The organism is Pseudomonas sp. SDO5215_S409, from assembly GCF_054071325.1.
This window is the reverse complement of record NZ_JBSVWN010000056.1, coordinates 1-44,259: the sequence shown is the minus strand read 5'-3', so window position 1 is coordinate 44,259 and position 44,259 is coordinate 1. Positions and strand designations below refer to the sequence as shown.

Genomic DNA, 44,259 nt, shown 5'->3' with positions numbered 1-44,259 from the left:
CGTTTGAAGTGTAGACGAATTACTCAGAAATTTATTTCGCGAACAGCACACTAGAACATATGCGAGCAATATTTTTATTCTTGATGTTGGCGTCAACGTTCGCGGTTGCTGAAAATCAAAATAAATATTTGCAAGGTGAGCTACTTCAGGGGCCGTTTAAAACCAGCGTTGTTGAGGGGGCTGAGTTGTCTTTTTTAAAAACAGGAGATGTTGAATTTCCTGTGTCCCTGATACTGGAAAAAATGGGGAAGAATGGAAAAAAAGTTCGAGAGCTTGTGGGTAAGTATGAGGTCGCAGGCTCTGATCCTAAAATAGAGTCGTTATTTTTTTATCCGATAAAGGGAAAAAATAATGTCCTCGTGCTTGTTTCGTGGACGCTGACAAGTCGTGGCATTGGAACCTATGGAACTCTTTATCAGGTTTATGGATATGAGAAAAATGAGCGTAATTCGTTGGTCGTGAACAACCTCGTCACCTACGATGATAACCTGTCAGGAATTGATGGTTTTCAAGAGGGTGAAGCACAAAGTTTCTCGTATGTCGATGCAGTCAAAATAAAAGCGTATTTGAAAAATAAACGCTAAATAATATATTTTTATTTGTTACTTTTTAGGTATGGTTTGTGTTTTTAGAGTGAAAAGTTTTCAAAAACTTGCATCAAAACTATTACTGGTGGATAGGCGATTGGCCTAAACTAACAATTTTACGAAAAACTTCAATTTACTCGTCGCAAACCATCGTCGCCGACACGGGAATGTATTTGGTGAGTGGCGATAAGGTAAAGCGAGAGGTGGTATCGGCCGGGTGGCTATCGATTCTATATAAAACCGCAAAGGGCAGAGAGATTCGTGGTTGGGTACTTTGCAAAGATGTTAACGGTTGTTAGCGGGGCAATCTTCATAGTTTAGGTGTAAGATTTTGTACTGGCGCTGGCTTAATATACCGGCATTAAAACGCATAAAGGGACTTATGAACGCTCATATTCGGTCAACTCGGCTCCGTCTTGTGGCCGCAGTTTTCAGCCTGTTTGTATCATTCAGCTTTTTCCACGGTGCTGCCTATGCGGCAGAATGCCCGTCGGAAGACTTCATCACCTTCCTTTCGATATTTTCCTCACGTGCAGAATCCCAACAGGCTCTGACGCACATCACACTGAAATCGTTGGTGTTAAAACCAACAGCAGAGCCGGGTGGGTTTGAACCACAGACTACCGTCCAAGCGGTGTCCTCTTTGATGTTCCCGCTACTGGCACCTGTAGCATCAGCCCAGGTGGAGGGCATCAATGTTGAAGATGTCGATGCTCATCATGTCAAGGTTGTCGATAAGCGCGCAGGCAACAGCCATATCAAGGTGTTTAATTTTTCCCGCACCACGTGCTGGGTTCTCGAGGGGATAGAGGACTGGTCGATCAGTGACAATGATCTTTCGGCCCCAGGCAAACCAGGTCTGAACAACGCTGAAAACGACTGCTATCAGCGGGGCGATGCTTTTTCTCGCTTAGGCGGCAGTGGGCTATACGAGCTAGGCACGGCTTTTTTTGAAGCGGCATTAGAAAACTACGTGTGCGCCGCTGCCTCTGAAGACCCCCAAGCCAGCCTGGATGCCGCAAGTCTCAGTTTGTCGGGGATGGCGCCACAGTTAAGTGACGATAAGGTGGAAGCACTGTTGAAAGCCGCCGCCGCTACCCTGGCCGACGGTGCTGCCAGCCTGTCGACGTTTTATTGCTACGGTAATTCGACCGCCCCTGAAGGTCCGTGCCATCGTCCTGCCCAAGCGGAAGAAGAGCTCATCCGGGCCGCCTCAATGGGCTCTGTCGATGCCATCAATTATCTGGGTGATGCATTTGAAAACGGCACGCTGAAGACCCGTGACACGGCGCGTGCGATGGCGTGTTACCAGTTGGCTGCCGCCCAAGGCAACCCTGCGGCCAGCGAGAATGCGCGACGCCTGGCAGTGCAGCTCACTGACGACGTCGGCACCGATCATTGCCTGTAATTTTGAAAACGAGAGGCGTTCATCGCGCAAGCCGTTGTCGGTTACTTGACCGTACTAAAAAGGAATGAGGTGATCTCAAGAAAACCCTGCGGGGAGGGCGCAAACGCATTAACACCGTTCTATCCTACGCGGCATTAAACACGTCAAAAAAAGCCCCGAAGATTTTCGATGACCCGACCCCCTGTGCCCAGTACAAGGGATCGCTCACCCACCGCGCACATCGTTTTCAAACCCCATCAACAGGCGCATTTTCTCAAGCAACATCCCGAAAATGACCTCTTCGTCAAACGCCTCCAACTGCCATTGAAAGCCGATCACATAGTTACCCTCGGTCCACGGTTCAATACTGGTGCCCACAAACAACCTGCGCCCTTGCTCCATAAGGCGCTCATCGACGTCACACAAATAAACCCTGATAAGAGGCCTGAGTACGGTCTGGCTGTAGTCCAGATAAAGAACAACGTCCGACCACGTTTCCCAGTCCTTGCAGGCGTAGCGCAAGGCGGGCCAGCCATCCCAGGTGTGTCGGCGGGTGTAGGGTTTGTAGCCGGGGATGTTTGACTGAAACGTGGCGAGGATTTTCCGGTCCAGCGCTTCAAAGGCTTTGTCGCGCAGTTCGTTGAGTGCCTTGATCTGAGGCAGGTGGTCAAACACAAAGTCGATGCTGTCGGGGTTCATGGCGCGTTCCGTGGTGACGTTTTCCAGGTGCAGCAGGAACTCTCCTGCCAACACTTGCCATTTATCCAGTGGCACCCGTGGGTTCGGGCGGGGCAGTTGTTCGCGAAGCGCTGCGAGGAATGTGGTGTAGCTCAAACCGACCCAGTTGCCTTTTGCGGCGTTCCCGGCAGGGGAAAGCACAACAAACATCGGTGTGTGGGATTTAGCGAGGGTTTTGGCGTAGGCCTCGTAGTCGTCGAACGGGTTGATTGCGTGATGGAAAATCTTGTTTTCCAACACCAGCAGCCAGCCATCCCCGTGAAGCAACACGTCTATGCGGTTGCCGTTGGGCGTATTGACCTCGCGCTGCGGCGGCAGGCGCAGGGTTGGCGAGAGGCTGGGGTTTACAACGTTCAGCAGGGCTTGAAGAAAACAATTCCCCAGCCCGTGGCGTTGCCCAGGGTCAAGAAAAAACGCGAGCAGGTCGGTGGTGGGGTTTTCGTAGTAAGCGCGGGCGCCCAAGGCAAATATGCTCGGCTCATACGTCGGCTGGCGATGTTCTTCGGCCTGGGCCAAAAAGGCCTTGGCCTGTTCCAGGTCCATGGTGGTGCTCCGTGTGAGGGCCGTGTTTGGGGCGGGCGGTGAGCCGGGCCAATACCGAGCTCAACCTGCACGACCTTGCATATCAAGGTCACAGTGGGCCCGCCAGAATAGCGGGCCCGGCGTGTTTCTCACAGCTTAGGCAGTTGCCCGATACAGCCCATCATTTCGGTGACGATTTGCAGGTCCAGCAGGAACTGCTCGACCGTCTTGAATTCGCCATCGGTGTGCCCGGTGTATTTGACCTCTGGGCGGGCCAGGCCGAATTGTACGCCGTTGGGCAGTTCGTGCACCGAGGTCGCCCCGGCTGAGGTGCCGAAGGTGTGTGCCATGCCCAGGTTTTCGCTGGCCACTGCCAACAACGCCTTGACCCACTCACCTTCGGGGTTGCGGTACATCGGCTCGGCGATTTTGGTGTCGAAGGTCACGGCCACCTGGCTTTTGTGGGTCCAGGCGCCGAGTTTTTCAGTGATCTGGGCCTTGAGCGCGGCAGGCGTCTTGCCCTTGGGCACCCGCAGGTTGACCGCCAGTTTGAACGCCTTGGCGTCTTCTCCCACGTAGGTCAGTGAAGTGGTCAGCGGGCCCATGAAGTCATCCGCAAACGCGATACCCAGTGTGTTGCCCAGGTAATCCAGGCCCCAGTTGTCGGCCGCGTAGCGGGCGGCGTCGGTGATGGCGTTGTGCTTGAGGGCCACCTTGCCGTTCAGGCTGTTGATGAACCCCAGTGCTCGGGCCACCGGGTTGACGCCACTTTGCGGCTCGGAGGAGTGCGCAGAAACCCCGGTCACTGTCAGCTTGACGTCGTTGCCGACCACCTGGGCGGCCACCTGGAAATTGCCGCCGTTCTGCTGGGCGTACTGGGTGCCGGCCTGTTGCAGGCTGGCGGCCAGCTCGGCGGGATGGTCCGTGTGCAGCATCGCCACCGACACCGAAGGAATCTGGTTGGTCGCCAGGCCGCCGGTCAGCGAGACAATTTCCGCGCCTTTGCCGTCTGCCTTGCGCTTGGGGAAGCTTGCCATCACGGTGCCGTAGCCTTTTTCGGCGATCACCACCGGGTAGCCGCCGTCCAGCGCCAGGTTGTATTGCGGGGTGGGATTGTGCTCGAAGTAGTACGGGATGGCGTCGCCGGAGGTTTCCTCGGTGGTGTCCACCAGCAGCTTGAAGTGCCGCGCCAGGGGCAGCTTTTCTTCCTTGATCACTTTCATGGCATACAGCGCGACGACAATGCCGTTCTTGTCGTCCTCGGTGCCACGGCCGTACATGCGATCGCCAATCAGGGTGATCTTGAACGGGTCGAGCTTGGTGCCGTCCGCCAGTACCCAGTTTTCCGGGGTGACGGGCACGACGTCGGCGTGAGCATGAATGCCCACCACTTCATCGCCGCTGCCGGGCAACGAGATCTCGTAGACACGGTTGTCGATATTGCGAAAGGTCAGGTTGAACGACTCGGCCAGGTCTTTGATCTTGGCCGCGATCTTGATGAATTCGGGGTTGTCGTGCTGGGCCACACCGTCCACCTGAAAGGTCGGAATCTCTACCAGTTCACGCAGGGTTTGGGTGGCGGCCTTGCCGTATTTCACTCGGGCGTAGAGGCCCAGCAGGCGGTGGATCTGGTTTTGCTGGTCGGCGGTCAGGTCCTTGTCGGCCAGAAACGCGGTGATCGCGGGCGCAACGTCTTTGCCCAAGGCCAGCTTGCCGTGGGTGAGGTTTGCAAGGAACTGACGGAAATCGGTGACCGGCTGCTCGCTGAAACTTTCAAGGATGGCCGTGCTTTGTTGCGGGGTGATGTTGGCGAGTGCCGAGGGTGTGAACGACGCAAGGCTGGCCAGGACCAGCGTGGCCGCGGCCAATTGTTTGAGGGAAAAGTCCATTGCTGGGGGCATTCCTTTGCAGGGTGTGGGTGGGAAATGTCTGATCGAGTGGTCAGAAACATTTCCACACACTAACACTGCTGGGCAGGCGGTGGGGAGTCCTCAGTGGCTGCCCCACGCCAACAGGCGTTCTGCTGCGCGGCTTAGCTCAGCAGGCCCGTACTCACCGCCACAATCAAAAACACCCCCAACACCGCGCGATAAATCACGAACGGCCAGGTGGAGAACTTCTCCAAAAACTTCATCAGGCCCCAGATTGCGAAGAACGCCGAGATGCTCGCCACCACCAGGCCAAATAGCAAGTGAGGCCAGGCATGGGCGGGCATGTCGGCGTGGAACAGCACCCACAGTTCTTTCAAGCCGGCCAGGGCGATGGCGGGCAGGCCCAGCAGGAACGAGAAACGTGCGGCTTCTTCGCGTTTGAAACCCAGGAACAATGCAGCCGTCAGGGTGGAGCCCGAGCGGGAGACGCCGGGGATCAGCGCGCCAATCTGCGCGATACCCACGATCAGCGCGTCGCGCAGGCGCATTTCACCCACGGTGCGGCGGTGGCGGGCCGTCAGTTCGGCGGCGGCCAGCAGTACCGCCATGACCAGGCAGGAAATGCCGATCACCATCAGCCCGCGCAGCGGCGAGTTGCAGGCATTGAGGGTCGATGACAACGCAAGGCCCGCGATGCAAATGGGGATGGTCGCCAAAATGATCGCCACGGCCAGTTTGAACCAGTGGCTGTTGTAGTCGCCCTGGCGTACCGCGCTGATGCTGCCGACGGTGACTTGGCGCACGTCTTTCCAGAAGTAGCTGATCACCGCCGCCAAGGCGGCCAGTTGCATGGCGGCAGAGAACGCCGAGCCTGGGTCTGGCCAGCCGAGCAGGGCGGGCACGATGCGCATGTGGGCGGTGGAAGACACGGGCAGCAGCTCGGTAATGCCTTGGATGATGCCCAGAATGCCGATTTGCAGGTAATCCAGGGACGCAAAGCCAACATCGAGGCCGCTGGAGCAGACGTTTGTCAAAGTACTTTTCCTGAAAACAAGGGGGAGGGAAGTGCTACAGAGTTTAGTCTAATCTTGTAACGAATTCGGCGTTGACAATAGAAAGTTGCGGTTGGTTCAGCAAGCAGAAAGCTTGACCGCCACGGATGGCATTGTGGGGCGCTTTTGTGAACAATGGCGCCCCACCCAGGCGCCTGCGCCGTGTTTTGACCGAGATGCCTATGCCCGCCACGCCTGAAACCACCGTCGAGCTGATCCAGACCGGCCCGGAAGATGCCGAATTGATCGCCAACCTCTACCAGTTCTACGCCTACGAGTCCTCGGACTGGGAGCAGGAGGACGTGGAGCCCGACGGCCGTTTCTACATTCATCAAGAGCACCTGGACCGCTACTGGCAGGCCCCGCAGTGGAGCGCCAACCTGATACTGGTCGACGGCTATGTCGCAGGCTTTTTGCTGGTCGAGCGCAGTGAGCTGCCGGGCATCGACGCGCTGGAGTTGGCCGACTTGTTCATCCTCAAGCGCTACCGGCGCAAAGGCATCGGCAGCGCGTTGGCCACCCAGGTGCTCAGCAGCGGCTCGGCCAATTGGCTGGTGCGCTTTTACGACCAGGATGAAGCCGCCCAGGCGTTCTGGCGTGTGGTGCTGGACAACCTGCCGCGCCCGGCCCAGGCGATCGAGCTGGACGATGAGCCGAATTTGCAGAGTTTTCTGGTGACGCGGGCCTTGCACTAAGCCACTGCGTGGGGCTGTCAGCTCACCATAATGATCTTCGACACCAGCTCCACCGCCGTCTTCGCCTGCAGCTTTTTCATCAGCCGCGCCCGGTGCACTTCCACGGTGCGGTGAGAAATGCCCAGGCGCAGGGCGATCTCCTTGGACTTGAGCCCATTGACGATGTGCATGGCGATTTCCCGCTCGCGAGGGGTGAGGTCGCCGGTGCCCTGGTGCGTGCGGTCCAGCCGCTCGAAGTGCCACACCATCAGCTTGAACGGGTCGTCCGGGGTCAGCGTGTAGCCGTGGGAGCGGGCCCAGAACACTTCGCCGTCGTGGTGCTGCATGAAACGCTCGTCGGAATAAGAGCCGTTTTTGCTGTTGCGCAACCACTCGTGGCTGCGCTTGCCAATCGCCTGGTAATCGGCCTGGGACGGGTAGATAAGCACGGTCAGCTGATTGAGCAACGCATCACGCCCATACCCGAACAGGTGCAGGAACGCCTCGTTGCAGTCGAGGATCACCCGCTGGCTGGTGATCAACTGGGGCGCGGGGGAAACCTTGAACGCCAGGCGTTCGATGTCTTGGAGTTGGTGTGCGAAAACGCTCATTGGCATCCTGCCTTGGGGGGCTGTCCGGTGGCGCTACTTAGCCTTGTAAGTAGTTGCACGAACTGGCGAGTGCCGGGTTCGATGCGCCATTCTAAGGAAAGTCCGTACCAAGAACAGAAGAAAATAAACATGCCTGTTGATTGCGTTTCGATTGTTGCTGCTGGCCATTCACGTTTTGGTCGCCTGGAAGGCTCCACCCTGGAGGACTTGATCGTCCAGGTCACCCGCGAAGCGCTGCAGGATGCGGCCATCGAAGCCTGCGAGATTGACGCGTTGTTTCTCGGCCATTTCAACGCGGGCATGGTCACCGACGGTTTTGCCGCCTCCTTGATGCTGCAGGCCGACCCGGCGCTGCGGTTCAAGCCGGCCACCCGGGTAGAAAATGCCTGCGCCTCGGGCTCGGCGGCGATCCAGGCGGGGGTCAACGCGATCCTGTCCGGCAGCGCCGAGCTGGTATTGGTGGTGGGCGCCGAAAAGATGACCCACAACACCACGGCCCAGGTCACCCAGGCACTGGCGGGTGCCGGTTACCAGAACGACGCCGCCGAGGCGGGCCTGAGTTTTCCGCAACTGTTTGGCCAGGCCGCGCGCCAGTACACCCAGCGTTATCACTGCCCGCTGTCGTCGATGGCTTCCATCGCCACCAAGAACCACTCCAACGCCATGGCCAACCCTCTGGCGCAGATGCACCGGGTGATGGACTTCGAGCACTGCAACCAAGTGTCGTCGAGCAACCCGCTGGTGGCCGATCCGCTGCGCCTCACCGACTGCTCGTTGATCAGCGACGGCGCCGCGGCCATCCTTTTGGCTTCGCCCAAGCGCGCCGCGCGTTTTCGCCGTGAGGTGCAGATCCGCGCGCTGACCCAGGTCAATGACTGGCTGCCAATTGCGCAACGCGACATCCTTGCTTTTGAAGGCCCGCAACGGGCGATCCATTCGGCCCTGCGCGCCGCCAATGTCACCCTGGCCGACCTGAGTTTTGCCGAAGTGCATGACTGCTTCACCATCGCCGAACTGTTGATCTACGAAGCCATGGGCCTGGCGCCCAAGGGCGAAGGCCACCGTGTGCTGGACAGTGGCGTGGTGCGGGCCGGCGGGCGTTTGCCGGTGAACTTGTCGGGCGGGCTCAAGGCCAAGGGGCACCCGGTGGGCGCCACGGGCGTGTCGATGCATGCGCTGGCGTTTCGCCAACTGACCGGCGAGCCCATTGGCCTGGCGGTGCCCCAGGCCGAATTTGGCCTGGTGTTCAACATGGGCGGCATGGCGGTCGCCAACTACGCCTCGGTGTTGCAAGCCCGCCGGAGCTGACCGATGAACATTGCCCACTGGCTGCACGACACCCAACGTCGCGACCCCCAGCGCCCGGCCCTGTTCGAAGGCGCCCGGCAAGTGGCCGACTACGCCACCTTCACCGCTCGCGTACGCCAACGCGCCGCTGCGTTGCAGGGCGCGCACGCGCTGGTGCCGGGCGATGCGGTGGCGGTGCTGATGAAAAACTGCTGCGAGTACCTGGAGCTGCTCTACGCCATCTGGTGGATGGGCGGGGTGGTAGTGCCCATCAACCATAAATTGCACCCGGCAGAAGCGGCCTGGATCGCCGACAACGCCCAGGCCCGGCTGATCTTTACCGATGGCGGCCAGGTGTTCGCCCCGGCCGACCTGCCGCCGGGGTGCCGCGAGCTGGACGGGCACCCGCTGCCCGCCGCCCAGGTGGGGCCGTCGCTGGAGGCGCCTTGCGCGCGCCACGACCAGGACCTCGCCTGGCTGTTTTACACCTCGGGCACCACCGGGCGTTCCAAGGGTGTGATGCTGTCCCATGGCAACCTGATGGCGATGTCCTTGTGCTACCCCATCGACGTGGACCCCGTGACTGCGGGCGATGCGGTGGTGTATGCCGCGCCGATGTCCCATGGCGCCGGGCTGTACAACTTCATTCACGTGCGCTGCGGGGCGCGGCATGTGGTGCCCGAGTCCCGGGGCTTTGATGCCGCCGAACTGTTCGCACTGGCAACCCGGTTACACGACGTGTCGCTGTTTGCCGCGCCGACCATGGTCAAGCGCATGGTCGAGCAGGCGCGGCGCCAGGGCTATGGCGGGGAGGGCATCAAAACCCTCGTGTATGGCGGCGGCCCCATGTACCTGGCAGACCTGGAGCAGGCCCTCGACACCTTCGGCCCGCGCCTGGTGCAGATCTACGGCCAGGGCGAGAGCCCGATGACCATCAGCGCATTGCCCCGCTCGCTGATCGGCGACCGTCACCGCCCCGGCTGGGCCGCGCGGGCTGCGTCGGTCGGCCAGGCGCAGGCGTGCGTGGAGATCCGTATCCTGGACGCCGCGCATCAGCCGCTGCCGTGCGGCGAGCGGGGCGAGATCGCCGTACGCGGCGCCACGGTGATGCAGGGCTATTGGCGCAACGAAACGGCCACCCGGCAGACCCTCGTTGATGGCTGGCTGCTGACCGGCGACATCGGCTTTCTCGACCCGGCCGGCTACCTGACGCTCACCGATCGCTCCAAAGACGTCATCATCAGCGGCGGCAGCAACGTGTACCCGCGGGAAGTCGAAGAGGTACTGGCCCAGCACCCGCAGGTGTTTGAAGTGTGCGTGGTGGGCGAGCCCGATGCGCAGTGGGGCGAGTCGGTGGTGGCGTTTGTGGTCACAGGCGATGGCCAGCCGTTGGATCAAACCGCCCTCACGGCCTGGTTCACCGAGCGCATGGCCTCGTTCAAAAAACCGAAGAAATACATCTTTCGCGACGAGCTGCCTAAAAACAGCTACGGAAAAATCCTCAAGACCGACTTGCGGGCCTGGTTAAAAGAGCAGAGCATCGCCGCCGTTCGCTAATCCCGCTTTTTATGGACAGACATCAGACAAGGAGTCCCTTCGATGGGCATTCAACCCCAAGACACGGCGCACAAGCGTCGCCGTGCGTTTATCGGTGCCACTTCCGGCCACCTGATCGAGTGGTACGACTACGGCGTGTACGGCTTTCTGGCCGTGTACATCGGCCAGGCGTTTTTCGTTTCCGATGACCCCACCACCAGCCTGCTCGCCAGTTTTGCCGCGTTTGCCCTGAGCTTTTTCATCCGCCCGCTCGGCGGCCTGTTCTTTGGCCCGCTGGCCGACAAGATCGGGCGGCGCAAAACCCTGATCATGGCCCTGGTGATGATGAGCGGTTCCACCTGCCTGCTCGGCCTGTTGCCCACTTACGCGAGCCTGGGCATCGCCGCGCCGGTGCTGCTGATTCTGGTGCGCTGCGTGCAAGGCTTCTCGGCGGGCGGCGAGATCGGCACCGTCACCAGCTTTATCTCTGAATACGCAGGCCCCGGGCGACGCGGGTTTGCCACCTGCTGGTTGATGGTCACGGCGGTGCTCGGCCTGCTGCTGGGCGGCGCCGTGGCCAACGGCATGACCTGGATCCTGGGCGCCGAACTGATGCAGGAATGGGCCTGGCGCGTGCCGTTCCTGATGGCGGCGCCGCTGGGCTTTATCTCCATGTACATCCGCCTCAAGCTTGAAGACAGCCCCGAGTTCCTTGCCCTGCAACGGGCCGGTGACACCTCCAAGGCGCCGCTGCGCGAAGTGTGGCAGTGGAAACGCGCGATTGCGCTGGTGTTTTTCATCATCACCCTGCACAGCTCGATCTTTTACCTGGTGCTCACCTTTGCCTCGACCTACATGGCCAAGATCCTCAAGTTCGACAGCGGCACCATTTTGCTCTACGTGTTCGTGGCCAGTTTCTCGGCCGCGTTCGTGATGCCGTTTGGCGGGGCCTTTACCGATAAATACGGGCGCAAACCCTTCCTGCTGGTGATCGGCACCTTGGCCACGCTGGCCATGTTCTGGCTGTTCAAGTCGGCGCCCACGGCCACGGCCGCGTCGTTCTTCTGGCCGCTGATGGCGGTGGCGATTCTGTTCGGGCTCTACGCGTCCTCGACTTACGCGCTGATGAGCGAGCTGTTGCCCACCCGCATCCGCTCCACCGGTATCGCCGTGGCGTACAACGTGCCGGTGGCGGTGTTTGGCGGCAGCGCGCCGCTGATTTCGACCTGGTTGATCCAGTTGACCGGCGACATCACCTCGCCCTGGTACTTCTACGTCGGCACCGGCGTGGTGTCGCTGATTGCCCTGGTGGTGTTGCGCACGGAAGACTTCGTCGCCGCTGGCAAGCCGGCGGTGGTGGCTAATGTGAAGGCGGGCGCGTTGCAGGTGTCGGCGGCGTCTTGAACGTGTTGATCCGGTGAGGATTGGCGTAGGGCTTGAATGATGAGCTATACCTTAAACGGTTTGATGCTCCGCAAGCCCTCGTGACTCATTGATCAACAAGGAAGATATGTTTATGAGCGATGTACAACTGATCGCCAGCGTGACCCCGCACACGCTGACTGAACTGCTTCAGGCCTCCGGCTACCGCGTCAACCAGACCGAGCAGAACGGCAGCGTGCAACTGCTCAGCGCCAGCCAGGGTATCGGGTTTTCCGTGCGCTTTGGCAACCCGGCGACAGAGCAGGGCAGCTACGTAGACTTCACCTACAGCTGCGCGCTGCGCGTACAAGGCGAGCTGCCCAAGGGCCTGGCCGATGTGTGGAACGCTTCGCGCCGGTTTGCCCGGCTGTCGTTGCAGGGCGAGTTCCTGCTGATGGAGATGGACGTGGTGGTGGCCGGTGTCGGCGCGACGTACCTGCGCGGTCAGTTGGAACTGTGGGACCGCCTCTTGCAGGAGTTCATCGTGTACCTGCGTGACTACACCCAGCAGGCCGCCCAGCTCCAGGCCCAGGCCGATGCCGCCGTGGCCGATGCCCGTGAGGAGACGCCTGCGCTCTAAGGGCGTTGGGGGTGGAGGCGGGCCCACCCGCGTCCACCCATGGCTTCAGGGATGTTCCAGGTGGCAGCGCATCTGCTGATGCACACTGCCCACCAGCCGCTGCGGGCGTTCGCAACCTTGGGTGCGCCGTGGGCAGCGGTCCAGAAAGAAACACCCCTCCGGCAGCACGCGGTTGCCCGGCAGTTCCGTGGGGGCACTCACGTAGGCCTCATCCAGCGCGACCCCCAGTTTAGGCACCGCCTCCAGCAACAGCCGGGTGTACGGGTGCCTTGGCTGTTCCAGCACCTGCTTGGCACACCCCAACTCGACGATCTGGCCCAGGTACATCACGGCCACGCGGTCGGCCATGTGGCGCACCACCGACACGTTGTGGGAAATCAGGATGTAGGTCAGCCCAAGGCGGCGTTGCAGCTCGGCCAGCAGGTTGAGGATTTGCGCCTGCACCGAGATGTCCAGCGCCGAGGTGGGCTCGTCCAGCACCAGAATGCTGGGGTTGGACGCCAGCGCCCGGGCGATGGCGATGCGCTGGCGCTGGCCGCCGGAAAACTGGTGGGGGTAGCGGTCCAGGTACTCGGCGCGAATGCCCACTTGCGCCGCCACCCGGGCGGCGATGCCGCGCATTTCGCTCTTGGGCGTGTCGCCCAGGGCAAACAACGGTTCGGTGATGATTTTCCAGATCGGCAGGCGCGGGTCGAGGGACGATTGCGGGTCCTGGAACACGATCTGCACATGGCGATGGCGCTCGCGGTCGCTGGTGTAGGCCCAGTTCACTTCGCCGTCGCTGGGCGGCACCAGGCCCATCAACAACTGCGCCAGGGTGCTTTTGCCACAGCCGGACTCGCCGACGATGCCCAGGGTTTCGCCGGGGCGTACTTGCAGGTCGATGCCGTTCAGCGCGTGGGCGTATCCGCGCGGGCGGCCCAGCCAGTCGTTTTTCACCGGGAATTTCACGCGCACATCACGCAAGGTCAACAGCGGCTCAGTCATCACACAGCCTCCCGGGTGGTCAGCCAGCACGCGCTTTTGCGTTGGCCGGCCGGGTTGATCGAGTCCAGGTGGGGGCGTTCCACGCACAAGGCCATGGCCTGCGGGCAACGTTCGCGAAAGGTACAGCCGGTGGGCAGGGCGGCGAGGTTGGGCACTTGGCCGGTGATGGTTTGCAGGTCTTCGCCGGGCTCGACCTGTTCCGGCAAACCACTGAGCAAACCTTGTGTATACGGATGGCGCGGGTCGCTCATCACCTGTGCGGTGGGGCCTTCTTCGACCACGGCGCCGGTGTACATCACGTAGACCCGGTCGCAGAACTGCGACACCACGGCCATGTCGTGGGTGATCAGCAAAATGGCGGTGCCGCGCGCCCGGGCTTTTTCGCGCAGCAACAACAGCACCTGGCGTTGCACGGTCACGTCCAGGGCGGTGGTGGGTTCGTCGGCGATCAGCAATTGCGGATCGCAGGAAAACGCCAGGGCGATCATCACCCGCTGGCGCATGCCGCCAGACAGCTCAAAGGGGTAACTGTCGAGGACGTGCTCGGGGTCGGCGATGTGCATGTCACGCAGCAGGTCGATGGCCTTGGCGCGGGCGGCGCCTTTACTCACGCGCTGGTGGTGCATGATCACATCGAGCATCTGCCGGCCGATGCGCCGGGTGGGGTTGAGGGCGGTCATTGGCTCCTGGAAGATCATCGCCGCATCGCGTCCGCGAATCTTCAACAGCTCTTTTTCCGGCGCACTGAGCATGTCGCGGCCCAGCATCTGCAAACTGCCGCAGGTGATGCGGTAACTGCGCTCGGGCAGCAAGCGCAGGCTGAGCATGGCGGTGACGGACTTGCCAGAGCCGGACTCACCGACCACCCCGACGATCTCCCCCGGGTTGACGTGCAGCGACACGCCGTTGAGGGCCTGGACGTTGTTGCGGTAAGCCGGGAATTCCAGGCTCAGGTTGTTGATGGCAAGGACCGGTGCTTGGGTCATGGTCATTTCCCCTGTTGCCGTGGGTCGAGCAGGTCGCGCACGCCGTCACCCAGCAGGTTGAAGCCGGTGGCGGTCACCAGGATCGCCAGCCCCGGAAAGGTCGAATACCACCAGTTATCGAGAATGAAGTTACGCCCGGTGGCCACCATCGCGCCCCACTCGGCGGTAGGTTGTTGTGCGCCCAGGCCGATGAACCCCAGCGCCGACGCCATCAGGATGGCGCTGCCGATGTCCAGGCTCAGTTGCACCAGCAGCGGCGGCAGGGCGTTGCGGCCCACGTGCCAGGACACGATATGCCAGCGCCCGGCGCCAAAGGTCCGTGATGCCTTGACGTAACCCATCTGGCGGATGCTCAGGGCCTGGCCCCGGGCCAGTCGCACGTAGAACGGAATGCGCACCACGGTGATCGCCAGCATTGCGTTGAACAGGCTGGGGCCCAGGGCGGCCGCCAACGCCATGATCAACACCAGCGACGGCACCGACAGGATGATGTCCATCAGGCGCATCACCAGGTTGTCGAAACGCCCGCCGATGATCCCCGACAGGCACCCCAGCAGGCCCCCGGCCAGGCACGAGGCAAAGGCCACGAACAGGCCGACGCCCACCGACTGGCGGCTGCCGTAGAGCACCCGGCTGAACAGGTCGCGGCCCACCTCGTCGGTGCCGAACAGGTGCTCGGCAGAGGGCGGGGCCAGGCGTTGGGCCAGGTTCAGCGCGTTAGGGTCGTGGCTGGCCAGCCAGGGCGCGAAGGCCATGCACAGCAGCACGATCAGGGTGATGAGCAAACCCGCCAGGGTCAGCGGGCTGCGCCGTACCTGGTAGCTCAGGTACGCCAGGCGCGTGCGCCAGGTGGGGCGTTGGGCCAGGGGCACCGGTACGGGCATGGTTACGGGGGCGGTCATCTCAATTCACCTCGCCGATACGCGGGTCGACCACGCGGTAAAGCAGGTCGATCAGCATGTTGAGCAGTACATAAATAAACGACACCAGAATGGCGAAGCCCATCACCGCCGGGAAATCCAGGGCCTGGATCGACTTGACCACATAAGCGCCCATGCCCGGCCAGGCAAACACGGTTTCGGTGAGCACGGCGCCGTAGAGCAAATCGCCCAGGGTCAGGCCGAGCACGGTGATCGAGGGGATCAGCGCATTGGGCAGCGCGTGGCGCAAAATCACCGCCCAGCGCGACAGGCCATAGGCGCGGGCGGTGCGGATGTAGTCTTCACCGAGCTGGTCGAGCATGGCCGAGCGGATCTGCCGGGCGACCACGCCGAGGTTGACGAACCCCAGGGTGATGGCCGGTAACAGCAGGTGTTCCAGCGCGTTGAGAAACAGAGGGAGGTCGCCCGCCAGCAGGGCGTCCACCAGGTAAAAACCGGTGATCGTGCGGGGCGGGTTCAGGCCCTCGTCGAGCCGGCCGCTGCCGGGGAGCCAGCCAAGCTGGCCGTAGAACAACACGATCAAGCCCAGGCCCAGCCAGAACGCCGGGGTCGAAATGCCGGTGACCGCCAGGGTCCGTGCGAACTGGTCGATGGCGCGGTTGTGGTACACCGCCGACAACACCCCCAGCGGCACGCCCACTAGCACCGACAGCAGCAGCGCGGCAAAGGCCAGCTCCAGGGTGGCGGGGAAGAAGGTCTGCAGGTCTTCCAGCACCGGGCGGCTGGTACGGATCGAGGTGCCGAGGTCGCCGTGCAGCAGGTCGCTCATGTAGCGCAGGTATTGCTGGTACAGCGGCAGGTCGAGGCCGAGCTGGTGGCGGATGTTCTCGACGATGGCATCGGTGGCCCGGTCGCCGGCAATCAGGCGCGCCGGGTCACCCGGAATCAGGTGAGAGATGCAAAAGGTGATCAGCGACACGCCCACCACGACCAGCAACAGGCCGAACAGGCGTTTACGCAAAACAGTCAGGAAGGCCATGGGGGCTCCTCTGTAGCACGGGACTGTGAATCAGGAGGCCGTCAGCGTGGGAACGGGCGGGCAACGCAGGCCCGCCGGTTCCCACCTCGGCGCTTTACGGGTTACTTGCTGATTTCAGCCACGTTGAACACCTGCTCCAGCATCGGATGGAACACATAGCCCTTCACCGAGTCACGCATCGGCAGGGTGTAGTTCTTCTGGTACAGGTAGGCGTACACGGCGTCCTTGACCACGATCTTTTGCGCTTGCTGGTACAGCTCGGTGCGCTTGGCCGTGTCGTTGTTGGCCGCCGCATCGCGCACCAGCGTGTCCACCTGCGGGTTGCTGTAGAACGAGCGGTTGCCCGGCAGGCCTTGCAGCGCGGAGTCGAACCAGAAGTTCATGTACATGTAGGGGTCGGAAAAGTCCGGTGCCCAGGAACCGATGGACACGTCGAAGTCACCCTTGCCCAGGCGTTCGCGCATGGTGGCGTTGGCCAGTTTTTCCATCTTCAGGTTGATGCCCAGCGGTGCCAGGCTGGCTTGCAGGGTGAGGCCGATGGACTCCCAGTTGGCGTCCTTGTCGGAGTACATGAAGTTCAGGTTGGTGATCTTGCCCGGGACTTTTTTCAGGTTGGCGCCAGCGGCGTCCAGGTCCTGTTTCATCAGCGGCAGGCTGTCGTCATGCGCCCACATCCCGGCCGGGATCGGGCCGTTCATGAGCTTGGCCTGGCCCTTGAGGATGCCGTCGACGATGCCTTTGTAGTCCACCGCATCGACGAGGGCCTGGCGCGCATTGAGGTTATCCAGCGGCGCCTTTTTGTTGTTCAGGTACAGATAGGTCACGCGCAGCGACGGGAACTCGTCGATCACCACGCCCTTTTTGCTGGCCAGGGTGGTGAGCTGGTCCTGGGGCATGTCTTCGGCGATGTCCAGGTCGCCTTTTTCCAGCTGCAGGCGGCGCACCGAGGCTTCGCCGATGATCTTGATCACCACCTTGTTCAGCGCAGGTTTTGCGCCCGCGTAATAGGTGTTGGGTTCCAGGGTCAGCGACTGGCCCTTTTGCCAGTTGCTCAGGCGAAACGCGCCGGAGCCTGCGGTGTGGGTGGACAGGTAGGCGTTGACGTCGCCTTGCTTGACCACGTCCGGGTTGATGATGCCGGCGCCGTTGTGGGCCAGGGTGTAGAGGAAGGGCGCGTAGGGTTTGGTCAGGGTAAAACGCACGGTGAGCGGGTCGATCACGCTCACGCTCATGTCATCCGGGAACGCACCGGACGGGCCTTGCTTGAGCTGCATCACGCGGTCGAAGGAGAACTTCACGGCGTTGGCATCCACGGCGGCGCCGTCGTCGAATTTGTTGCCGGGCTTGAGGGTGAAGGTCCACACCAGGTTGTCGGCGGAAATGTCCCAACGCTCGGCCAGGTCGCCCTGCACGTCGGTGCTGCCTTTGCCGTTTTCGACTTTATAGGCCACCAGTTTCTGGTAGGCGGGGTAGGTCACGGCCCAATCGTTGTTGTCGATGGTCACGGCCGGGTCGAGGGTTTGCGGGTCGGCGGCTTTGCCGATCATCAGGGTGTCCTTGGGCGCAGCGGCGCTTGCCGATTGCCACGCGCCCAGGCTCAGGGCCGCGCACAGCAGGGACAGGGTCAGGGTGTTTCGGGTGCTAAGGGTCATGCCGGTTTCCTTGATTATTTAGAGGAAAAAGCGGGTCAGTTTTTATGAAATCTATAACCGGGCAGTTGGAGCCAAAGGTGCTGCTTATTATTGTGGGGGCAGGTTTTAAGGTCAGTGCGACTCCTCGATCAGGGGGAAGTTTTCGGCATCCGGCAGCTCGTAATGCCACCACTCCGTGGCAATCGCCTTGAAGCCTGCGCCGAGCATGATGCCCATCAGGATCAAACGGTTGCGCTGCACCTGCGGCGGCAGGTCGGGGTAGAACGGGTGGGACTTGGGCTCCATGGCATCAAAGGCCGTGCCCATGTCCAGGGGCTCACCGTGCTCGTCGAGCAAGGTCAGGTCCACCGCCACGCCCCGGGTGTGGTGCGAGCCCAGGCGCGGGTCGCGCACGTAGTTGGGGTCGGGCAGTGCTTGCCACAGCAGTTGCTGGGCATAGGCCGGGCGGTAGGCGTCATAGATACGCAGGGTGTAGCCAGCCTGGCGGGCAAACTGGCTGGCTTTGCGCAGGCACTCGGCGGCCTCGGTGTGCAGCAGGCAACGCGCGTTGCGGTAGATCACGACGCCTGCCAGGTTGTCGGCGCTGGCGTAGATCAGGTCGATCTGCACCGGGAATTCAGGCGGGGCGATTTCTACGAGCAGAGGGTTGTTCACTTGAAGAGGTCCTTTCTCGGTCACGGTTCAAACTGGCCAAAGGCCTGTTGCAGGGCACGGTTTTTTGCCAGACGCGCATCCAGGCGCTCGCCGTAGTGTTCGGCCACGGCGGAGACTATCAGATTAAAAAGGCAGGTTAACGGGGCCATGGAATCCCAGAACTGTCCTACATCGGTCTTGAGTTGCAGCAGGTCCGTCTCATAGTCCCGCGCCCACGGGCACTGCAGGTCGGTGATCAGCGCCAGCGGCAAACCTTCGGCGTTGGCGGTTTCGCAGAAGGTCGGCGTAATGCTGGAGTAGGCGCGGAAATCGGCGATGAGCGCGTAGGGCTTTTCGAAGCCCGAGTTCAGGGTTTCGGCATAGATGCCCGACAGGCCGTCAACGTAATAGACCTTGGGGCGGATGTATTCGAGGTGGCTGTGAAACGCGCTGAGAATGCCGCGAGTCGACTGGATACCCAGGATAAACACGGCATCGGCCTCGACGATCTGCTGCACGATGCGCCCGAACGGTTCACTGCGCGCCAGCTGGTAGGTGTGTTCGATGGCCTCGACTTCGCGGGCCAGGGAGCGGTCGAGGGCGTCTTGCTGATGGGCTTCCTGGCGAAACGCGCCCAGGCGGTCGGTGATCAGCCAGTGGGACTGTGGGTCGCCGCGCAGGCCTCGCTTCACGTCATCCAGGTTGCGATAACCCAGGGTGCGCAGGAAGCGGCCGACGGTGATGCCAGTGGTGCCGGCGTGTTGGGCAATGCTGTCGGCCGTTTCAAAAGGCAGCTGCGACAGGTTGGCCAGCAGGTACGTAGCAATCCGCTTGCCCGTGGGCGTCAGCGTGGGAAATTGCTGTTCCAGTGTGTGGTGAAAGCTGTGCTTGTCCATGACGTGCCCGGCGGTCTATGTTATCTGTCATACATTTTTATGGTGGCTGTTATTAACCTAACATTCGTGGTGCTGACATAACAATGAAATTTATTGGATTTGTGGGGGAGGGGGTTGTTGCGCGTGGGCGTGCCGATCGGTGGCGGCGAAAGTGACAGCCCGCTACCGCAGGAGAGCCTGCGATAGCGGTCGATGACGCGGGGTCTCAGCGATTCAGGCGTGCCTGCGCACCGTTCAGCGTGCGCTCGGCCACGGCGCCGAACACCAGGCCGACGGTGGTCCACAGCACCAGCTGGATGCCCAGCGAGGCGACGCGAAATTTCCACAGCAACACGGCCGAGAACTGCTCTGGCACTTCATTGATGACCGGGAACAAACCGCCCGCCACCGAGACGATCACGATGTACAGGGCCACGCCCAGTATCGCGCCGGTCCAGATGCCACGGCGGGCGATCAGCTTGCGGGCGGTGTTGACCGCAATCACCGCCGCCGCGACCGACACCAGCAACATCAGGAAAAACAGCTGGGTGCGCAGCGCAATGGTGTCCGGGTCGCCCACCGAAGGCGGGTTGGCCGGGTACTTGAGGCCTGGCACCACAATCAGCGTCACAAATGCCGCCAGTGCCAAGAGCGCGGCCAGGCCACGCGGGCCGACCTTGCCGATGCGGCCCAGCGCATAGGCGAAGACCAGGGCAAAAATGCCGCCCAGCGACACGCTGTACACCACCACGCCGGTAAACAGGCCGAAGGTGCTTTGCACTTCGCGGCTCACCAGCTCTTCTTCCGGCGCATCGCCGTGCATCTGCGCCATCTGATCTTCAAAGGCAATCGCCTTGTCGATCTGCGGCTCGCCAAACGTCTTGGCAAACCCAAAGGCCAGGATCCCGGCCAGCAAGCCCACCAGCATCCCGCGAACGAGTAAATGCCCTGTCATGTCGTCACGCTCCGATCAATGGCAGGGGAAACCCAGCAGGTGGCGGCCGTCGTGCACGAACTCATGCACATACATGCCCTTGAATACCGCAGTGGCGCCTTGTTCGGCACCGACGAAGTAAATCGCCAGCAGCAACAGCAGGCCGCCAAAAATGGCCCAGGGCAGGATCTCGCCCAGGGGAATCGTGGGCAAAGAAAGATCGGAGTCGGTTGCAGCGGTGTAAGCCATGAGAACCTCCAGGGATAACGCGTCCCGAAATGGAATAGCCAAGGTGATGAAAACAGGGTCTGGCTTAAGGCTGTAAGGCCCCCTACAGTGGCGCGACCGCGCCGGCGTTGAACCGGCTTCCTGTTTTCATTTGCGTTGTAACATGTTGAAACAACTTCACCAGTCTACGCTGACTGGGCCCCGAACGCGGAGTTAAATGCATGCAAGGCACCCGATTGACACTGATTTGCCATGCGCTGACCCCGTATCAAAAGCGCGGACGGTTTCCGGCGGACGAGTCGGTGTTGATGGACTGGGAAAACGCACCGTTGTCACAGGCCGCGCGTTTCAAGAAAGACCCGCGCCTGCTGTGCGGGCCCGAAGCGCGCACCCGCCAGACCGCGACGTTGTTCGCCACCACGGCGGTCATGGAGCCGGCGCTGCGCGACGGTGATTTTGGCGAATGGCAGGGCCAGGCCCTCAGCGACGTGGACCCACTGCAACTGCACACCTGGTTGACGGACCCGAGCAGCGCGCCCCACGGCGGCGAGTCGGTCGATGAGATCTGCGAGCGGGTAGGGCGCTGGATGCACACCCTCCAAACACAGCCCGGGCACGTGGTGGCGGTGACGCACCCGTTCGTGATTCGCGCGGCCCTGCTGTACGTCATGAAGTTTCCGCTCTCGATGTTCTACCTGATCGATGTGGAGCCGCTGTCTTCGACCGAGCTGCGTTACCACCACGCATGGCGCCTGCGCCTGGAAACTCACGCCTGAGCCGCCGAACATGGCAAAATCCGCGCCCCGCACAGAGAGCATCCCCATGAAGCGCATCCTGATCATCGGCATTGGCGCCGGCAACCCCGACTACATCACGATGCAGGCGGTCAAGGCGCTCAACCGCACCGACGTGTTTTTTCTGATGGACAAGGGCCAGAGCAAAGACAAGCTGATCGACCTGCGCCGGGAGATCTGCCAGACCTACATCAGCGCCGATCACCCGTACCGCTTCGTCGAGGCCGAGTGCCCCGAGCGCGTGCGGGGAGACATCGACTACACCACCGCCGTGCAAGACCTCAACCGCGACAAGCAACACACCTTCGAGCGCATGATCAACGAAGAAATGGCCGACGGCGAAACGGGCGCTTTCCTGGCCTGGGGCGACCCTGCGTTGTACGACAGCACCATCCGCATTCTGCAGGCGATTCTGGCGGGTGGCGGCTGTGCGTTCGAGTTTGACGTCATCCCCGGGATCACCAGCGTCCAGGCGCTGGCGGCGCAGCACAAAGTGGCGTTGAACCGCATCGGCCGCTCCGTCGAGATCACCACCGGGCGCCGCCTGGCCGCGGGGCAGGTCAGCGATGCCGACACCCTGGTGGTCATGTTGGACGCCGAAGATTCCTACCGCACCCTGGCCGATCAAGACAGGGACATCTATTGGGGCGCCTACCTGGGCACGCCGGACGAAATTCTCATCAGCGGCAAGGTGGGGCAGGTTGCCGACGAAATCGAACGGGTGCGCAAGGCGGCGCGCCAGGCCAATGGCTGGATCATGGACACGTACTTACTGCGCAAACCCTAGAGGTCAATGCCCATGCTCAAACTGATTGCCCTAAGCCTCGCGCTGTTGGCGGGCGCCGCCCATGCCGACCCGGTGTTGCACAACGACCTGCCGCTGCTGTACCTGGAGCAGACCCAGCCTGATGCGCGCAACGAACCGCTGGTGATTTTCCTGCACGGGTTTGGCAGCAACGAAGAAGACCTGTTTGGCCTCAAGGACCGGCTGCCGTCCACCTGGACCTACCTGTCGGTGCGCGCGCCCATGCCGGTGGACGCCGACGGCTACCGCTGGTTTGCCAAAACCCCCGGTGACGGTGAGTACGACGGCCAAACCGCCGACTTGCAGCGCAGTGCCCGCCTGATCGAAGACTTTGTGCGCCAAGCCACCGCCAAATACCACACGCACAGTGACCGGGTGTTCCTGGTGGGGTTCAGCCAGGGCGCGATCATGTCGTATGAAGTGGGCTTGCGACAGCCTGAGCAACTGCGCGGGATCGCGGCCTTGAGCGGCAGCGTATTGTCCGTGCTCAAAGGGCAGCTCAAGCCCGACAAGCGACTGGACACGCTGGCGATCTTTATTGGCCACGGCACGCTGGACCAGGCGTTGCCCTATGCGTCGGCAACGCGGGCCAATGAGGTACTGCAGGGGATCGGCCTCACGCCTGAATTCCACGGGTATCCGGGCATGATTCATACGGTTGGCGAGGCCGAAGTGCAGGACCTCAAGCACTGGCTGGAAAACAGCCTGCACTAAAGCCCTGCGGTGGGGTCACTGGCCGCCGGTGATCTGTTTGACCAGCGCTTCGTGGCCCTTCACATCGTCCGCCCGGGAGATGGCCTGGATCACCAGCATGTGCTGGCCTGCACCGGCAAGAAACGTCGAGTTCAAGGTCTTGCCGCCGCCCTGGGTGGCCGTGCTGTCAACCTGGCGCACGCCGATGCCTTTGACCGTCAGTTTCTTCTCGCCCTGCTTTTTGAAGTCGGGCAACGCGGCGCTCTGGCTCTTGACGAAGTCATTGGCGGCGCCGTCCAGGAACGCGGTGTCGTTGTTCTGGATGCTGGCGTCTTTGCGCACGGTTTCGGCGACGATGACCACACTTTTGGTCGTCGAGTTGGCATACAAGGTGCCGCTGGTGTAGGCGGTGCCATCCGCTTCGCTGCCGGTAGGCAAGGTGTCGCCTACGTAGGCCGTGGGCAGGGCAAAGGTGAACTTGCCGTCCAGGGTGGACACGGTCTGGGTATCAGTCTTTTGCGCCACGGCTTTTTTGGCGGCGAAGGAGGGGCTCGCGCCCAACCCCACGAACAGGGCCAGGGCCAAGAGGGCGGCGGATTTGCTGAGGGTGGCCATGAAGCACTCCAGGGATGAACGAAATTGCGCGACATTCTGTCAGAAATTTCGCAATTTCGTTCATGTGGATCCTTACACCTTGTCGGACTCCTCCTCGAGCCGATCCATCTCAAATAATCGCGCCAATTCCGCCCGGGATTCCTGGGCGGTTTGCATCACTTTGGCGGCGTCGTCATACACGGCATGTTGAGCGGCCAGCAGTTGCAGGTCATGGGCCTTGAAGCGGTTGATGCGCGCATCGGCCTGGGTTTGCGTCAGCCCCAGCCCCAACAGGGTGCGGCGGCTCATTTCCAGGCTGGAGTAGAAGGTTTCCCGCACGGGCGAGGCGTCCAGGTCGACCAGGCGATGCACGTGCTGGCGGTTGCGGGCGCGGGCGATGATCTTCATGTGCGGGTAGAGGTTGCGCACCAGTTCGGCGGTCTTGATGTTGATCTCGGGATCGTCCATGGCGATGACAAAGAACTCGGCCTGGTCCACCTTGGCCGCGTGCAGGATCTCCGGGCGGCGGGGGTCGCCGTAGAACACCGGCATGCCGCCAAAGCTGCGGGTCAACTCGATGGTTTCCACCGACGTGTCCAGGGCGATGAACGAGATGTTTTGCGCCCGCAGGATCCGCGCAACAATCTGCCCCATGCGGCCCATGCCCGCGATCACCACGCGTGGCGCGTCGCTTTCGATAGCGCGGTATTCCTCGGGCACGTCCACCGGCTTGGCCTTGGGCCGGAACAGTTTCGGGCAGAGCAACAGCAGCAGCGGGGTGACGGCCATGGACAGGGTGATGGTCAGTACCAGGATGTCGTACAGGTGGGGCTCGAACAGGCCCTGGTCGCGACCGATCTTGAACACCACAAACGCGAACTCGCCCCCGGCCGCCAACACCACGCCCAGGCGCAGGGCACTCTCGCGGTTCAGGTCACCCACCAGGCGACCGACGCTGTACAGCAGCGGCAGCTTGATGGCGATCAGCAACAAGGTCAGGCCCAGCACGGCCAGGGGCGAGCTGAACAGCAGGCTGAGGTTAGCGCCCATGCCCACGCTGATAAAAAACAGCCCCAACAGCAGGCCCTTGAACGGTTCGATCTGCGACTCCAATTCGTGGCGGTATTCGGAGTCGGCCAGCAGCAGGCCGGCCAGGAACGCGCCGAGGGCCATGGACACGCCCACCAGTTCCATCAGCCAGGCGGTGCCGATCACCACCAGCAAGGCGGTGGCGGTGGACACCTCGCGCAGGCCGGTCTTGGCCACCACGCGAAACACCGGGCGCAACAGGTAGCGCCCGCCGATGATCACCACGGCGATGCTGGCCAACACCTGCAACCCGTGATGCCAACCCTGGGCTTCGGTGGTGGGGTGATCGCTGCCCGCGAGCAGGGGCACCAGGGCGATCAACGGGATCGCCGCAATGTCCTGGAACAGCAAAATGGCAAAGGCCAGGCGGCCATGCGGCTGGTTCAGTTCCTTGCGCTCGGCCAGGCTTTGCAGGCCGAACGCCGTGGACGAGAGCGCCAGGCCCAGCCCGAGCACGATCGCGCCGTTCCACGCCTGGCCAAATGCCCAGAACGCCACCGCGCCCATCACCACGGCGGTGAGCAACACCTGCGCCAGCCCAACGCCAAACACGGCTTTGCGCATCACCCACAAACGCTTGGGCGACAGCTCCAGGCCGATGATGAACAGCAGCAGCACCACGCCCAGTTCGGAAAACTGGCTGACACTTTGCGGGTTGCCCACCAGGCCCAGCACCGACGGGCCGATGATCACGCCAGCCAGCAGATAGCCCAAGACGGCGCCCAGTTGCAGGCGCTTGGCCAAGGGAACGGTGAGCACGGCCGCGAGCAGGAAAACCACCGCGGCTTCTAAGAGGTTGCCTTCATGGGGCATTGCTTACTCCAGGTCTTTCTTCAAATCGACAAGGCGCCATTAGAGCGTCTTTTAACGTCCGGGAATCTGAATTTTTGCGTGGGGCGATACCCCGGAACCCAGCGGGTAGGGGCTGTCATCTAATTCCTACGGACCCATAACGAAAGTATTAATACCATTTATTTCAATAGCCTTTGAATCGGTCTACTACCGTTTTGACAAACAGAATCTGTTGTCGCCACGGTCAGGTATTTCGAATTCGATGCGTGTTGGATCTGTCACTTGAGCTTCTGCGCATTCACGGACGAAAGGCTTGAACCACGAAGGAGTTGAACGTGGGAAGAAGACTTGCTACTGCCGCTACACCTCGGGTTTCTCCTCTTTATCTTGCGATCCGCCTGGGGGTGGCGGGGCTGTTGGTCGGCCTGGCGAGCCCGCAGGCCGAGGCGGCCTGTACGCCTGTCTTTCCGACGGTAGGCGCGGTCGTCACCTGTTCCGGGACCGCCGGCATCGGGCTGGTCAATACGTTCAGCAGTGCAGTCAATGGCTTGACGGTTAACGTGGGGGCGGGCGCTACCTACAACACGTTGCTGGCAGGCACAGCCATTAGCTTGACCGGCAATAACATCACCTTCAATAACGCCGGTACCGTTGACCCGTCCATCATCGCGCTGGTCACCGCCTTGAGTAATGGCGTGGTGATTGGCAGCGGCGCTTCAGGCGTGGTGAATGTCACCAACGCCGTCACCGGCGTGCTCAAAGGCACGTCAGGGGTTTTGGGGATCGGCCTGGGCTCGCTCAGCGGCATGGCGCTGAGCATCAATAACGGCACCACCGGCACGACCACCATCGTCAACAACGGGAGCATCGGCTCCTCGCCGTTACTGGGCTTGAGCCTGTTGGGCGCCGATGCCCTGGTGGTGGCCGTGCGCGGGGGCTCCCAGGTCAATATGACCAACGCCAGCGGTGCCGAAATCATTGGCCGGATGGCATTTGAGGCGTCCGCAGGCGGCAACCAATTCACCAACGCCGGGTCCATTACGGGCGGCTTGTCGATGGGCGCGGCCAGCACCAACACCTTTACCGCTGTGACCGGCTCCAGTGTGGCCAGTGGCGGCGGCGTGGGGATTAGCGTGGGCGGTTTGATCGGCGTTAACCTGACCTTTGCCCCCACCGGCCAGATCGACGGCGGCGCGGGCGGCGTCAACGCCTTGATCCTGCAAAACACCGCGGGTGTCGGAGGTGGCGCCGCAGGGTCTGGCACCGTCTCGAGTGCCAACTACGTCAACTTCAACAACCTGACCGTCAACAGCGGCACCTGGACCTTGCAAGGGCCTGTGGTCAGCGGCTCGACCACGTTGAACAATGGCAGTGTCGCGCTGTTTGATAACAGCGCGACCTTTGGCACTGGGGTGCTGACCTCCAACGGCGGTACGCTGCAGTCGACGGCCAACGGTTTGACCCTGAGCAACCTCATGACCCTGGGCACCAACGGCCTGACCATCCAGGGCGCCAACGGCCTGACCCTGGGGGGTGTGCTCTCGGGCATTGGAGGGCTGAACAAGATCGGCACCGGTCAACTTATTCTCAACGGCGCCAACACCTTTGCCGGCGCCACGACGCTGGCGGGCGGCACGCTGCAGGTCGGCAACAACCTTGCACTGAGCAGCGGTGCGGTGAATGTCACCGGGGCCAGTACGTTACAGGCGCCCGGCACGGTCAGCCTCGTTAACCCGATTAGCCTGGGTGCCGACCTGACCACTGATATCGGCGGGTCATTGACCTTGGGCGGCCTCGTTTCCGGCACGGCCAACCTGATCAAGAGCGGTACGGGCACCTTGACCCTCAATGGTGTGAATACCGGCTACAGCGGTACGATCAACCTGGGTGCCGGTGCGTTGGTGCTGGGCAATGCAAATGCACTGGGCGCAGGTAGCCTGAACGTGACGGGCGCTTCGAGCCTGGATGTCAGCGGGGCGACCACGCTTGCCAATAATGTGACGTTGGGCGCCGACCTGAGCATCAGCGGTGCCAATCCGCTGACCCTCGGCGGTGTGCTGTCGGGCACGGGCAGCTTGATCAAGAACGGTGCAGCCACCCTGACCCTCCTCGGCAATAACACCCGCACCGGCACCACCGCGCTGAACGCCGGCACCCTGGTGGTGGGCGGCAATACCGCGTTGGGGACCGGCGCCCTGAACGCGGCTGCCAACACGACGCTGGACACTTCGGCTGCAACGGTTTTGGGCAATGCCGTCAACGTGGCGGGCAACCTGAACATTGGCGGCAGCCAGGCCCTGACGCTGGGCGGGATCGTCAGCGGCGTCGGCGGCCTGACCAAGAACGGCGCGGCCACGCTGACCCTGAGCGGCCCCAATGCTTACCTTGGCAACACCGCCCTCAACGCAGGCTCGCTGCTCCTGGGCAGTAACACCGCGTTGGGCCTGGGCACGTTGAATGCAGCGGCCAACACCACGCTCGACGCCACGGCAAATGTATCCGTGGGCAATGCCATCAGCCTGGCCGGTAATCTGAACGTGGGCGGCAGCAATCGGCTGGCCCTCGGCGGCGTGATCAGCGGCAATGGCGGCCTGACCAAGAACGGCGCTGCCGAGTTGGTGCTCAGCGGTGCCAACACGTTCCTGGCAGGCACCGTGCTCAATGGCGGCACCTTGACTGTGGGCAATAATGGCGCGCTGGGCAGCGGTGCCCTGACGGTCAGCGGCGCCGCGAACCTGGACAACACGGCAGGCATTGTCCTGGGCAATAACGTGACGCTGGACGCCAACCTGACGTTGGCGGGCACCAACAGTCTTGGGCTGGGCGGCGTTATCAGCGGTGCCAGCGGCTTGATCAAAAACGGTCCCTCCAGCCTCACGCTCACCGGCCTCAACACCTATACCGGCCCTACGGCACTGAATGCCGGTTCATTGATCGTGGGTTCCAACACCGCGCTGGGCACCGGTGTGCTGAACGCCGCAGGCGGCACCACGCTCGGTGCCAGCACGGCGGCCAGCCTGGGCAATAACGTTAACCTGGGCGGCAACCTGACGATTGACGGCACCAACGCCTTGACCTTGGGCGGCGTGGTGGCAGGCGTTGGTGGTTTGGTCAAGAACGGCGCGGCCAACCTGACCCTCAATGGCACCAATACCTTCCAGGGTGGCACGCAACTGAATGCGGGCACCTTGACCCTGGGTAACGCAGGGGCCATGGGCAGCGGCGCGTTGACGGTCGGCGGTGCGGCGACACTGGACACGGGTGGCCCGTTTACCCTGGGCAATGCGATTGTGCTGAACGCGGACCTGGGCGTGGCAGGTAATAACAACCTCACGCTGGGCGGCGTCATCAGCGGTAGCGGTGGCCTGGTCAAGAACGGGCTGAGTGATCTGGCCTTGAGCGGGGCCAACACCTTTACTGGCGCGGTGGATATCTTGTCCGGCAGCGTCACCACCCTGAGCGCAGGGGCACTGGGCAACACCTCCGGCGCCAATGTCGGTGCGGGAGCAAGCCTCAATCTGGGGTTCAACTCCAGCCTCGATACCCTCGCTGGCAACGGTAACGTGCAGGTGGGTGCGGGGACAAACCTGACCGTCGGTGGCGTCAACGCCAGCAGCACCTTTGGTGGCAGCCTGAGCGGTACGGGTGGCCTGATCAAAACGGGCACCGGGGCGCTGAACCTCACCGGGATCAATGGCCTGACTGGCAACACCGCGATCAATGCGGGCACCCTGAACCTCAGCGGCTCCCTGGCCAGCGCGCTGGTGGATGTCAACAACGGCGGGACGCTGACCGGCAGCGGCGCGTTGCTGGGCACGCTGAACGTCAACAATGGCGGCCACCTGCTTCTGAGCAGCGGCACGACGTTGTCCACCAACGGGCTGGTCATGAGCAGTGGCGCGAACCTGGACGTGGCGCTCGGCGCGCCCTCGACCACGTCGTTGGTCAATGTGAACGGCAACCTGACCCTCGCCGGTAACCTGAACGTCACGGACGCGGGCGGGTTTGGGGTGGGCGTGTATCGCCTGATGGACTACACCGGCAGCCTGACCGACCTGGGCCTGAACGTCACGACGGCTCCGCTGGGCTACGCCTTGGGCGATCTGGTGGTGCAGACCTCCATTGGCGCCCAAGTCAACCTGCTGGTGGCGTCGCCTAACTCCAATGTGCGTTTCTGGGACGGCAGCCAAGTCATTCCCAACGGCACGGTGGATGGCGGCACCGGCACCTGGAGCAGCGCCAACACCAACTGGACCAACGTCGACGGGACCCTCAACCAGACGTGGGCCAGTGACTTCGCGGTGTTCCAAGGCGCGGCGGGCACCGTCACCGTGGTTGGCCCGCAAGCGTTTACCGGCCTGCAGTTCGTCACCGATGGCTACAACCTGGTCAACGGCGCAGGCGGCCAGTTGACCGCCGTCAACGGCGCCACGGGCAACACCGCCATCCGTGTCGACCCGGGCGCCACGGCGTCCATTGGCGTAGGGATCGACGGCACGGGCACGCTGAACAAACTCGACACCGGCACCCTGGTACTCAGCGGCGCCAACACCTACACCGGCGGCACATTGCTCAACGGCGGCGCAGTGGTGGTGGGCAGCAACAGCGCCTTGGGCACTGGCCTGTTGACCGCCGCCGCTGGCACGACACTGACCAGCAACACGGCGGTCACGCTGGGCAACGACGTACTCCTCAACGGCAACCTGACCACCGGCGGCAACAATGCCCTGAGCCTGAACGGCGTCATCAGCGGCACCGGTGGCTTGATCAAAACCGGCACCGGCACCCTGACACTGGGTGGCAACAACAGCTTTATCGGCCCGGTGGCCCTGAACGCTGGCGGGCTGATCCTGGCCGCCAACACGGCGCTGGGCAGCGGCCCGTTGAATGCCGCGGCTGGCACCACACTGGACGCCAACACCGCAGTCAGCGTGACCAACGCGATTAACCTGGCGGGTAGCCTGGGTATCGGTGGCAGCGCCGACCTGACGCTCGGCGGCGTGCTCAATGGCGCTGGCAGCCTGACCAAAAACGGCGCGGCCAACCTGACGCTCAATGGCGCCAACGGCTATCTCAGCGGTACGACGCTGAACGCAGGCACCTTGACCCTGGGCAATAGCGCGGCGCTGGGGACAGGCAACCTCACCGTCGGCGGCGCTGCGACGCTGGGCAACAACACCATTTTGAGCGTCGGCAACAATGTGGTGCTCAACGCCAACCTGACGGCTGCGGGCGACAACGACCTGACCCTGGGCGGCGTGATCAGCGGTACGGGCGCACTGATCAAAACGGGCGCGGCCAACCTGACCCTGGGCGGCCTCAACACCTACCAGGGCGGCACGCAACTCAATGCGGGCACGCTCACCCTGGGTACAGCCACCGCGCTGGGCGGCGGCGCCTTGACCGTCGGCGGCGCGTCCACCCTGGTCAACAGCGCACCGATGGCACTGGGCAACGCGTTGAACCTTAACGCAAGCCTGACGGCGGGTGGCGTCAGCAACCTGACCCTGGCGGGCATCGTCGATGGTACGGGCCGCCTGATCAAAACCGGCACTGGCGACCTCACGCTGTCGGGCACCAACACCTTCAGCGGCTCGTTTGATGTGCAGGCGGGCAGCCTGACCACCGTGGGTGGTTCGGCACTGGGCAACAATGCGGGCGTCAACCTGGCGGGCGGCACCTTTCTTAACCTGGGCAACTCCACCAGTGTGGGCACCCTGACCGGCGCGGGCACCGCCGTGCTCGGCGCTGGCAGCACGCTGAGCCTGGGCGGCGGCAACCTTTCCAGCACCTTTGGCGGCGCGCTGAGCGGTGCCGGTGAATTGAACAAGGTCGGCACCGGTACACTCACGCTGGGCGGCACCAGCGGCTTGACCGGCAACACCCAGGTCAGCGCCGGGCGGTTGAACGTCGACGGCTCGCTGGCCAGCGCCACGGTCGGGGTGAGCAGCGGCGCAACCCTGGGCGGCACCGGCACGTTGCTGGGGGCCGTCACGGTGGCCGATGGCGGCCACCTGGCGGTCAATTCCGGCAGTGTGCTGTCGATGAACTCGCTGGTGCTGGGGGCCAATTCAAACCTGGACGTGGGCCTGGGCGCACCGTCCACCGGCACCACTGCGCTGATCAACGTCGGCGGCAACCTGACCCTGGACGGCACGCTGAATGTCAGCGACATCGGCGGTTTCGGCACGGGCGTCTATCGCCTGATTGACTACACCGGCGCCCTGACCAACAACGGCCTGGCTTTTGGCCTGATTCCAGGCAGCGTGGCCCTGGGCGACCTGACCCTGCAAACCAGCGTGCTCAACCAAGTCAACCTGCTGGTCAATGGCAGCTCCAACGTGCAGTTCTGGGACGGCAGCCAGTTGGCGCCAGATGGCACGGTCAACGGCGGCAGCGGCACCTGGAATGCGGGCGGCACCAACTGGACCAGTGTTGACGGTCTGACCAACACCGCCTGGAACGCCAACAGTTTTGCGGTGTTCCAAGGCACCGCTGGCACCGTCAGCGTGGATGGCGCGCAGGCGGTCACCGGCCTGCAATTTGTCACCGATGGCTACAACGTGGTCGACGGTGCGGCAGGGGCCCTGACCCTGTTCAACGGCGTGGGCGGCACGACGTCCGTACGGGTCGACCCCAACGCCACGGCCACCCTGGGCGTGAACGTCAACGGCGGCGGCACCCTGGCCAAGCTCGACACGGGCACCCTGGTGCTCAACGGCACCAACACCTACACCGGCGGCACGCAGTTGCAGGGCGGTACGCTGATCGTGGGCAACAACAGCGCGTTGGGCACTGGCGCCTTGACCGCATCGGCGGGCACTACGCTGGACAGCAACTCAGCCGTCAACCTTGGCAATAATGTGAACCTCACCGGCGCAGTGACCATTGGTGGCAGCAACGCGCTGACCCTGGCTGGCACGGTAGCGGGGGCGGGCAGCCTGATCAAAAATGGCATCGCCACCCTGACCCTGAGCGGCGCCAATACCTACGTTGGGCCGACGGCGCTGAACGCAGGCGGGCTGATCCTGGCGTCCAACACTGCGCTGGGCGCGGGCGCCCTTAACACGGCGGCAGGCACCACACTGGATACCAGCACGACCGTGATCCTGGCCAATAACCTGAGCGTGGCGGGCAACCTGGGCCTTCTTGGCAGCAACGACCTGACCCTCAACGGGCTGGTGACCGGGGCGGGCGGCCTGACCAAAAGCGGGGTGGGCAACCTGACGCTTAACGGCGCCAACGCTTACCTTGGCAACACGCAACTCAATGCAGGCACCTTGACCGTGGGCAACGGCAGTGCCCTGGGCATCGGGGCGCTGGTGGTCAACGGCCCGGCGGCGCTGAACAGCAACAGTGCCGTGACCCTGGCCAATAACACCACGCTCAATGGCAACTTGACCGTGGTCGGCAGCAACGGCCTGACCCTCGGCGGCGTGGTGAGTGGCACCGGTAGTCTGGTCAAGAATGGCGCGGCCAACCTGACGCTCAATGGCGCCAATACCTTCAGCGGCGGCACCACCGTCAACGCGGGCACGCTCACTGTCGGCAATGCCGGGGCGCTGGGTTTTGGCGCACTCACCCTGGCGGGCGCGGCCACGCTGGACAACAGTGCCCCGCTGGTGTTGGCCAACAACGTCAACCTCAATGGCGACCTCACCCTGGCGGGCAACAACAACCTGACCCTGGCCGGTGTACTGGCGGGCAACGCCGCGCTGATCAAGAACGGTGCGGCAGATTTGACCCTCAGTGGCCCCAACACCTTCACCGGGCCTGTGAGCCTGTTGGCGGGCAGCCTCACCACCGTCGGCAACGGCGCCCTGGGCAATACCTCCGGCGTCACCGTGGGCAGTGGCGCTTCGCTCAACCTGGGCGGCAACGCCAGCCTCAATACCCTGGCCGGTAACGGCACGGTTCAGGTCGCAGGCGGCAGCACCCTGGCGGTGGGCGGCAGTAACCTGGGCAACACCTTTGGCGGCGCGTTGAACGGCGCCGGTAACCTGGACAAAAACGGCACCGGCGTGCTCAACCTCACCGGCACCAATGGCATGACCGGCGCGGCCACTGTCAACGGCGGCACCTTGAATGTCAGCGGCAGCCTGGCCAGCGCCACGGTGGCGGTCAACAACGGCGCGACCCTGACCGGCACCGGCTCGCTGGGCGGTGCCGTGACGGTGGCGGATGGCGGCCATATCGGCTTGTCGACCGGCAGCACCTTGTCGGTGGGTTCGCTGGTGCTCGGCGCCAATGCCAACCTGGACGTGGGCCTCGGCGCTCCCGTGCTCGGGGGCGGCACCGGCCTGCTGAATGTCGGCGGCAACCTCACCCTGGACGGTAACGTGAACATCACCGACATCGGTGGTTTTGGCAGCGGCGTCTACAACATCATCAATTACGCGGGCGCGCTGACCGATAACGGCCTGACCGTGGGCACGCTGCCCGGCAGCGTGGTCCCGGGCGATGTGCAAGTGCAGACCGCCATCACCAATAAAGTCAACCTGCTGGTCACTGCGCCCAATACCACCGTGCTGTTCTGGGACGGCGCCAGCCTGATCGGCAATGGCGCCATCGAAGGCGGTAATGGCACCTGGGGCACAGGCACCCCGAACTGGACCAATGTGGACGGCACCCTCAACCAGGCCTGGAACAACAGCTTCGCGGTGTTCCAAGGCGCGGCGGGCACGGTGACGGTGGACGGGGCGCAAGCCATCACCGGCCTGCAGTTCGTCACCGACGGCTACACCCTGGGCTCCGGGATGGGCGGCTCGCTGACGCTGGTCAATGGCAGCACCGGTAACACCGCCGTGCGTGTCGATCCGAACGCCACCGCCACCCTGGGGGTGACCCTCAACGGCGCTGGCACCCTGGCCAAGCTCGACACCGGCACCTTGGTGCTCAACGGCGCCAATGGCTACATCGGTGGGACTGCGCTCAACGGCGGCACGCTGGTGGTGGGCAACAACAGCGCGTTGGGCACCGGCGTATTGACGGCCGCCAACGGCACCACGCTGGACAGCAACACCGCCGTTACCCTGGCCAACAATGCGCTGCTCAACGGCGCGCTGGCCGTGGGCGGCAGCAATGCCCTGACCCTCGATGGCATCGTGAGCGGCAACGGCAGCCTGGTGAAAAACGGCGCGTCCACATTGACCCTCAACGGCGCCAATACCTACACCGGCGGCACCGGCCTGAACGCTGGCCAACTGGTGCTGGGCAACAATGGGGCGCTGGGGACGGGCGGGTTGACGGTCGGCGGCGCGGCATCGCTGGACGGCAGCAGCAACCTGCAACTGACCAACGCCATCAACCTGGGCGGCGCGCTGACCCTGGGAGGCAGCCACGATCTGGCGCTCAACGGCGTGGTCAGTGGCAATGGCAGCCTGCTGAAAAACGGCACCGGTGCGCTGTTGCTGACCGGTGCCAATACCTACACCGGCGGTACGACGCTCAACGCGGGCACCACCACCGGCAACACCAACAGCCTGCAAGGTGCAATCACCAACAACGCGACGCTGACCTTCGAGCAAGGCGCCGACGGCACGTACACCGGCAACCTCACCGGCGCAGGTGTGTTGAATAAAACCGGCAGCGGCGCGTTGCTGCTTACCGGCAACAACACCTTCACGGGTAACACCAACGTGACGGCGGGCAGCCTGCTGGTCGACGGCACCTTGAACAGTGCAGGGGTGCAAGTCGCCAGCGGCGCCACACTGGGCGGCAGCGGCTCGCTGGGCGGGGCGGTGACCCTGGCCAATGGCTCGACCTTGAAGGCCGGGGCCGCGACGCCGTTGTCGGTCGGTTCGCTGATCCTGTCTTCGGGCACGCTTCTGGACTTCAGCCTCGGTGCGCCCGGGGCGTCCACCACGGCGGTGAACGTTGCGGGCAACCTGACCCTCGACGGTACGCTCAACGTGACTGATGCCGGGGGCTTTGGCCTCGGGGTGTATCAACTGTTCCGCTACGGCGGCGCACTGACCGACAACGGCCTGAGCTTGGGCACGCTGCCCACCGGCCTGGGTAACGCCACGCTGCAAACGTCCCTGGCCAACCAGTTGAACCTGGTGGTGCAAACCACGCCAGGGCAAATCCAGTTCTGGAATGGCGGCACCACCAACCCCGGTGGCACCATCACCGGCGGCAGCGGCACGTGGGGCCCGGGCACCAACTGGACCGACCCCACCGGCACTCAAGGCCAGGCGTCGAACAACCAGTTCGCCGTGTTCGGCGGGCAGGGCGGTACGGTGACCGTGGTGGGCAACCAGGGCTTTACCGGCCTGCAATTTCTTGATGCGGGTTACTCGCTGACGGCCGGTGCGGGGGGCAGCTTGAGCCCTACCAACGCGCCGGATGGCAGCCTTGCGGTGGTTCGGGTCAACAGCGGTGTCACCACCCAGATCGACGCGCCCTTGGTCGGGACGGGCGGTATCAACAAACTGGACGCTGGCACCTTGCTGCTGACCGGTGCCAATACCTACACGGGCGGCACCACCGTCAGTGGCGGTACGCTGGCGGGTAACAGCACCAGCTTGCACGGGTCCATCCTAAACAATGCGCGGCTGCTCTTTGCCCAATCGAGCGACGGCACGTTCAACGGCACCTTGAGTGGCACCGGTGCGCTGGTCAAGCAAGGCACCGGCGCGTTGTTGCTGACCGGCAACCAACCGTTCAGCGGCACGGTGGCGGTGGAGCAGGGCGTGTTGCAAGTGGGCAATGCGGCCAACCCGGGCACCGTGTTGGGTGGGCAGGTCACCGTGGCCAATGGCGCGGGCCTGACGGGTAATGGCAGCGTGGGTTCGTTGGTCAACCACGGTTCGGTCACGCCGGACAGCGGCAAACTGACGGTGGCGGGCAACTTCACCAACGCCGCCGATGGCGCCTTGAACCTGGTGATCACCCCGTCGGTGGCCAGCTCCCTGGCGGTCGGGGGGACGGCCAACCTGGGCGGCAGCCTGAACGTGGTCAACCTGGCGCCTTATACCGGCCCGACCACCTACACCTTGTTGACGGCCTCGGGCGGGGTGAATGGCACCTTTGCCACCACCAACCTGAGCGGCCTGGCGTTTCTCAACACGTCGCTGAACTATGGCGCCAACCAGGTGGCCCTGGCCGTGAGCCGCAACAGCAACAGCTTCGCCAGCGTGGCGGCCACCCGTAACCAGCGCAACGTGGCCAATGCCTTGAGCAGCGGCCCGGCCGTGGGCGGCGCCGCGGTGCAGGCGGCCTTGATCAACAGCACCGCCGACCAGGCCCGCACCGCGTTTGACAGCCTGTCGGGGGAAATCCATGCCAGCACCGCCAGTGCGTTGCTCGAAGACTCGCGCTACATCCGCGACGCGGTCAACGAGCGCCTGCGCCAGCCCGGTTGCTATCGCGAGGATGACCCGCGCAACAGCCTGGCCCCCAGCGAAAATCGCCTGAGCAGCGCCGGTTGCCATGGCGAAATGGTCGGCTGGATGCGGGTGCTCGGTACGTGGGGCCACCTGGGCGGCGACAGCAACACCGCCAAGCTGGACCGCAACCTCGGCGGTTTCCTGCTGGGCACCGACAAGCAACTGGATGACGCCTGGCGTGCCGGTGTCGCGGCCGGTTACACCCGCAGCGACCTAAACGCCAAGCGCCGCAGCTCCAGCGCCGACGTCGACAGCTACCACCTGATGGCCTACACCGCTTACCAGCAAGATGCGTTCGCCGCCCGCATGGGCGTGGCCTACACCTGGCACGACATCGAAAGCAAACGCGACGTGGCCGTGGGCACGGTGGGCCAACGCCTGAAAGGCGATTACAAGGCCCGCACTGCACAGGTGTTCGGTGAAGTCGGCTACACCTTCCAGGCGGGCGGCGTGGCACTGGAGCCGTTCGCGGGCCTTGCCTACGTCAACTACGACAGCGACACCGTCAAGGAAAAAGGCGGCTCGGCGGCACTGCGCGGTGATGCGGATCAGAACATCACCTTCTCCACGCTGGGCATTCGTGCAGGCCAGACCCTGACCCTGGGCAACGGCTCGAAAATCACCCCGCGGGGCAGCATCGGCTGGCGTCATGCCTTGGGTGACACCCACCCGGATGCCGACCTGAGCTTTATCAACGGGGGCGCTTCGTTCAGCACCCAAGGCGTTCCGATCGCCCGGGACAGCGCGGTGCTGGAGGCCGGTGTGGACTATCAGATCAGCCAGAACGGCAAACTGGGCCTGGGTTACTCCGGCCAGGTGTCACGCAACGACAAGGACCATGCGATGACGATCAGTTTCTCCCTCGGCTTCTGATCAGAGCCGAGTCCCTTGAGCCGCCCGAAAGGGCGGTTTTTTTGTTCGCCGCGATGTGATCGCTTCAAATGCGCCTACTTTGCTGTTGAAGTGCGCCTGCGTATGCGTCATCGATTAAGCGGCCCGGTCATATTTTCCCGGCATTGGCTTTGTTACTATCGCCCTCCGTTGCCACCCGGAGTCTTTGCCCCATGCAGCACCAGTGGGATGCCATGCACCACACCGCCAAGCCGACCTTTTTAGCGTGCGGTGAGCCACAAGGTGATGTGCTCAACCTGTATGTCCACGGGTATTCGGCATTTTTCAACCCGCAACAGTTGAGCCGTTTCAGTCAGCAACTGGCGCAAATCGAAGGCTCGACCAACCTGATGTTGTTCTGGCCTGCGGGGCATTTTCTGGAGGACTTGTTTGCGCCGTTCAAAGAGGTGATCGGTGCAATGCTCGGCGGCGCCAGCGTGGGGGCCGCGACGGTTGGGGTGGGCAAGGCGATTGCCTATTTTCTGGATCACTACAAAAGTGTCGAGGCCCGGGTGGACGAAGTGGCCCGCAGTTTGTTGCCAGAGCTGGCCGATTATCTGCAGGGCCAGTCGCTCAAGGTGCGGCAAATCAACTTGGTGGGCCATTCCCTCGGCGCGCGGATTTTGGTCAAGAGCTTGCTGGCCAACCCCGAGACGGCGGCCCGCTTGCCCTTGAACAATGTGTTACTGATGGGTGGCGCGATCTGTACCTCCAGCCCGTGGGAAGACGTTTCGGCCTTGATCAAGGGGCGCGTGATCAACTGTCACTCCAGCAAGGACTGGGCGCTGGCGCTCAAGCCCGACACCGAGCGTTGCATCGGCCGCTACGCGATTGAAGTGACGCCCGCACTCAAGAGCCGGGTGACCAACGTGCACCTGGCCACGTTCGACCATGCCGCCTACTGGCCGCAGTTGAAAACGGTGGTGCAATACACCGACTTGTTGGAAGAGCGTCGGGGCCTGATCCGCGCCGATCAGCGCAGCCCTCAAGTGCGTTTTGCCGAGGAAGATGCCGACCTGTTCCCGGCGCTGGTGCAGGCGCGGCCGCAAGAGTTGAAGTTTCTTGCGCACCTGATGGCACAAAAACGCAGCGCCGCGATTGATAGCACGGTGCGCGAACCGGTGAAACTGGCCATTGAGTTGCAGCGCATGGGCGGTGATACGTTCATGAACCTGGCGCGCGGGCATGGCGTGAGTTATCGCCAGATCGCGCAGGATGTGGCCCAGCGGGTGGGCATCAAGTTTGACCGGCCCATCGGCCAGGTGGCGCTGGGGGACATAGAAACGCAGGTCGCCGAGCGGTTGATCGAGCAGTACAAAGACAAGTTGAGCCAGGCTGACCGGCAGGTTTTCGAGGCTGAGCTTCAGGCCGCCGCGCAAAAAGAACAGGGTTTTTTTAACCGTATCGATGTGGGGCGGTCTGCCGCCACGGCCTTGAGCGGTACGGCCCTGGCCGGGTTCACAGGGTTTATCATGCGGCGCGGCGCGGCCTCGGCCATTCCGGTAGTGGGGCAGGCGCTGGCCGCGGCGATGCTGCTGGTGAGCGGCGTTCGGGCATTTTCCGGGCCAGCGTATTCGATCACCACCCTGGCGGTGCTGGTGATTGGGGTGATTCGCGAGCGCATGGCGCGCGAGGCCCTCAATCAGGAGATGGACCTGGTGGTGCAGGTGGTGGAAGCATTTGATCTGCCCAGGGAGACGGTGATGCGCACGGTTGGGTCCGACTGTTAAGCTGCGACACGTCTTGTTTCAAAACCGGGTACCCCGCGTGAAATTCAGCCTGCCAAAAATCGCTACTGCTCCGTTCTGCCCACCGGAAGTCTCCGGCACCATTGCGGTGGATCCCCGTGCGTCGTTTTTCAAGCGGGTGCTGGCGTTCGCAGGCCCGGGGTTATTGGTGTCCATTGGTTACATGGACCCGGGCAATTGGGCGACGGCCATCGAAGCCGGTTCGCGTTATGGCTACAGCCTGTTGTTTGTGGTGCTGCTGGCCAGCCTTGCGGGCATGGCCGTGCAGTGTTTGTGCTCGCGTTTGGGGATCGCCACCGGCAAAGACCTGGCGCAATTGAGCCGTGAGCGCTACAGCCGACGTGCGTCGTTTGTCCAATGGGTGCTGGCGGAAATCTCCATCATCGCCACCGACCTGGCCGAGGTCCTGGGGTGCGCGCTGGCGTTCCACCTGTTGTTGGGGGTGTCGCTGACCACCGGTATTGTCATCACCGCCTTTGACACGCTGTTGATCCTGGCCCTGCAAAACCGTGGGTTCCGGCGTTTGGAAGCCATCATGCTGGCGTTGGTGGCGACCATTGGCGTGTGCTTTTTTGTCGAGCTGGTGCTGATCAAACCTTACTGGCCCGACGTCTTCGCAGGCTTTGCCCCCTCGTTGTCGGCGGTCAGCGATGCCGCGCCGTTGTACTTGGCCATCGGGATCCTGGGCGCCACGGTGATGCCGCATAACCTGTACCTGCACACTTCCATCGTGCAGACCCGGCTGGTGGGCAAGGACCTGGCCAGCCGCCAGGACGCCGTCAAGCTGGCGCGTATCGATACCATCGGTTCCCTGGCGCTGGCCTTGCTGGTCAACGCGGCCATCCTAGTACTGGCCGCTGCGGCGTTCCACCAGACCGGCCATACCGACGTGGTGGAAATCCAGGACGCCTACCACCTGCTGGACCCGCTGGTGGGCGGGGCCATGGCCAGCATCCTGTTTGGCATCGCCTTGCTGGCGTCCGGGCAAAGCTCGACGTTCACCGGCACCATCGCCGGGCAGGTGATCATGGAGGGCTACCTGAACCTGCGCCTGCCTTGCTGGCAGCGGCGCCTGATCACGCGTGGCCTGGCGCTGATCCCGGCGTTTCTCGGGGTATGGCTGATGGGCGACGACGCAATCGGCAAGCTGCTTATCCTGAGCCAGGTGGTGCTCAGCCTGCAGTTGCCGTTTGCCTTGTACCCGTTGATCCGTATGACCGACGACAAGCAACTGATGGGGCCGTTCGTCAATCGGCTGCCAACGCGCTTGTTGGCCTGGGCGCTATTTGTGGTGATCAGCGCTGCCAACGCCTGGTTGATCTGGCAGTTGGCAGTCTGAGTTACGCCAGCATCGCCAGGGGTGTGTACTGGGCGACCTGAGGGTCGGCGGTCAGCAGCTTCATCGGTTCGCTGATGGCTGTCGCAACGATGAGTCGATCAAACGGGTCCCGGTGATGCGGTGCCAGGTCCTTGACCGCGATGGCATGTTCCGACGTGACGGGCAGTTCGACGAAACCGCTTTGCAGGCAAGCCTCCCGAACAGCGTCGAGGCTTACCTCCAGTTTCCCCAGCCCGGCCTTGATCGCCATTTCCCAGAAGGTCGCGGCGCTCACGTAGACCTCGGCGGCGTCTTCGATGGTTTTGCGGGCTTTGGCGGACAGCCTGGGGTCGTCACTCAATGCCCACAACAGGATGTGGGTATCCAGCAAGACCCTCATGCCCGGCCCTCGAAGCGCTCCAGCACGTCATCGGGCAGGGGGGTATCGAAGTCGGCGGGGACCACCAGTTTGCCTTTCAAGGCGCCGATTCGCGGGCCCGAAAATTTTGTCACGGGCACAAGCCGGGCGAGGGCGCGGCCATGTTTGGCGATGGTAATGATGTGGCCGGCAGCGGCCTCATCCACCAGTTTTGACAAGTTATTCTTTGCTTCAGCCAGCGGTACGGTCGTCATAGGGTCTTCCCCGAATTTTGGCCAAATGTAGCTAAAATTCTGTAAGCCATCAAAGATGAACCGACTGGCGGTGACAGTGGCCTTTTGAGGGCGTGATTTTACATTCCGTGCGTTGTAGTAGATGGCATCCATGACGTCTCTCCAAATGGGAAGTGGCCGGAGTCTGCCGGAATGCAAAATGCCAGGGGAATACTGGCCCGTAAAATCGGAATGAGCCTACTGACAAGACGTTTTTTTCTTGCCAGGCGCTGTTAAAACGCCGCACCGGGAGGCGGTCTGACTGACGGGCCTGCACCGGCTCGATCCTTGCCTATAGTCATTGCTTGGGTGTTGGCGCTCGCCACACCTGGACGACCATGAAAAAGGAGTCTGCTCATGACACAACAAACCTGTGCCTGCCCGCATTGCAACTGCCTGGTGGGCAAGAACGCGGTGATGAAAGACGGCAAGAGCTACTGCTGCAAAGGCTGCGCGGAGCACCATGCCCATGGTGAACCCTGTGCCTCGACCAGCGGGTGCGAGTGCGCCAAGTCAGCCCATTAAACGCTGTGCGAGCGGGAGCCGATCCGTCGGCCCCCGCCGCCCGCGGTAAAAAATCATTCGGTTTCTGCGCCAGTGGTCATTACCATGGCTGTTCACTTTGATCGAACCGCCCCGTATGGCCCTCGCCGCTCCCCCAGACCTCACTGACCCCGCCGTGCCGGTACAGCCCCTGGCCCGCACGTACCCGCGCGGGCTGTATGTGGAGCCCCATCAACACGACTGGGGGCAGCTTTTGTATGCGATGAGCGGCGTGATGTGGGTCGAGACGCCGCAGGAAGCCCTGGTTGTCCCGCCCCAGCGTGCGGTGTGGTTGCCGCCGGGCGTCGAGCACGGCATTCGTGTGGTGTCGGACCTGCAGATGCGCAACATCTACCTGCGCCCCGCGCTGGCGGCCACGCTGGAAGGCCAGGTGCAGGTGATCGAGGTGGGTGCCTTGCTGCGCGAACTGATCGTGACGCTGGTAGAGCAGGGCGACGCCGGTGAACCTGCCTATTACGAGGCCGTGGTGGGACTGGCCCTGCTGGAGTTGCGCCGCGCCCGCCGCTCGCAGATCCGCATTGCCTTGCCCCAGGACGCCGACCGACGCTTGGCCAACGCGTGCCTGGCGGTGATGGCCTCGCCCTCGTTGGATATCCCCTTTGAACAGCACGCCGAAGCCGCGGGGGCCAGCGTGCGCACCCTGGCCCGGCTGTTTCAAAACAGCCTGGGCATGGGGTTTGCCGAGTGGCGCCGCCAGGTTCAACTGGCAACCGCGGTGGCGGAGTTGATCCAGGGCCAGTCGGTAAGCGCGATCGCCCGCTCGCTGGGCTATTCACCGAGCAGTTTCAGCGACATGTTTCGCCGCGAGCTGGGGATGGCGCCGTCGCAGTATCCCGTTTGAGCTTTGGCAGAAAATCAGAAGCTCTTGGCCGATGCTTCTGATTTGATCGCCCTACACTGCCCGCCTCAACCTTTGCTGCGGAGCGTCCCATGAGTTACCTGATATCCCTGGCCATCGGCCTGCTGGTCGGCGTGCTTTACGGGGCCCTGGACTTCCGCTCACCGGCGCCGCCTGCCATCGCCCTGGTGGGGCTGATGGGCATGTTGCTCGGCGAGAAACTCTGGCCCATGGGCCAGGCGTGGATCGGCAACTGGTTTTCCTGAATCCCTGTTTCTTTTGCGAAGGATATTGGCCATGAAAGCACTGCAATTTTCCGCCACCGGCAATCTCGCTGCCCTGACGTGCGTTGACGTCGCCACCCCCGTCCCGGCGGCCGGTGAAGTCCTGGTGCAGGTCAAGGCCGCGGGGCTCAACCCCAGTGACGTCAAGAACGTGCTCGGGCGTTTTCCGTACACCACGTTGCCGCGCATCCCCGGCCGCGACTTTGCCGGTGTCGTGATCGAGGGCCCGCAGGAATGGCTTGGCCAGGAAGTCTGGGGCACCGGGCGCGACCTGGGCTTTTTCGCCGACGGCTCCCACGCCCAATACCTCACCGTGTCTGCCAAGGGCGTGGCGCACAAGCCCAGCCACCTGAGCTTTGCCCAGGCCGCGAGCCTTGGGGTGCCGTACACCACCGCCTGGGATGCACTGGAGCGCAGCGGTGTCAGAGAAGGTACGCGTTTATTGGTCATCGGCGCCAATGGTGCGGTAGGCAGCGCGACCTTGGCCTTGGCGAAAATTCTCGGCGCCAAGGTATTGGCCGCTGTGCGCCGCCCGGAACAAGCCGATGTCCTGCGCGCCGCGGGTTTTGAAACGATTGTGCTGGGCACGCCGGAAGATTTGGGCGCTCAAGTCAATGCTGTGTTCAAGGGCGGCGCCGATGTGATCTTCGACACCACCGGCTTCTGGCTCCCGGCGTCGGTGGCCGCGTTGGCGGCGTTTGGGCGCATCGCCATCATCGCCGCCCCGGTGGACGGGCTTGTGCAACTGCCCGCCCTGGCGCTGTACCGCAAGGGTGGCTCGGTGGTGGGCATCAACTCGTTGCTCTACAACTGCGAGCAGTGCGCGGTGATGCTGGAGCAGTTTGGCCGCTTCTTTGATAACGGGCTGCTGCCGCTGCCGACCGGCCTGCGTGAAGTTGCGCTGGTAGACGGCGTGAGTTGCTTTGAGGAAGTGAACGCGGGCAGCGCGGACAAGATCATCTTTGTGCCTTAAGTCCACACTTCCCCTGGCTGGGGCGTCGATGCCTTAGTCCAGCGAATCCACATCCAAGTCATAGGGGGCACCAATAACGTGCCCCCCGGTGATGGCGGCGATGGCCTGGTCGTTGTCGACAAGCTCGGGCGGGGCTGTGGCCAATGGTTCCTCGGTGGTATTAAGAGCGTGCGCCTTCCAGCGGGCCAGGTCTTGCGCGGTGGGCGATGCGTTGCCGTAAACGTCCACTTCCCTGGCTGTGGCTGAGCGCAACGTGAGCAGCCGCTCTCGTGTGGTTTGGACCTTGCCGACCTCTGCCCGGAGCGCGTCGTAGGCTTTTTCATGGGCCTTGCGGTAAGCATCCGGGCGCGCCT

Annotated in this window: 34 protein-coding genes, 1 pseudogene and 1 riboswitch; of the genes and pseudogenes, 17 read left to right on the top strand and 18 right to left on the bottom strand. The window is 62.9% G+C overall.

Annotated features, from left to right (window positions below; all coding sequences use genetic code 11):
* Window positions 1–83: 83 nt before the first annotated feature.
* Both ACW9H9_RS23485 and ACW9H9_RS23480 read left to right on the top strand, forming a co-directional pair.
* The gene (locus ACW9H9_RS23485; protein WP_457345519.1) at window positions 84–584 is read left to right on the top strand and encodes a hypothetical protein; all 501 of its coding nucleotides are present in this window, start codon (window positions 84–86) and stop codon (window positions 582–584) included.
* A 385-nt stretch (window positions 585–969) separates the two neighbouring features.
* Window positions 970–1,995 carry a sel1 repeat family protein gene (locus ACW9H9_RS23480; protein WP_457345521.1) on the top strand — a complete coding sequence of 342 codons (1,026 nt, stop codon included), beginning with the start codon at window positions 970–972 and terminating at the stop codon, window positions 1,993–1,995.
* Window positions 1,996–2,199: 204 nt separating this feature from the next.
* Here the strand turns inward: ACW9H9_RS23480 and ACW9H9_RS23475 are convergent, their stop codons facing one another.
* The 3 genes from ACW9H9_RS23475 to ACW9H9_RS23465 all read right to left on the bottom strand — a co-directional run bounded on the left by ACW9H9_RS23475 (window position 2,200) and on the right by ACW9H9_RS23465 (window position 6,139).
* Window positions 2,200–3,255, bottom strand: a complete 1,056-nt coding sequence (locus tag ACW9H9_RS23475) for a PD-(D/E)XK nuclease family protein (RefSeq protein ID WP_457345522.1) — start codon at window positions 3,253–3,255, stop codon at window positions 2,200–2,202.
* 128 nt (window positions 3,256–3,383) lie between these two features.
* The gene (locus ACW9H9_RS23470; protein WP_457345523.1) at window positions 3,384–5,123 is read right to left on the bottom strand and encodes a dipeptidase; all 1,740 of its coding nucleotides are present in this window, start codon (window positions 5,121–5,123) and stop codon (window positions 3,384–3,386) included.
* Between the two features lie 143 nt (window positions 5,124–5,266).
* Window positions 5,267–6,139 (bottom strand): undecaprenyl-diphosphate phosphatase, encoded by an 873-nt coding sequence (locus tag ACW9H9_RS23465; RefSeq protein ID WP_457345525.1) that lies wholly within the window; start codon window positions 6,137–6,139, stop codon window positions 5,267–5,269.
* Between the two features lie 194 nt (window positions 6,140–6,333).
* Here ACW9H9_RS23465 and ACW9H9_RS23460 point away from each other — a divergent pair, with 194 nt between their 5' ends.
* The gene (locus tag ACW9H9_RS23460) at window positions 6,334–6,852 is read left to right on the top strand and encodes a GNAT family N-acetyltransferase (RefSeq protein ID WP_457345563.1); all 519 of its coding nucleotides are present in this window, start codon (window positions 6,334–6,336) and stop codon (window positions 6,850–6,852) included.
* Between the two features lie 17 nt (window positions 6,853–6,869).
* On the opposite strand, the gene ACW9H9_RS23455 is transcribed toward ACW9H9_RS23460, so the two are convergent.
* On the bottom strand, window positions 6,870–7,442 hold the full coding sequence (locus ACW9H9_RS23455; protein WP_457345526.1) for a LuxR C-terminal-related transcriptional regulator: 573 nt from the start codon (window positions 7,440–7,442) through the stop codon (window positions 6,870–6,872).
* 129 nt (window positions 7,443–7,571) lie between these two features.
* Here ACW9H9_RS23455 and ACW9H9_RS23450 point away from each other — a divergent pair, with 129 nt between their 5' ends.
* From ACW9H9_RS23450 to ACW9H9_RS23435, 4 genes are all read left to right on the top strand, one after another.
* Window positions 7,572–8,750, top strand: coding sequence for an acetyl-CoA acetyltransferase (locus ACW9H9_RS23450; RefSeq protein WP_457345528.1), 1,179 nt, complete (start codon window positions 7,572–7,574; stop codon window positions 8,748–8,750).
* A gap of 3 nt (window positions 8,751–8,753) precedes the next feature.
* Window positions 8,754–10,286 (top strand): class I adenylate-forming enzyme family protein, encoded by a 1,533-nt coding sequence (locus ACW9H9_RS23445; protein ID WP_457345529.1) that lies wholly within the window; start codon window positions 8,754–8,756, stop codon window positions 10,284–10,286.
* Window positions 10,287–10,328: 42 nt separating this feature from the next.
* A complete protein-coding gene (locus tag ACW9H9_RS23440; RefSeq protein ID WP_457345530.1) occupies window positions 10,329–11,669 on the top strand; it encodes an MFS transporter in 1,341 nt (446 codons plus the stop codon).
* 112 nt (window positions 11,670–11,781) lie between these two features.
* Entirely contained in the window at window positions 11,782–12,267 is a 486-nt protein-coding gene (locus ACW9H9_RS23435; protein WP_457345532.1) for a YbjN domain-containing protein, read from the top strand.
* A 45-nt stretch (window positions 12,268–12,312) separates the two neighbouring features.
* Here the strand turns inward: ACW9H9_RS23435 and ACW9H9_RS23430 are convergent, their stop codons facing one another.
* The 9 genes from ACW9H9_RS23430 to ACW9H9_RS23390 form a co-directional block, all read right to left on the bottom strand.
* The gene (locus ACW9H9_RS23430) at window positions 12,313–13,254 is read right to left on the bottom strand and encodes an oligopeptide/dipeptide ABC transporter ATP-binding protein (protein ID WP_457345534.1); all 942 of its coding nucleotides are present in this window, start codon (window positions 13,252–13,254) and stop codon (window positions 12,313–12,315) included.
* Complete coding sequence (locus ACW9H9_RS23425) at window positions 13,254–14,246, bottom strand: ABC transporter ATP-binding protein (RefSeq protein ID WP_457345535.1); 993 nt, start codon at window positions 14,244–14,246, stop codon at window positions 13,254–13,256. Before ACW9H9_RS23425 ends, ACW9H9_RS23430 begins: the two co-directional genes overlap by 1 nt.
* The gene (gene ddpC / locus ACW9H9_RS23420) at window positions 14,243–15,142 is read right to left on the bottom strand and encodes a D,D-dipeptide ABC transporter permease (protein WP_457345536.1); all 900 of its coding nucleotides are present in this window, start codon (window positions 15,140–15,142) and stop codon (window positions 14,243–14,245) included. Before ddpC ends, ACW9H9_RS23425 begins: the two co-directional genes overlap by 4 nt.
* 1 nt (window position 15,143) lies before the next feature.
* On the bottom strand, window positions 15,144–16,160 hold the full coding sequence (locus ACW9H9_RS23415; protein ID WP_457345538.1) for an ABC transporter permease: 1,017 nt from the start codon (window positions 16,158–16,160) through the stop codon (window positions 15,144–15,146).
* A gap of 101 nt (window positions 16,161–16,261) precedes the next feature.
* Window positions 16,262–17,812, bottom strand: coding sequence for an ABC transporter substrate-binding protein (locus ACW9H9_RS23410; RefSeq protein WP_457345540.1), 1,551 nt, complete (start codon window positions 17,810–17,812; stop codon window positions 16,262–16,264).
* A 111-nt stretch (window positions 17,813–17,923) separates the two neighbouring features.
* Window positions 17,924–18,466, bottom strand: coding sequence for a D-alanyl-D-alanine dipeptidase (ddpX, locus tag ACW9H9_RS23405; RefSeq protein ID WP_457345541.1), 543 nt, complete (start codon window positions 18,464–18,466; stop codon window positions 17,924–17,926).
* Between the two features lie 20 nt (window positions 18,467–18,486).
* Window positions 18,487–19,341, bottom strand: coding sequence for a MurR/RpiR family transcriptional regulator (locus tag ACW9H9_RS23400; RefSeq protein ID WP_457345542.1), 855 nt, complete (start codon window positions 19,339–19,341; stop codon window positions 18,487–18,489).
* Window positions 19,342–19,546: 205 nt separating this feature from the next.
* Window positions 19,547–20,275, bottom strand: coding sequence for a CbtA family protein (locus ACW9H9_RS23395; RefSeq protein ID WP_457345543.1), 729 nt, complete (start codon window positions 20,273–20,275; stop codon window positions 19,547–19,549).
* A 15-nt stretch (window positions 20,276–20,290) separates the two neighbouring features.
* Entirely contained in the window at window positions 20,291–20,503 is a 213-nt protein-coding gene (locus ACW9H9_RS23390; RefSeq protein WP_457345544.1) for a CbtB domain-containing protein, read from the bottom strand.
* Window positions 20,504–20,652, bottom strand: a riboswitch (adenosylcobalamin (AdoCbl) riboswitch).
* 51 nt (window positions 20,653–20,703) lie between these two features.
* On the opposite strand from ACW9H9_RS23390, the gene ACW9H9_RS23385 reads away from it, so the two are divergent.
* The 3 genes from ACW9H9_RS23385 to ACW9H9_RS23375 are packed head-to-tail and all read left to right on the top strand — an operon-like array spanning window position 20,704 to window position 22,795.
* Window positions 20,704–21,258, top strand: a complete 555-nt coding sequence (locus ACW9H9_RS23385; protein ID WP_457345545.1) for a histidine phosphatase family protein — start codon at window positions 20,704–20,706, stop codon at window positions 21,256–21,258.
* Window positions 21,259–21,304: 46 nt separating this feature from the next.
* Window positions 21,305–22,063, top strand: coding sequence for a precorrin-6A synthase (deacetylating) (cobF, locus tag ACW9H9_RS23380; RefSeq protein ID WP_457345546.1), 759 nt, complete (start codon window positions 21,305–21,307; stop codon window positions 22,061–22,063).
* 12 nt (window positions 22,064–22,075) lie between these two features.
* Complete coding sequence (locus tag ACW9H9_RS23375) at window positions 22,076–22,795, top strand: alpha/beta hydrolase (protein WP_457345547.1); 720 nt, start codon at window positions 22,076–22,078, stop codon at window positions 22,793–22,795.
* A gap of 15 nt (window positions 22,796–22,810) precedes the next feature.
* Here ACW9H9_RS23375 and ACW9H9_RS23370 read toward each other — a convergent pair whose 3' ends face one another.
* Together ACW9H9_RS23370 and ACW9H9_RS23365 are read right to left on the bottom strand one after the other, a co-directional pair.
* Entirely contained in the window at window positions 22,811–23,389 is a 579-nt protein-coding gene (locus ACW9H9_RS23370) for a hypothetical protein (RefSeq protein ID WP_457345548.1), read from the bottom strand.
* A gap of 72 nt (window positions 23,390–23,461) precedes the next feature.
* Window positions 23,462–25,270, bottom strand: a complete 1,809-nt coding sequence (locus tag ACW9H9_RS23365; protein ID WP_457345549.1) for a monovalent cation:proton antiporter-2 (CPA2) family protein — start codon at window positions 25,268–25,270, stop codon at window positions 23,462–23,464.
* Between the two features lie 314 nt (window positions 25,271–25,584).
* On the opposite strand from ACW9H9_RS23365, the gene ACW9H9_RS23360 reads away from it, so the two are divergent.
* From ACW9H9_RS23360 to ACW9H9_RS23350, 3 genes are all read left to right on the top strand, one after another.
* Window positions 25,585–37,512, top strand: a complete 11,928-nt coding sequence (locus ACW9H9_RS23360; RefSeq protein WP_457370443.1) for an autotransporter-associated beta strand repeat-containing protein — start codon at window positions 25,585–25,587, stop codon at window positions 37,510–37,512.
* Window positions 37,513–37,703: 191 nt separating this feature from the next.
* Window positions 37,704–39,260, top strand: a complete 1,557-nt coding sequence (locus ACW9H9_RS23355) for a DUF726 domain-containing protein (protein WP_457345550.1) — start codon at window positions 37,704–37,706, stop codon at window positions 39,258–39,260.
* Window positions 39,261–39,297: 37 nt separating this feature from the next.
* Complete coding sequence (locus tag ACW9H9_RS23350) at window positions 39,298–40,617, top strand: Nramp family divalent metal transporter (protein WP_457345551.1); 1,320 nt, start codon at window positions 39,298–39,300, stop codon at window positions 40,615–40,617.
* A gap of 1 nt (window position 40,618) precedes the next feature.
* On the opposite strand, the gene ACW9H9_RS23345 is transcribed toward ACW9H9_RS23350, so the two are convergent.
* Window positions 40,619–40,996, bottom strand: coding sequence for a type II toxin-antitoxin system VapC family toxin (locus ACW9H9_RS23345; RefSeq protein WP_457345553.1), 378 nt, complete (start codon window positions 40,994–40,996; stop codon window positions 40,619–40,621).
* Window positions 40,993–41,361 carry a type II toxin-antitoxin system Phd/YefM family antitoxin gene (locus ACW9H9_RS23340; protein ID WP_457345554.1) on the bottom strand — a complete coding sequence of 123 codons (369 nt, stop codon included), beginning with the start codon at window positions 41,359–41,361 and terminating at the stop codon, window positions 40,993–40,995. The genes ACW9H9_RS23345 and ACW9H9_RS23340 overlap by 4 nt, the downstream gene beginning before the upstream one ends.
* Before the next feature lie 243 nt (window positions 41,362–41,604).
* On the opposite strand from ACW9H9_RS23340, the gene ACW9H9_RS23335 reads away from it, so the two are divergent.
* The 4 genes from ACW9H9_RS23335 to ACW9H9_RS23320 all read left to right on the top strand — a co-directional run bounded on the left by ACW9H9_RS23335 (window position 41,605) and on the right by ACW9H9_RS23320 (window position 43,906).
* A complete protein-coding gene (locus ACW9H9_RS23335; RefSeq protein WP_457345555.1) occupies window positions 41,605–41,772 on the top strand; it encodes a metallothionein in 168 nt (55 codons plus the stop codon).
* A gap of 115 nt (window positions 41,773–41,887) precedes the next feature.
* On the top strand, window positions 41,888–42,652 hold the full coding sequence (locus tag ACW9H9_RS23330) for an AraC family transcriptional regulator (protein WP_457345557.1): 765 nt from the start codon (window positions 41,888–41,890) through the stop codon (window positions 42,650–42,652).
* A gap of 89 nt (window positions 42,653–42,741) precedes the next feature.
* Window positions 42,742–42,915 carry a DUF1427 family protein gene (locus tag ACW9H9_RS23325; protein ID WP_457345559.1) on the top strand — a complete coding sequence of 58 codons (174 nt, stop codon included), beginning with the start codon at window positions 42,742–42,744 and terminating at the stop codon, window positions 42,913–42,915.
* A 31-nt stretch (window positions 42,916–42,946) separates the two neighbouring features.
* Window positions 42,947–43,906, top strand: a complete 960-nt coding sequence (locus tag ACW9H9_RS23320) for a quinone oxidoreductase family protein (RefSeq protein ID WP_457345561.1) — start codon at window positions 42,947–42,949, stop codon at window positions 43,904–43,906.
* 33 nt (window positions 43,907–43,939) lie between these two features.
* Here the strand turns inward: ACW9H9_RS23320 and ACW9H9_RS23315 are convergent.
* Window positions 43,940–44,259, bottom strand: a pseudogene (locus ACW9H9_RS23315) (lipase family protein); the annotation flags it as partial.

Coding starts and splice junctions, on each gene's coding strand:
- ACW9H9_RS23480 (WP_457345521.1), top strand. CDS start 970: ATGAACGCTCATATTCGGTCAACTCGGCTCCGTCTTGTGGCCGCAGTT.
- ACW9H9_RS23440 (WP_457345530.1), top strand. CDS start 10,329: ATGGGCATTCAACCCCAAGACACGGCGCACAAGCGTCGCCGTGCGTTT.
- ACW9H9_RS23340 (WP_457345554.1), bottom strand. CDS start 41,361: ATGGATGCCATCTACTACAACGCACGGAATGTAAAATCACGCCCTCAA.
- ACW9H9_RS23345 (WP_457345553.1), bottom strand. CDS start 40,996: ATGAGGGTCTTGCTGGATACCCACATCCTGTTGTGGGCATTGAGTGAC.
- cobF (WP_457345546.1), top strand. CDS start 21,305: ATGAAGCGCATCCTGATCATCGGCATTGGCGCCGGCAACCCCGACTAC.
- ACW9H9_RS23355 (WP_457345550.1), top strand. CDS start 37,704: ATGCAGCACCAGTGGGATGCCATGCACCACACCGCCAAGCCGACCTTT.
- ACW9H9_RS23325 (WP_457345559.1), top strand. CDS start 42,742: ATGAGTTACCTGATATCCCTGGCCATCGGCCTGCTGGTCGGCGTGCTT.
- ACW9H9_RS23430 (WP_457345534.1), bottom strand. CDS start 13,254: ATGACTGAGCCGCTGTTGACCTTGCGTGATGTGCGCGTGAAATTCCCG.
- ACW9H9_RS23320 (WP_457345561.1), top strand. CDS start 42,947: ATGAAAGCACTGCAATTTTCCGCCACCGGCAATCTCGCTGCCCTGACG.
- ACW9H9_RS23445 (WP_457345529.1), top strand. CDS start 8,754: ATGAACATTGCCCACTGGCTGCACGACACCCAACGTCGCGACCCCCAG.
- ACW9H9_RS23450 (WP_457345528.1), top strand. CDS start 7,572: ATGCCTGTTGATTGCGTTTCGATTGTTGCTGCTGGCCATTCACGTTTT.
- ddpC (WP_457345536.1), bottom strand. CDS start 15,142: ATGACCGCCCCCGTAACCATGCCCGTACCGGTGCCCCTGGCCCAACGC.
- ACW9H9_RS23425 (WP_457345535.1), bottom strand. CDS start 14,246: ATGACCATGACCCAAGCACCGGTCCTTGCCATCAACAACCTGAGCCTG.
- ACW9H9_RS23395 (WP_457345543.1), bottom strand. CDS start 20,275: ATGACAGGGCATTTACTCGTTCGCGGGATGCTGGTGGGCTTGCTGGCC.
- ACW9H9_RS23365 (WP_457345549.1), bottom strand. CDS start 25,270: ATGCCCCATGAAGGCAACCTCTTAGAAGCCGCGGTGGTTTTCCTGCTC.
- ACW9H9_RS23475 (WP_457345522.1), bottom strand. CDS start 3,255: ATGGACCTGGAACAGGCCAAGGCCTTTTTGGCCCAGGCCGAAGAACAT.
- ACW9H9_RS23435 (WP_457345532.1), top strand. CDS start 11,782: ATGAGCGATGTACAACTGATCGCCAGCGTGACCCCGCACACGCTGACT.
- ACW9H9_RS23375 (WP_457345547.1), top strand. CDS start 22,076: ATGCTCAAACTGATTGCCCTAAGCCTCGCGCTGTTGGCGGGCGCCGCC.
- ACW9H9_RS23400 (WP_457345542.1), bottom strand. CDS start 19,341: ATGGACAAGCACAGCTTTCACCACACACTGGAACAGCAATTTCCCACG.
- ACW9H9_RS23410 (WP_457345540.1), bottom strand. CDS start 17,812: ATGACCCTTAGCACCCGAAACACCCTGACCCTGTCCCTGCTGTGCGCG.
- ACW9H9_RS23370 (WP_457345548.1), bottom strand. CDS start 23,389: ATGGCCACCCTCAGCAAATCCGCCGCCCTCTTGGCCCTGGCCCTGTTC.
- ACW9H9_RS23415 (WP_457345538.1), bottom strand. CDS start 16,160: ATGGCCTTCCTGACTGTTTTGCGTAAACGCCTGTTCGGCCTGTTGCTG.
- ACW9H9_RS23485 (WP_457345519.1), top strand. CDS start 84: ATGTTGGCGTCAACGTTCGCGGTTGCTGAAAATCAAAATAAATATTTG.
- ACW9H9_RS23470 (WP_457345523.1), bottom strand. CDS start 5,123: ATGGACTTTTCCCTCAAACAATTGGCCGCGGCCACGCTGGTCCTGGCC.
- ACW9H9_RS23390 (WP_457345544.1), bottom strand. CDS start 20,503: ATGGCTTACACCGCTGCAACCGACTCCGATCTTTCTTTGCCCACGATT.
- ACW9H9_RS23455 (WP_457345526.1), bottom strand. CDS start 7,442: ATGAGCGTTTTCGCACACCAACTCCAAGACATCGAACGCCTGGCGTTC.
- ACW9H9_RS23330 (WP_457345557.1), top strand. CDS start 41,888: ATGGCCCTCGCCGCTCCCCCAGACCTCACTGACCCCGCCGTGCCGGTA.
- ACW9H9_RS23385 (WP_457345545.1), top strand. CDS start 20,704: ATGCAAGGCACCCGATTGACACTGATTTGCCATGCGCTGACCCCGTAT.
- ACW9H9_RS23335 (WP_457345555.1), top strand. CDS start 41,605: ATGACACAACAAACCTGTGCCTGCCCGCATTGCAACTGCCTGGTGGGC.
- ACW9H9_RS23460 (WP_457345563.1), top strand. CDS start 6,334: ATGCCTATGCCCGCCACGCCTGAAACCACCGTCGAGCTGATCCAGACC.